The sequence below is a fragment of the Fibrobacter intestinalis genome (assembly GCF_900167415.1).
GTDB lineage: Bacteria > Fibrobacterota > Fibrobacteria > Fibrobacterales > Fibrobacteraceae > Hallerella > Hallerella intestinalis.
In genome coordinates, this window is sequence record NZ_FUWU01000013.1 from 1 (window position 1) to 57,671 (window position 57,671).

Annotated in this window: 56 protein-coding genes; 35 read left to right on the top strand and 21 right to left on the bottom strand. The window is 48.6% G+C overall.

The annotated features are described in order from the left end of the window. From B5D40_RS15565 to B5D40_RS04970, 10 genes are all read left to right on the top strand, one after another. Positions 1-440, top strand: a 440-nt coding sequence (locus B5D40_RS15565) for a hypothetical protein (protein ID WP_078776359.1), incomplete at its 5' end; no start/stop codon positions are given. Continuing rightward, on the top strand, positions 437-760 hold the full coding sequence (locus tag B5D40_RS04940; protein ID WP_078776008.1) for a hypothetical protein: 324 nt from the start codon (positions 437-439) through the stop codon (positions 758-760). The genes B5D40_RS15565 and B5D40_RS04940, both read left to right, overlap by 4 nt. After that, positions 757-1,236 carry a hypothetical protein gene (locus B5D40_RS04945; RefSeq protein WP_078776009.1) on the top strand — a complete coding sequence of 160 codons (480 nt, stop codon included), beginning with the start codon at positions 757-759 and terminating at the stop codon, positions 1,234-1,236. The genes B5D40_RS04940 and B5D40_RS04945 overlap by 4 nt, the downstream gene beginning before the upstream one ends. Further along, positions 1,233-1,742, top strand: a complete 510-nt coding sequence (locus B5D40_RS04950) for a hypothetical protein (protein WP_078776010.1) — start codon at positions 1,233-1,235, stop codon at positions 1,740-1,742. The genes B5D40_RS04945 and B5D40_RS04950 overlap by 4 nt, the downstream gene beginning before the upstream one ends. Continuing rightward, the gene (locus tag B5D40_RS15895; protein WP_078776011.1) at positions 1,729-2,049 is read left to right on the top strand and encodes a hypothetical protein; all 321 of its coding nucleotides are present in this window, start codon (positions 1,729-1,731) and stop codon (positions 2,047-2,049) included. Before B5D40_RS04950 ends, B5D40_RS15895 begins: the two co-directional genes overlap by 14 nt. Next, the gene (locus B5D40_RS15570; RefSeq protein WP_158222078.1) at positions 2,046-2,219 is read left to right on the top strand and encodes a hypothetical protein; all 174 of its coding nucleotides are present in this window, start codon (positions 2,046-2,048) and stop codon (positions 2,217-2,219) included. The genes B5D40_RS15895 and B5D40_RS15570 overlap by 4 nt, the downstream gene beginning before the upstream one ends. Further along, positions 2,216-2,404: a hypothetical protein gene (locus B5D40_RS15235; RefSeq protein ID WP_143394366.1), complete on the top strand. Its 189-nt coding sequence runs from the start codon at positions 2,216-2,218 to the stop codon at positions 2,402-2,404. The genes B5D40_RS15570 and B5D40_RS15235 overlap by 4 nt, the downstream gene beginning before the upstream one ends. Continuing rightward, positions 2,368-2,694 carry a hypothetical protein gene (locus B5D40_RS04960; protein WP_143394367.1) on the top strand — a complete coding sequence of 109 codons (327 nt, stop codon included), beginning with the start codon at positions 2,368-2,370 and terminating at the stop codon, positions 2,692-2,694. The genes B5D40_RS15235 and B5D40_RS04960 overlap by 37 nt, the downstream gene beginning before the upstream one ends. A 9-nt stretch (positions 2,695-2,703) precedes the next feature. Continuing rightward, positions 2,704-2,913, top strand: a complete 210-nt coding sequence (locus B5D40_RS04965) for a helix-turn-helix domain-containing protein (RefSeq protein WP_078776013.1) — start codon at positions 2,704-2,706, stop codon at positions 2,911-2,913. Positions 2,914-2,923: 10 nt separating this feature from the next. Then, complete coding sequence (locus B5D40_RS04970; protein WP_078776014.1) at positions 2,924-3,925, top strand: tyrosine-type recombinase/integrase; 1,002 nt, start codon at positions 2,924-2,926, stop codon at positions 3,923-3,925. A gap of 1,336 nt (positions 3,926-5,261) precedes the next feature. On the opposite strand, the gene B5D40_RS04980 is transcribed toward B5D40_RS04970, so the two are convergent. The 5 genes from B5D40_RS04980 to B5D40_RS05000 all read right to left on the bottom strand — a co-directional run bounded on the left by B5D40_RS04980 (position 5,262) and on the right by B5D40_RS05000 (position 10,130). After that, positions 5,262-6,143, bottom strand: a complete 882-nt coding sequence (locus tag B5D40_RS04980) for a GDP-mannose 4,6-dehydratase (protein WP_078776016.1) — start codon at positions 6,141-6,143, stop codon at positions 5,262-5,264. Then, positions 6,143-7,162, bottom strand: a complete 1,020-nt coding sequence (gmd, locus tag B5D40_RS04985) for a GDP-mannose 4,6-dehydratase (protein ID WP_078776017.1) — start codon at positions 7,160-7,162, stop codon at positions 6,143-6,145. The genes B5D40_RS04980 and gmd overlap by 1 nt, the downstream gene beginning before the upstream one ends. A gap of 22 nt (positions 7,163-7,184) precedes the next feature. After that, the gene (locus B5D40_RS04990; RefSeq protein WP_078776018.1) at positions 7,185-8,189 is read right to left on the bottom strand and encodes a YfiM family lipoprotein; all 1,005 of its coding nucleotides are present in this window, start codon (positions 8,187-8,189) and stop codon (positions 7,185-7,187) included. Positions 8,190-8,245: 56 nt separating this feature from the next. Further along, positions 8,246-8,992 (bottom strand): SDR family NAD(P)-dependent oxidoreductase, encoded by a 747-nt coding sequence (locus B5D40_RS04995; RefSeq protein ID WP_078776019.1) that lies wholly within the window; start codon positions 8,990-8,992, stop codon positions 8,246-8,248. A 490-nt stretch (positions 8,993-9,482) separates the two neighbouring features. Next, positions 9,483-10,130 (bottom strand): hypothetical protein, encoded by a 648-nt coding sequence (locus B5D40_RS05000; RefSeq protein ID WP_078776020.1) that lies wholly within the window; start codon positions 10,128-10,130, stop codon positions 9,483-9,485. 315 nt (positions 10,131-10,445) lie between these two features. Between B5D40_RS05000 and lexA the strand changes: the two genes are divergently transcribed. Continuing rightward, positions 10,446-11,096, top strand: coding sequence for a transcriptional repressor LexA (gene lexA, locus B5D40_RS05005; protein ID WP_073302347.1), 651 nt, complete (start codon positions 10,446-10,448; stop codon positions 11,094-11,096). A 91-nt stretch (positions 11,097-11,187) separates the two neighbouring features. Here the strand turns inward: lexA and B5D40_RS05010 are convergent, their stop codons facing one another. Beyond that, positions 11,188-12,282, bottom strand: coding sequence for a hypothetical protein (locus B5D40_RS05010; RefSeq protein WP_078776021.1), 1,095 nt, complete (start codon positions 12,280-12,282; stop codon positions 11,188-11,190). Positions 12,283-12,382: 100 nt separating this feature from the next. Here B5D40_RS05010 and lepA point away from each other — a divergent pair, with 100 nt between their 5' ends. Together lepA and B5D40_RS05020 are read left to right on the top strand one after the other, a co-directional pair. Then, the gene (gene lepA, locus B5D40_RS05015; protein ID WP_078776022.1) at positions 12,383-14,209 is read left to right on the top strand and encodes a translation elongation factor 4; all 1,827 of its coding nucleotides are present in this window, start codon (positions 12,383-12,385) and stop codon (positions 14,207-14,209) included. After that, the gene (locus B5D40_RS05020) at positions 14,181-15,068 is read left to right on the top strand and encodes a S26 family signal peptidase (protein WP_143394559.1); all 888 of its coding nucleotides are present in this window, start codon (positions 14,181-14,183) and stop codon (positions 15,066-15,068) included. Before lepA ends, B5D40_RS05020 begins: the two co-directional genes overlap by 29 nt. Here the strand turns inward: B5D40_RS05020 and B5D40_RS05025 are convergent. From B5D40_RS05025 to hemA, 3 genes are read right to left on the bottom strand one after another with little or no spacing between them, the layout of a single operon-like run. Continuing rightward, positions 15,025-15,726, bottom strand: coding sequence for a uroporphyrinogen-III synthase (locus tag B5D40_RS05025; RefSeq protein WP_078776024.1), 702 nt, complete (start codon positions 15,724-15,726; stop codon positions 15,025-15,027). The genes B5D40_RS05020 and B5D40_RS05025 overlap by 44 nt on opposite strands. Beyond that, positions 15,645-16,613: a hydroxymethylbilane synthase gene (hemC, locus tag B5D40_RS05030; RefSeq protein ID WP_078776025.1), complete on the bottom strand. Its 969-nt coding sequence runs from the start codon at positions 16,611-16,613 to the stop codon at positions 15,645-15,647. The genes B5D40_RS05025 and hemC overlap by 82 nt, the downstream gene beginning before the upstream one ends. Beyond that, entirely contained in the window at positions 16,600-17,886 is a 1,287-nt protein-coding gene (hemA, locus tag B5D40_RS05035) for a glutamyl-tRNA reductase (RefSeq protein ID WP_078776026.1), read from the bottom strand. The genes hemC and hemA overlap by 14 nt, the downstream gene beginning before the upstream one ends. 99 nt (positions 17,887-17,985) lie before the next feature. Between hemA and B5D40_RS05040 the strand changes: the two genes are divergently transcribed. Beyond that, positions 17,986-19,113 carry a hypothetical protein gene (locus B5D40_RS05040; RefSeq protein ID WP_143394558.1) on the top strand — a complete coding sequence of 376 codons (1,128 nt, stop codon included), beginning with the start codon at positions 17,986-17,988 and terminating at the stop codon, positions 19,111-19,113. Then, positions 19,113-19,475: a dihydroneopterin aldolase gene (locus B5D40_RS05045; protein WP_078776028.1), complete on the top strand. Its 363-nt coding sequence runs from the start codon at positions 19,113-19,115 to the stop codon at positions 19,473-19,475. The genes B5D40_RS05040 and B5D40_RS05045 overlap by 1 nt, the downstream gene beginning before the upstream one ends. Here the strand turns inward: B5D40_RS05045 and B5D40_RS05050 are convergent. The 4 genes from B5D40_RS05050 to B5D40_RS05065 all read right to left on the bottom strand — a co-directional run bounded on the left by B5D40_RS05050 (position 19,472) and on the right by B5D40_RS05065 (position 23,809). After that, positions 19,472-21,034: a YifB family Mg chelatase-like AAA ATPase gene (locus B5D40_RS05050; RefSeq protein WP_078776029.1), complete on the bottom strand. Its 1,563-nt coding sequence runs from the start codon at positions 21,032-21,034 to the stop codon at positions 19,472-19,474. The genes B5D40_RS05045 and B5D40_RS05050 overlap by 4 nt on opposite strands. A 10-nt stretch (positions 21,035-21,044) precedes the next feature. Continuing rightward, entirely contained in the window at positions 21,045-21,392 is a 348-nt protein-coding gene (locus B5D40_RS05055; protein ID WP_233134348.1) for a SpoVG family protein, read from the bottom strand. Between the two features lie 143 nt (positions 21,393-21,535). Further along, positions 21,536-22,738 carry a type II secretion system F family protein gene (locus B5D40_RS05060; RefSeq protein ID WP_078776030.1) on the bottom strand — a complete coding sequence of 401 codons (1,203 nt, stop codon included), beginning with the start codon at positions 22,736-22,738 and terminating at the stop codon, positions 21,536-21,538. A gap of 3 nt (positions 22,739-22,741) precedes the next feature. After that, a complete protein-coding gene (locus tag B5D40_RS05065) occupies positions 22,742-23,809 on the bottom strand; it encodes a type IV pilus twitching motility protein PilT (RefSeq protein WP_073302325.1) in 1,068 nt (355 codons plus the stop codon). A 29-nt stretch (positions 23,810-23,838) separates the two neighbouring features. Between B5D40_RS05065 and B5D40_RS05070 the strand changes: the two genes are divergently transcribed. Continuing rightward, the gene (locus tag B5D40_RS05070; protein ID WP_078776031.1) at positions 23,839-24,315 is read left to right on the top strand and encodes a TlpA family protein disulfide reductase; all 477 of its coding nucleotides are present in this window, start codon (positions 23,839-23,841) and stop codon (positions 24,313-24,315) included. Here the strand turns inward: B5D40_RS05070 and epmA are convergent. Next, complete coding sequence (gene epmA, locus B5D40_RS05075) at positions 24,296-25,279, bottom strand: EF-P lysine aminoacylase EpmA (RefSeq protein ID WP_078776061.1); 984 nt, start codon at positions 25,277-25,279, stop codon at positions 24,296-24,298. The two genes, B5D40_RS05070 and epmA, sit on opposite strands and share 20 nt — an antisense overlap. A 2-nt stretch (positions 25,280-25,281) precedes the next feature. After that, positions 25,282-26,394 carry an FISUMP domain-containing protein gene (locus B5D40_RS05080; RefSeq protein ID WP_078776032.1) on the bottom strand — a complete coding sequence of 371 codons (1,113 nt, stop codon included), beginning with the start codon at positions 26,392-26,394 and terminating at the stop codon, positions 25,282-25,284. 891 nt (positions 26,395-27,285) lie between these two features. Between B5D40_RS05080 and B5D40_RS05085 the strand changes: the two genes are divergently transcribed. Beyond that, a complete protein-coding gene (locus tag B5D40_RS05085; RefSeq protein WP_078776033.1) occupies positions 27,286-28,518 on the top strand; it encodes an aminotransferase class V-fold PLP-dependent enzyme in 1,233 nt (410 codons plus the stop codon). 178 nt (positions 28,519-28,696) lie between these two features. On the opposite strand, the gene B5D40_RS05090 is transcribed toward B5D40_RS05085, so the two are convergent. Continuing rightward, entirely contained in the window at positions 28,697-29,287 is a 591-nt protein-coding gene (locus tag B5D40_RS05090) for a hypothetical protein (RefSeq protein WP_073302319.1), read from the bottom strand. A 407-nt stretch (positions 29,288-29,694) separates the two neighbouring features. Here B5D40_RS05090 and B5D40_RS05100 point away from each other — a divergent pair, with 407 nt between their 5' ends. From B5D40_RS05100 to B5D40_RS05130, 7 genes are all read left to right on the top strand, one after another. Continuing rightward, the gene (locus B5D40_RS05100; protein ID WP_078776034.1) at positions 29,695-32,820 is read left to right on the top strand and encodes a type I restriction endonuclease subunit R; all 3,126 of its coding nucleotides are present in this window, start codon (positions 29,695-29,697) and stop codon (positions 32,818-32,820) included. A gap of 37 nt (positions 32,821-32,857) precedes the next feature. Next, the gene (locus tag B5D40_RS05105; protein WP_078776035.1) at positions 32,858-34,354 is read left to right on the top strand and encodes an RNA-binding domain-containing protein; all 1,497 of its coding nucleotides are present in this window, start codon (positions 32,858-32,860) and stop codon (positions 34,352-34,354) included. Further along, complete coding sequence (locus B5D40_RS05110; protein ID WP_078776036.1) at positions 34,347-36,221, top strand: class I SAM-dependent DNA methyltransferase; 1,875 nt, start codon at positions 34,347-34,349, stop codon at positions 36,219-36,221. The genes B5D40_RS05105 and B5D40_RS05110 overlap by 8 nt, the downstream gene beginning before the upstream one ends. 90 nt (positions 36,222-36,311) lie before the next feature. After that, positions 36,312-37,736 carry an ATP-binding protein gene (locus tag B5D40_RS05115; RefSeq protein WP_078776037.1) on the top strand — a complete coding sequence of 475 codons (1,425 nt, stop codon included), beginning with the start codon at positions 36,312-36,314 and terminating at the stop codon, positions 37,734-37,736. A gap of 258 nt (positions 37,737-37,994) precedes the next feature. Next, the gene (locus B5D40_RS05120; RefSeq protein ID WP_078776038.1) at positions 37,995-39,155 is read left to right on the top strand and encodes a restriction endonuclease subunit S; all 1,161 of its coding nucleotides are present in this window, start codon (positions 37,995-37,997) and stop codon (positions 39,153-39,155) included. Between the two features lies 1 nt (position 39,156). After that, positions 39,157-40,377, top strand: coding sequence for an LPO_1073/Vpar_1526 family protein (locus tag B5D40_RS05125; protein WP_143394557.1), 1,221 nt, complete (start codon positions 39,157-39,159; stop codon positions 40,375-40,377). Between the two features lie 10 nt (positions 40,378-40,387). Continuing rightward, positions 40,388-41,644, top strand: a complete 1,257-nt coding sequence (locus B5D40_RS05130) for a hypothetical protein (protein WP_078776040.1) — start codon at positions 40,388-40,390, stop codon at positions 41,642-41,644. A gap of 113 nt (positions 41,645-41,757) precedes the next feature. On the opposite strand, the gene B5D40_RS05135 is transcribed toward B5D40_RS05130, so the two are convergent. The 5 genes from B5D40_RS05135 to B5D40_RS05155 form a co-directional block, all read right to left on the bottom strand. Next, positions 41,758-42,147: a GtrA family protein gene (locus tag B5D40_RS05135; protein ID WP_078776041.1), complete on the bottom strand. Its 390-nt coding sequence runs from the start codon at positions 42,145-42,147 to the stop codon at positions 41,758-41,760. Between the two features lie 8 nt (positions 42,148-42,155). After that, positions 42,156-43,406, bottom strand: a complete 1,251-nt coding sequence (locus B5D40_RS05140; RefSeq protein WP_078776042.1) for an amidohydrolase — start codon at positions 43,404-43,406, stop codon at positions 42,156-42,158. Position 43,407: 1 nt separating this feature from the next. Next, a complete protein-coding gene (locus B5D40_RS05145) occupies positions 43,408-44,058 on the bottom strand; it encodes a M50 family metallopeptidase (RefSeq protein WP_078776043.1) in 651 nt (216 codons plus the stop codon). Continuing rightward, a complete protein-coding gene (locus B5D40_RS05150; protein WP_078776044.1) occupies positions 44,058-44,267 on the bottom strand; it encodes a hypothetical protein in 210 nt (69 codons plus the stop codon). Before B5D40_RS05150 ends, B5D40_RS05145 begins: the two co-directional genes overlap by 1 nt. 1,175 nt (positions 44,268-45,442) lie before the next feature. Then, positions 45,443-46,384 carry a histidine phosphatase family protein gene (locus tag B5D40_RS05155; protein WP_078776045.1) on the bottom strand — a complete coding sequence of 314 codons (942 nt, stop codon included), beginning with the start codon at positions 46,382-46,384 and terminating at the stop codon, positions 45,443-45,445. Positions 46,385-46,554: 170 nt separating this feature from the next. On the opposite strand from B5D40_RS05155, the gene B5D40_RS05160 reads away from it, so the two are divergent. The 11 genes from B5D40_RS05160 to B5D40_RS05210 all read left to right on the top strand — a co-directional run bounded on the left by B5D40_RS05160 (position 46,555) and on the right by B5D40_RS05210 (position 57,106). Continuing rightward, positions 46,555-49,014 carry a U32 family peptidase gene (locus B5D40_RS05160; protein ID WP_078776062.1) on the top strand — a complete coding sequence of 820 codons (2,460 nt, stop codon included), beginning with the start codon at positions 46,555-46,557 and terminating at the stop codon, positions 49,012-49,014. Between the two features lie 169 nt (positions 49,015-49,183). Next, entirely contained in the window at positions 49,184-49,591 is a 408-nt protein-coding gene (rpsP, locus tag B5D40_RS05165; RefSeq protein WP_078776046.1) for a 30S ribosomal protein S16, read from the top strand. Between the two features lie 62 nt (positions 49,592-49,653). Beyond that, positions 49,654-50,196, top strand: a complete 543-nt coding sequence (rimM, locus tag B5D40_RS05170; RefSeq protein ID WP_143394556.1) for a ribosome maturation factor RimM — start codon at positions 49,654-49,656, stop codon at positions 50,194-50,196. Further along, entirely contained in the window at positions 50,193-50,897 is a 705-nt protein-coding gene (gene trmD / locus B5D40_RS05175) for a tRNA (guanosine(37)-N1)-methyltransferase TrmD (RefSeq protein WP_073302294.1), read from the top strand. Before rimM ends, trmD begins: the two co-directional genes overlap by 4 nt. Positions 50,898-50,912: 15 nt before the next feature. Continuing rightward, the gene (gene rplS / locus B5D40_RS05180) at positions 50,913-51,272 is read left to right on the top strand and encodes a 50S ribosomal protein L19 (protein ID WP_073302292.1); all 360 of its coding nucleotides are present in this window, start codon (positions 50,913-50,915) and stop codon (positions 51,270-51,272) included. 18 nt (positions 51,273-51,290) lie between these two features. Continuing rightward, positions 51,291-52,208, top strand: coding sequence for a Crp/Fnr family transcriptional regulator (locus tag B5D40_RS05185; RefSeq protein WP_158222214.1), 918 nt, complete (start codon positions 51,291-51,293; stop codon positions 52,206-52,208). Next, positions 52,205-53,167 carry a cyclic nucleotide-binding domain-containing protein gene (locus B5D40_RS05190; protein ID WP_078776049.1) on the top strand — a complete coding sequence of 321 codons (963 nt, stop codon included), beginning with the start codon at positions 52,205-52,207 and terminating at the stop codon, positions 53,165-53,167. The genes B5D40_RS05185 and B5D40_RS05190 overlap by 4 nt, the downstream gene beginning before the upstream one ends. Before the next feature lie 348 nt (positions 53,168-53,515). Continuing rightward, positions 53,516-53,884, top strand: a complete 369-nt coding sequence (yajC, locus tag B5D40_RS05195) for a preprotein translocase subunit YajC (protein ID WP_073302286.1) — start codon at positions 53,516-53,518, stop codon at positions 53,882-53,884. A 2-nt stretch (positions 53,885-53,886) separates the two neighbouring features. Continuing rightward, positions 53,887-54,429: a peptide deformylase gene (def, locus tag B5D40_RS05200; RefSeq protein ID WP_078776051.1), complete on the top strand. Its 543-nt coding sequence runs from the start codon at positions 53,887-53,889 to the stop codon at positions 54,427-54,429. Continuing rightward, the gene (locus B5D40_RS05205) at positions 54,426-55,832 is read left to right on the top strand and encodes a SpoIID/LytB domain-containing protein (protein ID WP_078776052.1); all 1,407 of its coding nucleotides are present in this window, start codon (positions 54,426-54,428) and stop codon (positions 55,830-55,832) included. The genes def and B5D40_RS05205 overlap by 4 nt, the downstream gene beginning before the upstream one ends. After that, entirely contained in the window at positions 55,811-57,106 is a 1,296-nt protein-coding gene (locus tag B5D40_RS05210; protein ID WP_078776053.1) for a tRNA (N(6)-L-threonylcarbamoyladenosine(37)-C(2))-methylthiotransferase, read from the top strand. Before B5D40_RS05205 ends, B5D40_RS05210 begins: the two co-directional genes overlap by 22 nt. Positions 57,107-57,671: the final 565 nt, after the last annotated feature.

Here is a 57,671-nt window from a genome sequence, read left to right on the forward strand (position 1 = left end):
AAATGAAATTCGACGAGTCTAAAATTATCAACGCCCTGCACACAGACAGGGCAGTCGTAGGAAGCAAGGGATTCTTTGCGGACAAAATCATTGAGTTGAAACTAATGGTCGAAGAAGGCGATTGCATCCAAGAGCTGAAAGATGTAATCACCGAAGGATGCCCATATCCTTTCAAGTCTGACGCTGGAAACTTTTTCGACTTCTTCTACCCTGTCGAAATCGCGAAGAGAAAGAAACTGGTTTCGTTTACTTGGGAAGACCGTGAAATGCTGCGGGGGAAGTGGTATCGAAAAAAAGGCAAAGAAAACGAGTATACAATAACTCTATTAAACCGCTTTTCCGATGGAACATTTGGCATTGACGCAATTCCTGCGGAAAACTTCTTAACTGATTGTGAATTTCTCGACGGCTCGCCTTGCGGCAAGGAGGTGGAGGAATGAAGCCCGAAAAACTGAACAAGTTCATCGCCCAGATGAAAATCGAGCTTGCCGAGGCCGAGTCGAAGCACCCGCACTTCGCGGACGGATTATCCGAGCGTTCAGCAGGGAACGTGAAATTTAACCTTAAAGCAATGAGGGAAAAGAACGGGAAGCCCCCCTACATGGCCGACAGAATCATTTTAGAGGAAGTCTTTGAAGCTATCGAGGCATACCAGAAAGAAGACCTAGTCCCCGCCATGCTGGAACTCGCCCAGTGCGGGGCGGTGATTCTCCGCACTATGGAAATGCTGGAAAACGAAATAGAGGAGAAAGAACCATGACAAATTACATGACCGTAAACGAAGCCGAAATATACGAATTGAACGTACGTCTTTGGCGCATCAAACAGGCAATCGAAAAGCCTACAAAGGATTTGGGGTGCCCTAAACTGGATGCCGAAATCATGAAGCTGCGTTACAAGGCGACAAAATTTCTTCGGGACGTTCTTTTTATGCAGCAATACGTTTGGGAATGCGCTTCGGAAGAAGAAGAAAAATCTTGGAACGACAGGACGCCAGACCCGAAAGAACTTGTCAAAGAGTTCGATTTGCCCGTCGATGAAAAGCTGGCGGAAAGCATGTATAAGGACGAACTCGATGTCTGCGGAGAATTTGGGCCAGGCAATCATTTCCTGTCTATCTACGACCCTATGGACTGGTGGAAAGATTTGCCGGATGAACGCAAAAAGGAATTTCACGAAAACGCCAAGAAGTTTCTTGAAAAATCCAGAAAGATGATGGCGGAGGGTGCGAAATGACCGCAATAAAAACCGAAGAGGAACGCGCACGGCTGGACGAGCTGTACGCGCTCGTGGAAGCGGAAATGGACCATTCCGCCGGAGCTGGCGAAACGCCCGAAAAAGCGGAAGCCGGAAAATGGCATGAGCCGTTCGACAACACCCGCAGCGACGAAGGAATCAGGCGGTTCAAAAACAGCTTCCCGGACAACCCGCCGAAGGATGTCGCCGTGAACGTCCGCAGCTTCATCCACAATGGACTGCTCGTGGGACGCCGAGAAAAGTATCTCGCCGCCCATTACCTGAAACTCTACGAGGACGTGTTCCGCGGCGTAATGGGCGAGAAACGGGAAATCCGCGAGGAGCTGAACCGGCTTTCCGGTTTCGCCATGGCGGTAATTCAACGCCTCGAGAATTGCGAAAGGGCGGCGCGCGAACAGGACAACCACCACTACTACAAGATTTTCGCGGATTCCGTCCGGAAGCTCGCCGACAAATTGCAGGGGGTCGCCGATGTCGAAAACTGACGATTTCTACAGACTTGCCGCATTGCGGGCGGCGGAAGGATTCTCTGCGAAAGCACCGGGAAAAACGAAAGACCAACGCTACTACGCCTCGCACAAGGAACAGTGCCAAGCGAAAGCGAAAGCGTACCGCGCCGCAAACAAGGAAAAGGAACGGGAACGCCAGAGGAAATGGAAAAAGGCGCACCCCGAAAAATACAGGGAAAACCAAAGGGAATGGAATCGCAAAAACCGCGATAAACGGAACGCCTACAAGCGGGAATGGCGACGCAAGAAAAAGGAAGCCGCCAAGGCGCAGGAGGCCGCATGACCGAAATCACCATCCAACAGGCGGCGGCATTCTTCGCTGCATTGGCCATCATAACCGTCGCGTTCGCAGTCGGCGAAATCGTCCGCAGGAAGGCCGCCAAAAAAAAAGGCAAGCAGTCCATCTACGACGAGTGGGAACGCCGCCAAAAGGCGACGAGGGGGCGCAAATGATACACGAGGAAAATGCGTTCAAGGCCGAAAAGAACCGGACGGCATACAACAACGCCGTACGCCGCCTGATGGCCCGTTTCCCGTGCTGGGACTGCTCCAGATTGGGGCATTCCAACGGCGGGCTTGCCGAATGCGCAAAGGCCGGGAAGTGCCTACGCAATTTCCCCGAGAGGAAGACCAAATGAGCGACTACGGATTCACCGGGGCTGGCGGCTACCCGCTGAACCACGAGCCGTACGCCGTCACCATCCCGCTGTCGGATTACGACGCGACTATGGAAGAGCTGCGGAAGCTCCGAAAAGAGGCCGAGGAACTGCGGTGCTGCGCCAACTGTCGGCATTCAGGGAAGAACCTCCCCGACATTCCGGGGCACCGGTGCGCAGAATGCCACGGCGGCGAGGCGTTCTGCATCGTGGACGAGAAATTCCACGACTGGGGCGACAGGTGCATAAACTGGGAAATGAAAAACAAATAGGAGACAAAAATGGAAAACATGATTGTAATAAACAACAGGCAATACATGGGAATCGACGAAGCGGCAAAGTCGCTCGGAGTCAGCGTACACCACGTCCGGCGAGAGATGTACAGGCAAAACATCCGCTACTTCAAGCACGCAAAAAGGGTCTTGTTTTTGCCCGAATGGCTTGACGAATGGGTTGAGCGGCAAATAGTCAAGCCGCGCCCGAGGAAATAGGAGGTTTGCCATGATAAGGCTATCGCTTTGCCAGCGTAACAAGGCACGCAAGATAATGACATGGTACGCCCGCATCTTCGACACGGAGAGCGGCAAAATCCGCTACGAGAGTCTAGGAACGGCAAAGAAGGCTGAGGCTTTTGAACGCCTTGCGGAGATGAAGGCGTCGGGCACGTTTTCCGGCGACGGCAAAAAACGCGTGACGTTCAAGGATGCGTTCGATACGTATATAAAGCATCTGGAAAGCAGGAACGCTAGCCATCACTCGATAAATCGGGCGCAATTCGTAGCTAGGACGATGAAAAGCGTCTGGACGCTCAACATTGCGGGCGTAGAAAAGAAAGCGCTTCTTGACGCCTTTGACGAAACGAGAACGGGAAAGAAGGCTAGTTCATATAACAACGAAAAAAACATCCTTAAGACGGCTTTGAAATATGCGATAGAAGTCTTTGACCTTGACATTCGCAATCCCGCGGAAATAATCAAGAGCAGGAAAGCGCAAATGGCGGAACGCGACTTCTGGACTCCCGATCAGATTGACCGCATTCTCGATAAGGCGCCGAGACCTACTTATCGCATCGTGTGGGCGCTAATGGCATTCGCAGGCCTACGCATCCACGAAGCGATAAAGGCAAAGCCCGAAGACATCATTGACGGTCACTTGTACGTAATTGGAAAAGGCAACAAGGCGGCAAAGGTTCCTGTTTCCTCACGTCTCAAAAAAGAGATAGAGATAGCCGGAGATGCCTGGAAGCCTTACGCAATAAACGCTCAACTGAAAGTACTAAAGAAGGCGGCTGCAACGGCTATCACCGAGGGGTTCCAGGGCGAGGCGACGAACCACCGATTCCGGCATTCTTTCGCAAGCAACCTTATCAGGTCTGGCGCTAACATCAAGGCGGTGCAGCTGCTCATGCGGCATTCCAACATCCAGATGACCCTTAACACGTACTCCCACTTATTGAACAGCGATTTAACAGATGAAATTGAAAAAATGTTCGGGAATTATTGACGCTTTGACTGGAAACTCGTATATTTGACATCGGAAAAGAACTTCATTGTTGTTCCATTATGGTAGTAACCCTCGCACATCGGTGCGGGGGTTCTTTTTTTTGTGCTCAAAAAAATGCTCACTTGTCCCGCAAGCATTGTAATTATTGACATTTTGCATTCCAGCATAGAATCACGCGGGTTCGGAAAATCTGACGATTTTCCTGTTTTATCCAGGTTTTTCGCCAGCAAAACAGGTCCGTGTAACAATCATTCTTCCATCTTTTTTTGGGGACTTATATATAAGTTCCACCCGATTTGTCGATGTCTATAAATACTAGAGTTTTTGCATTCTCCGAGTTTCTTGAACATTAGTGGAGAGAAAAAAAGAACCCCTACCTAAAAAACACGACTTTTTATTTCCGCAAGGAACATGACGCCGAACGAAAAGAGTTGCAAGTCCAGGCTCTTTGCTTGCCTCAAGGATCGCGGGCTTTGCACAATTCGTCTAAAGGAGCAAAGCTCCTAAAACTCATGGGCGGGGGATAGGGTGAAGGGGAAAGGGGGCTGGCCTTCGCAAAAGCGTGCAAGGCTAACGTTGCGCCGCAAGCTTGCTTGCAGGCATTACTGAGCCGCAGCCGCGGACGCAACGCGTCAACTCCGAAGCCCCCTTATCCCTTCCGCCCGCCGCGGCTTTGCACAATTCGCCTAAAGGAAGCAGAGCTTCCAAGGCTCATGGGTAGGTGAGCCTCTCGCAGTCTGCGAAAAAAAAGAAAAATCTGGAGGCGAGAGAAAGGACAAAAAAGCCCGACTCCCCAAAAAGAAAATTTTTAATCGAGTATCTGGTGGAGGATTGTATATAATTCCCTTTTTTTGATTTGCAATTTTAAGCTCCAAGCGCTAAGCTCTAATCCCTAACTTCGATTTGACGAATGGGGAATTTGCACAAAAACGGTTTTGTTCGCTGCTTGCATTTTAAATGTTGCATAGTATTCTCCTTCCTCATAGAGTCACGCGGATTCGGAAAATCTGACAATTTTCCTGTTTATATAGGTTTTGCGTTGGCAAAAACAAATCCGTGTGACAATCATTCTTCCATCCTTCTTTTGATTTTGCAACTCCTCGCTCCCAACTCCTAATTCCTAAATTCAATTTGACGAAACGGAACCTGGGGATCAGTTGTCGGTTGCCGGTCGCCAGCGATCAGAACTTAAAGCTTGGAACTTAGTTTCTAGAGTCTGCAAATCGAGCTTCAAATGTTCGCAATTCTAAGCTCCAAGCTCTAAAATCCAAGCTCCGACAACTGACCGCAAACCTCCAACCACCGATTACCAACTCCCAACCCCTGACACCAATAACTAAAAAGCCCTATAAAATTCGAACATCCTCCGAATCGTCTCGCAAATGGGCGTTCCACGCCAAAACTTCCGAATCCGAGAATTGTCCGCGCAAAGATAGGGAATATCAACAGGCCGCATTTTCGCCGCATCCTGCACGATTTCAATCGGAACTTTCGCAAACCCAATAATCGTTTGCAGCAATTCCTGCATGGAGTAAGCGATGCCGGAACCGACATTGTAAACCGCCCAGGCATTATCGTTTTCGAGCAGCATCCGATAGACATGAACCACATCTTCTACATCCGAGAAATCCCGGACGGCAGTCAAATTTCCCACATAAATTTTCCCGGGCTTTCCGCTCTTGTCGATTTCAGCGACCTGTTTGCAAAAACTGGGGAGCGCAAAAGTCGGCGTTTGCCCGATTCCCGTATGATTAAAAGAACGCGTGCAGACAATTCGCATTCCGTATTTTTTCCGATAGAGCTCAGCAAAATTTTCCTGCGCAATTTTGGTGATGCCATAAGGATTGCTCGCTTCCAGAGCGTCCACTTCAACCAGCGGAGAATTTTTGGCCGCATATTCCTCTGCACTACCGATAAGAAGGACTTTTGCCGAGGGCGCAAAACGTTGAACCGCATCGAGTAAATGCAGCGTCCCTTTGATATTGACATCCACTGTCATCACCGGATTTTTCCAGCTTTCCCCAACGGAGCTGATTGCTGCCAGATTGATAACATAATCGGGATCCGCATTTTGTACCGCAGCATCCACGGCGGATTTTTCCAGTAGATTGAACTCCGGAAAGTTCGCCTGCACCACCTGATGACCCGCTTGAACAAGTTCACGAACCAGATAGCCGCCGACAAATCCCGATGCGCCGACAACAAGGGTTTTCGGCATCAAATTTTCCCTTCCGCCAAAAGTTTCCGGTCGTTTTCCACCATCCGGCAAACAAGCTCGTCATAAGAAATTTTCGGTTCCCAACCCAAAACCGTTTTGGCTTTAGCCGCGTCTCCAATCAGTAAATCCACTTCGGCAGGGCGGAAAAATTCGGGATTCACTTTGACAAGAACCCGATTCGTTCCTTTGAGCGTCGCAAATTCCTTCACCCCTTCTCCATGAAATTCCAATTCCATTCCCGCCGCCCTGAACGCCTTGGAAACGAAATCGCGAACCGTGTGCGTTTCTCCGGTCGCTACCACAAAATCGTCGGCTTTGTCCTGCTGCAACATGAGCCACATCGCGCGCACATAATCGGCGGAATGCCCCCAATCGCGGCTGGCATTCAAATTTCCCAATTCCAAGCATTCTTGTAAACCCGCTTGTATGCGGGCAACGGAAATCGTAATTTTCCGGGTGACAAATTCCGCGCCACGGCGTTCCGACTCGTGATTGAAAAGAATCCCGGAGCAAGCAAACATCCCATAGCTTTCCCGATAATTTTTGATAATCCAGTGCCCGTAAAGTTTGGAAACCCCATACGGACTTCTCGGGTAAAAAGGAGTTTTTTCGTTTTGCGGAACAGCCTGCACCTTGCCGAACATTTCACTCGTACTTGCCTGATACACCCGGGTCTCGGGCTTCACCAGGCGCACCGCTTCCAAAAGTTTCGTCACGCCAATCGCGTTGATATCCGCCGTCGAAAGCGGCGTCTCCCAAGAAGTCGTCACAAAGGATTGCGCCGCCAAATTGTAAATCTCGTCGGGCTTGGCAATTTCCATCGCCCGCAGTAGCGACGCCGAATCCGTCATATCGCCAAAGAGAAACGTGACTTGGCCTTTCAAATGTTCCGCATTATTAAAATCCAATTTGCTTTTGCGGCGTACCAGCCCATAGACTTCGTAACCTTTTTCCAGAAGCAATTCCGCCAAATAGGAACCGTCCTGCCCCGTAATACCGGTAATAAGAGCTCTTTTCATAGCCATAAGATATAAATTTCCTTTAGAACTTTATCGGATAAAGCAAGAAAAACTTTACGTCGGGATAAACCTGAAAAGTCGGAGCCGGCAATTTGATGTAATTGAGCATCCGAACGACGTTGCGCGCCCAACGCTGATGCGGTTTGAACACCCCCTCCAAATCGTAGTCCAGAGCGACATAAAACTCGTGATGTCCCTTTTTCGACACGTGCCGATTCTTCTTTTTATAGAAAGTGCTCGGCGAAACGCTCCATCCACCCGCAACGGCAAGCCACGACGGCCAAATCCAGCGAGCGGACTGCGGCAATAGGCGATGCACTTTTAAAGAGAGCCAAAATGTTTCGTTGCAGTAATCGTCCGTGAAGACACCCGTATCGGTTTCTCGCCAATAGGCTTCGGAATTTCTCCAGTAACTGTATTTAAAATCGATGTATTTGAAAAACGGAACATAGCGTTTTGCCATCGGATAGAAACCGCCCAAAGTTCCCGACAGCACATCGAAAATGCTGAATCCCCATTTGGGCGCAAAACCGTCCTTAATATCGATAGCGATATGGGTGGACATGGCCGAAAGTCCCGCCGCCAAATAGGCCTGAAATTCCGAGAGCCCCGCCCAATAATAGCCCAAATAAAACCCTTCCGCCAAGAAAACGCCTGCGGCAAAATGCCCGGCTTTGTCCAGATTTTTCGCATAATCAAAATCATTTTCAAAATGGAAATGCGAACGTTCGTCGTCCCACCAGCCCTTGGCAAAAACCAGAGCATAAGCGGCTCCGTATGCCGTCGCCGACAAAGCGATCATGCCGCCAAATTTGAGAGGCGAAAAAATTTGCAGGGAATCCGACCCCGGATCTTCGGAACGGTAATCCCCTTCAGCGTCTCGCCAAAAAGGACTGGAAGTCAAACAATCCGAAAGGGGAGCTAAAGCAGACTTTCCCGAATCCGGCATAACCTCCGAAGAATCCGCCCAAACGGGAATCGCCAAAAAAACGGCAAAAGCCAGTATGAAAAATCGATTTTTCAGCACGGCTAAAAATTAGAAAACAAAACCGTTTGTCGGCACCCTAAAAAGCAGAGAGTTCGTTACAAAAACAACTTGGGAAAGGTTTTCGCTTTTTCTAAAGCGGCTTCCAGCGTCATGCCTGTAAAATTTTGCGCGCCCAGATTGCGCCCGCTGATTTTATCATCGACAAAAGCTCCAATGCAAATTCCCGGTATGACGCTGTCCGGATCATTCGGAGCCTGTGGGCCGCCCAAATCTGTGCGGCACCAGCCCGGATCCGTCAGATTGATACAAACATCCGTTCCATCCAATTTACCGGCCAAATCGAGAGTCACTTTGTCCAAAGCGGCTTTGCTAGCCGAATAGCCGGCCTGTTCCGGCTCGTTCCGAATGCCGCTCGTCGTATTGATCACACGGCCCCAACCCCTTGCAATCATCGGGGGAATAAACGCATAGCACAGCATCATGGGAGCAATCGTGTTGATGGCGAAACTCTGCGCATAATCTTCGGCAGGGGTTTGATAATAATCCTGACGGTAAGCGATTTGCACGGCAGCGTCATTAAAAAGGATATCGACCGGCGTTCCTTTGGAACGGATTTCATCTATCATTTTTTGAACCTGCGACAGATCCGAAAGTTCAGCGGCAACATCGTAAGCTTCGACTCCCAGAGCACGAACTTCTTGCAAGACCGCCGCCGTATGCTCCAGAGAACGACTGTGCAAAATCAAATTGCAACCATGCTGCGCCATAAAAATGGCAATTCTATAACCGATTCCGCGATTCGCACCCGTTACAAGCGCCCATTTTCCTTTTACATTAGTCATATTTTTTAGTATATCCTTCCTTTGTCATGAGTTCAAGCAAATTTTTCTTTGCAAGCCGAAAATTTTAAAGGGAATCATATGCAATTCTCCACCAAGATAAACTCGGTTGTCAGTTATTAGTTGTCAGTTATTAGTTGTTAGTTATTAGTTTTCAATTCCAACTCCCAACTCCTAACCGATCCCTGCCCTTCGATAAACTCAGGGACCGTTTGTCGAAGCATGGTTGGTGTGCTTCGACAGGCTCAGCAACCGCTTGTCGAACCACTTCACCAAAGCAATTTTTAGAGGAAGCCTACAGCAACTCTTTCTACATTTTTCTGCAAAGCATCAAGCCTGAAAAGAATTAGCCTAACCTTCGTTTTTCCATAAGGCATTTCAATTCGCATCGAAAGGCAAAGGCCTCGTGGCATTTATCGCTAAATATTGGATTTTCTTTTTATACAAAAAGAGCTCGCATTTCTGCGAGCCCTTCGCTTTGAAAAAGCGCGGATTAAGCCTGTGCTTCTTCCGTAGATTCCGGAGAATCTTCTACCGGAATTTTCTTCACGACGTTGCGACGACCATAACGAACTTTGGCCGGATCAAATTCGGCACCCAGCGTCGTTTCCACTTCCGCAGCCGCAGGAGCAGCGGGAGCCGCAACCGGAGCTTCGGGAAGAGTCGCCTGAATTCGCGGAGGAAGAGGACGACGTCCGCCTTCTACGCGGGGAGTTTCTTCAACTGCCGGAGCCGGAACCGGATCTACAGGAGCAGACGGAACGTTATCGACAGGAGCCGCAACCTGAGTGGTTTCGGGTTGCGCAAAATCGCGACGGCCAGAACGGACTTCATTGCGACCGTTACGACGATCATTACGGCGATCGTTTCTGTCACGATTAAAAGAACGTTCCTGACGGTTCGCATTTCCTGAATTGCCACGTTCACGACGATCGTTATTCCGATTATTTTCCCGGCGGTCATTATTGCGCGCAGCCATATCCTGAGCACTGACCGGGTGACGGTTCGGTTTCAGATTCGTATCGGAAACCCGTTTGACAATCGGAGTGTGAAGCATCGTGATGAGCTTATTCACCTTGGAAAGGATAACAATCCCAAGGATAACCGCAATAGCGGCAAGAGCGAGAGTGATATATTCCATTTAAATTACCTCAATCTAAGGGTGGCACGAAAAGCGGCTGGAAGGACCGTAATTCTCGCGGAAGTCATCAGAAAAGGGCCATTTAATAACGCTCTAAAGAGCTCAACAGCCGTATGAAAAAGCCTCAACGGGCAAAATTCGCCAACCGGCGAAGAAGTAAATTGACTTCGACGCCTAATTTAGATAAATCGGCGATAAAAAGGCTCTTTTTCAACATAAAAAACGACAAAAAAGCTGTAAAAAAAATTTGTGCAGTGAATATATTGACAATTAAACAAATGTGCAGTATATTTAAAAAGAAAAACGAGGTATCACATGGACAAAAAGGCACTCACCGATAGGCAAAAAGAAATTTACGACTACATCCGTTCCTGTACCGAAAAAGAAAAAATGCCTCCCACCGTCCGGGAAATCGGCGACAAATTCGGCATTTCTTCCACAAATGGAGTCCGCTCGATTCTGGCCGCCCTAATTAAAAAAGGCTACATCCGCCGCGCCCCCCGGTTGAGCCGAGGCATTGAAATTCTCGAATCAACCCATTCTCCGCAGCGTGAACCGGAAACAAAAAATTTAAAAGACTTCGTAGAAGTACCTATCATCGGCAGAGTCGCAGCAGGGTCACCGATTCTCGCTGTGCAGAACATCGAAGGAACCGTTACGGTGGACAGGGATTTTCTGGCAAGCCAGCCCAATGTGTTCGCTCTACATGTAAAAGGGGATTCGATGATCAACGCTGGCATTTTTGACGGGGACCTCGTTTTTGCACGTTCTCAAACCCAAGCGGAACGCGGAGAAATCATCATCGCCCAAATCAACGATGAAGCCACCGTTAAATACTACCAGCCGCAACCCGATCATATTGAACTTCGCCCGGCAAACCCCAAATACCAGCCGATTATCGTCAATGCCAACAGTAACTTTTCCATTGCCGGTAGGGTGATTGGCGTCCTGCGGAAAATCAACTAGCAGAAAACGATCCGACCCCGGAGGTTCTCTCTAAAAAGAAAACGCCACAATTTCTGTAGCGTTTTTAGAAAGCAAAGTTTTCAAAGGAGGATTAGAGTTTATCCATATCAGAATCGTCCAAGTCGAGGTCCTTGTCCGCTTCATCGATTTCCTCTTGAGACGGTGCTTCGCCAAAATCGTCATCGTCACGGGCTTCATCCAAAGAATCCGCTCCGAGAAGCTTTGCCTGATAACTCAAGTGGCGGGCTTCCTTGGAACGCCCAAGTCCCAAAATTTCCGCACATTCTTCGCAATAGCCCAAATCCTTGTCCACACGGTATTCCGGAGAAACGGGATTGCGGCAGCACTTTGTACAAAGCTGACGGGAACACTCCTGGGTAAAGCGGATATTTTCTTCCTGCAATTCCGCAATCACACGCGCATAAAGTTCTTCTGGAGTTTCATCGACCAAAGAGGCTCGATGTCGCATGCTGACCGTCGGCTTTTCCCCCTCTTCCGTAGGGCCTTTTTTCCGGGAAGTCTTATCTTCCTGTTCGGCATCAATAATAAAGAATGCGCTTTTTGCCAAAACGCCCCCATTTTGCAAAAGAATGGCGTCGTCTTGAACAACAGGCTGCGTTTTTTTCGCATTAGAAGGTGTTGCGATTTTATTGCCGCCAGCCGAGCCGCTGCCCGATTTAGCGTCGTCGTTCGTTTTTGGACTATCAACGGGCTTGGCTTGGCCGATTCCTTTTTTTCCCGGTGTTTTTGTCACTGCAGGTTCGACTTTGGCATTCTTTGTTTCCGCCGACTTTTCCGACGTTTGAAGCACAACCTTCATTTCTTCCTTTTTTGTGCCATTTTTCGTTTTGACAGCCTTTGGCGACTCCGGTTTACCTTTTTCGATTTTTTTCGTCGATTTTGCCGCCGAATTTTTGACCGTTTTTACCGCCGCTTGTTTGGCGATTTCTTTCTTGGCCTGCGTTTTCTTTGCCGGCACCGTTTTTTTTGCAGACGACGATGCCGTCTTGGACGCCGACGCTGCGGATTTTTTTACGGGTGCGGCCTTTGCTACAGCCTTTTCATTTTTTTTCGGGGAAACATTCTTTTTTGCAGAAGACGCCGACTTTTGGGCGGATCCTACTTTTTTAACGTTCTTTTTTTCAGGAACCGATTTCTTTTTGGGCGGTTGTTTTTTAGAGCTCATGCGCGAAAATATAATAAAATTTCAATTTCATTTCTACTCATTCCCTTAGAACGCATCCCAAAATCCCTGTAAAAACACGCAAATAACTATATTTGCAGCAATGGCCAGAACAGAAGACAACATTCGCAATTTTTCCATTATCGCCCACATCGACCACGGCAAATCCACCCTTGCCGACCGATTGATTGAACTCACCAAAACCGTCGCCGAAAAAGATATGCAGAACCAGCTTCTCGACGATATGGATTTGGAACGGGAGCGGGGCATCACGATTAAAGCCCACGCCATCCGCTTGCTGTATAACCGCGGAGAGCAGCAATACATTCTTAATATGATCGATACGCCGGGGCATGTGGACTTCAGCTACGAGGTCAGCCGTTCTTTGGCCGCCTGCGAAGGGGCGATTCTTGTCGTCGATGCTACGCAGGGTATCCAGGCGCAGACTCTTTCCAATCTCTACCTGGCAATAGAGAACGACCTCACCATCATCCCAGTGCTGAACAAAGTCGATTTACCCAGCGCCAACCCGGACCATGTAGCGCAACTCGTCGGCGATCTTCTGGGATACGAGCCGGAAAAAATTCCCCGCATTTCCGCTAAAACCGGCATCAATATCGCAGAAGTCCTGGACCGCATTGTCGATGAAATTCCCGCCCCCAAAGGCGACCCGGCTAGCAAGCTCCAGGCTCTCATTTTCGATTCGATGTACGATTCTTACCGCGGTGTCATCAACGACATTCGCGTATTCAACGGCACGCTGCGCCCCGGGATGGAAATCCAGCTGATGGCAACGGGAGCGACCTACACCGTGACCGAAGTCGGCACATTCTCCATGAAACGCAATCCCCGAAAGGAACTTTCCGCGGGCATGGTCGGCTACGTCATGGCCAATGTCAAAACCATCAGCGATGTCAAAATCGGCGACACCATTACCGATGCTGATGCCCCAGCAGAAACGCCGCTGCCCGGCTACAAAGACATCCAGCCGATGATTTACTCGGGCATTTACCCCATCGACCCCGAAGACTATAAAAACCTGCGAGAGGCCCTTGAAAAACTGAAGTTGAACGATTCTGCCCTGCAATGGGAACCCGAAACATCCGACGCGCTCGGGTTTGGATTCCGCACCGGTTTTCTCGGCCTTCTGCACATGGAAATCGTGCAGGAACGCCTGGACCGCGAATTCGGTGTGAACATCATCACCACGGTTCCCAACGTCGAATACCACGTCTATCTGACCGGCGGCGACATGGTCAAGGTCTCCAGTCCGTCGAAACTCCCAGACGCGTCCCGTTATGAATGCATCGAAGAACCCTACGTCAAGGCGCAGATTTTTACACCAAAGGATTACGTCGGAGCCATCATGAAGCTCTGCGAAGAAAAGCGCGGAGAATTCGACAACATGGAATACATCGACGAGACGAAAGTCATTCTCAAATACAATCTTCCGCTCGCCGAAATCATGTTCGACTTTTACGACAGGCTCAAGTCGATTAGCCGCGGCTATGGCGGACTCGATTACGCGCCTCTCGGCTATCGTCCCAACAACCTTGTCAAGCTCGACATCTTGCTGAACGGCGATCCCGTCGATGCGTTTTCGGTCATCATTCACCGGGAAAAATCCGCATCTTATGCCAACGCCATTTGCGTCCGCTTAAAAGACTTGATCCCCCGGCAGCAATTCGACGTTGCCATTCAAGGTGCCATCGGCGGAAAAATCATCAGCCGCAGCACGGTCAAAGCAGTACGCAAAGACGTTCTTGCCAAGTGTTATGGCGGCGACATCACCCGCAAGCGCAAACTTTTGGAAAAGCAGAAAGAAGGCAAGAAGCGCATGAAAAACATCGGTTCCGTCGAAGTACCGCAAAAAGCATTCCTCGCTGTGCTTTCGCTTTCCGATGCGGGAAAATCCTCTTCCGACTCGTGATATGCCTGCGGCGTCGTATGCGAAAAAATTGCAAAGGGCTTCGTCCCGCAAATGGAATATCGTCCTGGGACTTGTTCTCCTTGCCGTTTTTTTGTTCAGCCTTGCATTGCGACTTTACGTCATAGAACCCGTCCGCATCGTCGGCAACGCTTTGGATTCAAGACTTTCTCCCGGAGATCTCGTCTGGGTTTGCAAGCTTCCCTTTTGCACAAACAAATTAACCCATGACGACATCGTTTTGGTTTCTTTAAACGGTCAAGATCCCATTCTTCGCTCCGTCTTTGGCTTGCCGGGCGATTCCATCCGCATCTTTCCCGATGGAAAAATCCAGTCCGGCGAAAATACGTTCCAGTGGGAAGACGAATCCGAAATCATCGTCCCCAGGGAATTTTACGTTCCCCGCCAAGGCGACAGCATTTCTTTTTCCGAATTGAACGACATCGCATTCGATTACGCCTCCCTGATTCTGCAAAACCAATTCGGCACACATAGATATTACACGCAAGCCCAGCTGCTACGCGAAAACGACACGCTGCCCCTTTCTCGGGTTGGCAGCGCACACATTTTCGGAAGGCCGGTGAGCATTCGCGAAATTCACGGTTTTCACTGGCAAGAGTACTTTATCATCAGCTTGCAAATCAATCGGGAAGAACCGGGTGCCAAGCCTGTCCGGTTTGAACGTAAAATCTACAACGCGCTGGATTCTACAGAAATCAAAGGTTTTCGGTCACCGGACGACTTTTATTACTTGATTTGTACAAAAGGAAATCACTACGCCGATTCCCGTCAGCTCGGATTCATTGCAAAAAAACAAATCATCGGCAAGGTTGTGCGAGCGCAAACGCTTTTTCAGCACTAGCCCCGTGCAAATTCACCAAGTCGCCTTCTTGAATAAAACGGCTCATCGCTTTGACCGCTTTGCCCGAATAGAAATGCCATGAAAGGGGATGTTCCAAGCTCTGCATTTTCTGTTCATCCACCTTCGCCACTTGCGTTTTATAAACGGGGAAATGCCGAATCTGCACTTGATTTTCAGCAGCGATTTGCTTCAAATCGGCAGCGGTTTCCAATGCGGAAATCCAAGCGACGTTTTGCACTTTTCGAATTTCTAAAAAGCGGGGAAAAGAATCCCGAGCACCTTTTTCCGTTCCCGCGGCCGCCACAGAAATTCCCTGCTGCAATAAAAAGCGCGCCGTTTGAGGTCCCGCTGTAAAAATCGGGCCTGCGAAATTTTTCAACGCTTCTTTCGCTATTGCCGCCGCACGAGGGCTTCCGACAAACGCCGAATCACAGTCCAAAAAATCCAAAGGGATGCCCGTCGGCGCATAAGTTAGAGCGGGAATATGCAAAACCCGATTTCCCTTCTCTCGTTCCGCAGCGATAAAATCTTCCCCCGGCGCATCTATCTTCGTATAAATAACCAGCATGAAAACCGTTACCGCTCCGATTCCCAAAAAGTCGAAATGGCTTCCGGCCCATTCGTCTCCAGCGGAAGAAGAATTCCCTGTCGTCGGCATTCGCCCATAAATTCGTCAGCAAATTTTTCCAACTTTTCTCCGGACTTCAACTCCAAAGCCGTAAAGCGTTGCGACCGGCGCAGAAAACGACCGTCCCGCGGATCGGCAAGGTAAGCCGTAAAGCAAAACGAATTCGGTTCCGATTCCAGAACCGCTCCCATCGGGACTCGGCAGCCGCCGCCCAGCAGATTCATCCAGCGGCGTTCCGTCCGAGCGGCAATGACCGTCGCCTCATCGGAAATTCCTTCGGCAATTTCCTTTGCCCGTTTATTTTCCACGCAGGACTGCAAGGCGATAATTCCCTGCCCAATCGCCGGCGTGATTTTTTCAATCGAAAATCGCTCCGTAATCAGAGAGGACATTTCCAACCGGACAAGCCCCGCCGCACCCAATAAAATCGCATCGCATTCCCCCGATTTAACCTTGTCGATTCGAGAGGGCAAATTGCCGCGCAAATTGACGCAATGCAAATCCGGCCGCAGCGATTTCAACTGCAAGACTCGGCGCGGCGACCCCGTTCCTATTTTGGCGCCCGGCTTCAAATCGGAAAAGCGCACGCCGCCAGAAACCAGAACATCCCGAAAATCTTCCCGCTTCAAAAAGCCGGAAAGCTCCAACAGGGAATCCATGGAATCCGGAACGTCCTTCAACGAATGCACAGCCAAATCGATTCTCTTTTCTAAAAGGGCTTCCTCGATTTCCTTGACAAAAACGCCTTGTCCGCCAAAAGAAACCAAAGAGCGCACCCGATCTTTGTCCCCCTGCGTTTTAATCACCTCGATTTCCACAGCGACAGACGGAAATTTCCGCACAATCAAATCCCGGGTCAAATTCGCCTGGGCCATGGCAAGCGCACTGCCGCGAGTCCCTATCCTAATCGTTTCCATACGAGCCTCTTTCCTGCAAATCGAACAGCCTTTCCAATATCAGGCGACTTTCCAAGCCAAGCCCCGCCGCCCCCAGATGTTTGAGTTCCGCCGAGGGACGGTGCAAAATTTTGGCAATCAATTCGTCCGCAAAACGGTGCAGACGTTCCCCTTCTTCGGGCGACACCCGATGTTCCCATTTTTGCAGCACTTCCGCCTCTATTTTTTCATGATGATTCCTCAAAGCGAGCATGAGCGGAATAACTCCCAAAGAAGCATACCATTCCGCAAAGGAATCCACCGCATCCCCGATAATTTCGCGCGCCCGTTCTGCAGAATGGCGTCGCCTGCTGCGGTTTTCTTCCACGACTTTAGTCAAATCGTCGATGCAAAAAAGCGACACGTCGGGAAGATTCGCCACTTCCGGTTCGATATTCCGCGGAACGCCAATGTCGATCAAAACCATTTTCCCAGAGTGCCGTTTGTTGCGAAACATCTCCGCGGAAATCAGATATTCCGGAGAAGACGCCGCCGCAATCAGCAAGTCCAGCGATTCCAAATGTTCCGGCAACGCCTGCAAATCGAAAGCCTCGCCGCCAAATCGCGCGGCAAAATTCTGCGCTTTGGAAAGAGTCCTGTTGAAAAAAGAAAAACGGGACACTCCCGCAGCCGAAAGTTCCACAGAAGCGATATTCCCCATTTCGCCGAGTCCAAGAACGCCCACGCGCAGCGGAGCGAGACTTCCCAATTCCAAAAGCGCCAGCTGGACAGCCGCAAACGGAATCGAAACGGTTCCTTCGCCAATGGCGGTGTCTTCGCGGACTTTCTTTCCTAAACTCAACGCGGACTGAAAAAGATGGCTCAAGAAGAAGCCCGCCTTTCCCGCTTTCTGCGACGTCAAAAAAGCCTCTTTGACCTGCTGCAATATCTGGTTTTCACCTAGAACAAGACTGTCCAAAGACGAAACGACCGAATACAAATGCGAAATCGCTTCCGTATGCGTCAAATAAAAGCAATGCGGAATCAGTTCGCCCACATCGATATGCGAAAATTCCGCCCACCAGTTGATCAGCGTGTCGCGCAAAGCTTCTGGATACAGGGTCGCCGCATAAATTTCCGTCCGATTGCACGTCGAAAGGATGACCGCTTCCGAAAAACCGGGCAAATTTCCCAGACTGGAAAGCCCTTTCTCCAACTGGGATTCCGAAAAGCTCAACTTGTCCCTTAAAGCGACCGGACAGGTTTTATGGCTTGCACCTAAAACAACACAATGCGTATTTTCTTTATTTTTCATCACTTTTTCCCATATCTTAAGCTAGAAAAATTTTCAGAAGCTTCCATTCAAAAAAGGATTATATATATTTAGTGCAGAATATTTTTTGGAGTTTTACGAATGAAGTCCACTCTATTTGCAATGCTCGGCTTCTTTGCCGTTACCGCACTGGCTGCCGACAATTATACCATCCAGAAATTTTCTGGCGAAGATGTCGGAACTCCCGACCAATACATTGACGCTGAATTCGGCGGCTCCCTTAAAATTTCCTCTACAGGAACCGTGGAAAATGTCCAGGACGGTCGCTTCTACGTCCGCCAAAAATTTGAAGACCCTTTCGGAGAATCCCCCACGACATACCAACTTTACGAAGGACGGAAAGGTTCCGAAGCGGCCAATCTCAATGAATACACGCTTCCAGCCGGCATCGCCTACGGATTCGCCATCAAAGCAAAAGCCTATTCCAGCGAAAACGCCGATGCGAATAGCGATATCGAAAAAGTCTATTTTGACGGCAAGTCCATTTTTGCCGAAGGCGTGAGCGAAATGTATATGCATCGTGGAGTCAAAACAATCGCCCTGGTTCCCGTCAATGCCACAGAACCGGCCCCGGCAGCCCCCGTCGAAGCGGAATCCTCTTCTAGCTCCTCCGAAGAAGACACTCTCGCCGCCGCTCCTGTAGCAGAAAGTTCCTCCGCCGCCGCTGACGATGAATATTGCGATGACGACGATCCGGATTGCGAAAGCGAAGACGATTACAACTACGACGTGCAGGGCGACGTTGCCGAAACCGCTAATCAGGCAAACGACGAAGATTACGCAGCTGCTTCGGCTTCTAACGATGTCACAGACAGATTCGGCATCGCCGACGAAGTCCGCAAATGGAGCGCCTGGGGTCTGGTCGGTGTCGCGGCAGCGGGAATCGGAGTTGGCGTTTACAACCAGATGCAATACAGCGATGCGAAATCCGCCCACGACGATGTGGACGACTTGATGGACACCCACAAAAAGAATATTCAAGAGGCTTGCGGCGGGAAAAACGCCTGCTACGAATCCATGGTCTGGTACGAAACGAACGACGTCGCCTATAAAAATGGAACATCTACGGAGCATTCCGCCCTCTACCTGCTGAATACCAAAAACAAGAAGAACAAAGATGCGATGGATTCCTATTCGATGGCTCGCAATATCTGGTTCGGCATCGCCGCGCTTTCCATCGGCGGCTCCATCGTCCTCTTCACCTGGTAATGGAACTCGGAAAAATAACCGTTCAAAATCTGGGCTTTGAGACAGTTCTCGGAGCCCTTCCTTTTGAACGCCAAAAACCCCAGCCGATTCAACTCCATTTTTCTTTGTGGCTGGATTTCAAAAGCGTCGCAACAAACGACGCGCTGGATGATACCGTCGATTACGCCGAACTCGCTGAAAAAGTAAAGAGCTTTATCCAGGAATCCAAATTCCAATTGATAGAGACTCTGGTTTTTCGGACAGCAAAATTTCTGCTAACCCAATCCCCCCGCATCCAAGCCGCCTGGGTTCATGTAGAAAAACCCGAGGCCCTCCCCGGAAAAGCAATTTCTGCAGCTGAGATAAAATTGGAAAGAGACTAACCGGCAAGGTCGGCAAAAGCCCGATAACGCAAAGCCTCTGCGACATCCGGACATTCAATAGAAGAATCCTTGATGCCAGAAATTCCATATTGCGCAGCCCGCAAATCGGCAATTGTCCGTGCCACTTTCAACATCCGATAATAACCCCGAGCACTTAATCGCATTTTTTCCGCTGCGGATACGGCAAAATGTTCCGTAGAAACATCCATCCGAGCAAAAATTTTCGTTTCTTCACTAGACATTTCGGCATTGGAACGACTGGAACTTTTTGCAAATCGCAAACGTTGCCCATTTCTAGCGGCAATTACCCTTTCCCTAATAGTTGCCGAAGATTCCCCGTGCGCATTTTGCATAAGGCTTTGCGGATCCGTAGAAGGTACGGCGACCTGAATGTCAATCCGATCGAGCATCGGACCCGAAACACGCTGACGGTAACGGCGAACGGCATCCGGCAGACAAGTGCAACCTCTTCTGGCATCCATCGAATACCCGCAGGGACAAGGATTCATCGCCGCGCCCATCATAAATCGGGCAGGCCATGTCACCGTGCCACAAGCCCGGCTGACACGAATAATTCCCTCTTCCATCGGTTCCCGCAAGGCTTCTAAAACGTTCCGGTTGAACTCGGGCAATTCATCTAAAAATAAAACACCGTTATGCGCCAAACTTGCCTCGCCCGGACGTAAATGAGGCCCCCCGCCAACCAAAGCGACCATGGAAGAAGAATGGTGCGGCGAACGAAAAGGCCGGCGATTTAAAAATGTTTCCGCTCCCAAATCTCCCAAAATGCGAATAGACGAATAGATTTGCGTACATTCCAAGATTTCTTCGTCGGTCATCGGCGGTAAAATTCCGGGAAGGCAGCGGGCACTGAAAGTTTTCCCGGAACCGGGAGAACCGACGAGCAAGAAGTTATGCGCCCCTGCCGCCGCAATTTCTAGCGCCCGCTTCACCCCCTCCATCCCCACAACCGAACGAAAATTCGGCAAAGACGATTCCGTATTCCCATCCTTCCGAAAAATACCCGGCGATCGAAGCGCCTTCCTTTCGGAACCCGGAGAAATCGCTTCGATACATTCCGAAAGAGTTGAAACCCCTATCACCGAGAGCCCTTCAACAAGACTGGCTTCCGCTACATTTTCTTTGGGTACCACAAAAACATCATTCTTTTTAGAAAGGCTCATCGCCACAGAAAGAACGCCGCGAATCGCTTTTACTTTTCCATCCAGCGAAAGTTCTCCCATAAAGACAAATTTTTCCGGGGATTCCACCTGAATTTCTTCGTTGGCAATCAGCATTCCAATCGCCAGTGGCAAGTCCAAAGACGTTCCCTCTTTTTTTAAATCGGCAGGCGACAAGTTCACGGTCATGCGACTTCCACTCGCCGCATAACCGGAACTTCGAATACTGGAAACAACGCGTTCCCTGGATTCGCGAACCGCATTGTCCGGCAAGCCGACCAATGTGAATCCGGGAAGCCCCGCTGAGGAATCCACTTCGACATGAACTGGAATAGCTTTAATTCCCAAAAGGCAACTGGTGCGAATTCTCTGGAACACGTTACATTTCCTATGCGGCAATCATTTCCTGATATTTTTCCAAAACACAATTTTCAATGTGCTGCCGACATTCCCGCGTTATCGGGAAAAAAATGCTGCGGTATTCTTCCCCTTTATAGAACGGGTCAAAAGGATAACTGACAAACAGGCCGTTTTCGCCATCCATCACGCGAAGTCCCGTCAGCTGCATTTGATCGTTCAAAACCACTTTGGCAAGAGCCTTGACGTGTCCCATATTCGCTCCATCCTTAAAAGGAAAGACTCGAACATTGGTCACCACAAGGCAATCGTATTCCGACGCTTTGGGGGCGGCATTGTTTTTTTCTTTTTCGGTAGAAACCGTCTTTTTCATTGGCATTTTACGCTCCTTATCATAACCCCAACATCGGGGCAGTAGCACAAATGCAAAATGCGTGCCAAAAAGAAAACGGCCCATTTTGCCAAAAAATGAGCCGTTTTTACAACAGGAGAAATGATTAAACGGAAAACGCTAGCGATTAATCAGCCTTTGATCGCATCGGACATGCTGAACATCGGCATATACATCGCAATCATCAGGAAGCCGACCGCACCGCCGAGAACCACCATGATAAGCGGTTCCATCATAGATGTCAGAGCGTCGATCGCCGCATCCACTTCTTCGTCATAGAAATCCGCGACTTTCAAAAGCATCGCCCCAAGCTGGCCGGTTTTTTCACCGACGCCCACCATCTGGATGACCATCGCCGGGAAAATGCCCACGTCCTTCATCGGTTCCACAATGCTTTTACCGCCCGCAAGCCCCACTGCAATTTTCATGATCGCCGCTTCGACAACCGAATTTCCCGAAGTCTTTGCCGTCACCTGCAACGCTTCCGTTACCGAGACGCCCGCATTCAAAAGCGTTCCCAAGGTCCGACTAAAACGGGCAACGGCACTCTTGATTTGCAAATCGCCCACCTTTGGCACTTTCAGCAAAAATCGATCAAAGGCAAAATGAAGCTTGGGAACTTTCATCACGATTTTAAACGCCACAATAATGGCCACGGCTCCCAAAATCCAGAACGCCGCATAATCGCGAATAATGTCGGAAAGATCCATGACAAACTGCGTCGGCCACGGCAACTCTCCGCCGAGTTCCGTAAAAGAAGCGGCAAAGGTCGGCACCACAAAGGAGAGCATGAGAATCACCACGACCACGGCGACGACCGCGACCATCACCGGATAAGTCAAAGCCTTTTTCACTTTGCGCACCAGACGTTCGTTCGCTTCCTGATAGTCCGCAAGACGCAACAAAATGCCATCGAGAATACCACCCGCTTCACCTGCTGCAACCATGTTGCAATACAATTTGTCAAAGACCTTCGGATGCTGGGTCAGCGCATCGGCCAAACTGGAACCGCCACTGATAGACATGGTGAGCTTATGCACGACATCCCTCATCGCCGGATTATCCATCTGCTCTTCGAGAATCGTCAAGCACTGGAGCATGGGAAGACCCGCCGAAGTCATCGAGCTGAACATTCGGGTAAAGCGGGAAATGTCCTTGGATTTAATGCCGGAGCCGATTTGGATTTTAATTTCCATCGGTTTGCGTTTGACGCTTTCGACCACCAAGTGCTTTCGGCGAAGCAGGGATTCCGCTTCATTTTTGTCCTTGGCTTCAATTTCCCCGTTGAACTGGTTTCCCTGGGTATTCTGCGCCTTGTATAAAAAGACCGGCATGGATTAGACTCCTATTTTTTCAAGCTCTTTTTCGAGCTGGTTCGGATCCGGAGATTTGGCAAGAGCTTCAAAATGTTCGAGTTTTCCTTGACGGACCAATTCCGCAAGACGCATATTCATCGTGTTCATGCCGAACTTCTGGCCGATTTCAATCATCGATCCGATCTGGTGCGATTTATTGTCGCGGATAAGCGCGCGAATGGCTGGCGTCACATTCATCACTTCGTAGCACATCACACGACCCCCGCCAATTTTGGGAAGAAGCATCTGGCAGACGACGCCTTGCAGCACAAAGGAAAGCTGCGTCCGAACGGTCTGCTGTTCCCCTTGCGGAAAGGCGTCCACGATACGGTTAATGGTCTGCACCGCCGAATTGGTATGGAGAGTCGCCAATGTCAAGTGGCCCGTTTCGGCAATCGTCAATGCCGCCCGGATGGTTTCCAAATCGCGCATTTCGCCGATGAGAACAATATCCGGATCCTGACGGAGAGCCATTTTCAAAGCCTGCGAAAAACTGTTCGTATCGTTGCCGACTTCGCGCTGATTCACCATGCAATTCTGGTGCTTGTGCAAAAATTCAATCGGGTCTTCAATCGTCAAAATATGCTCGTGCCGTTCCTTGTTGATTTTGTCAATCATCGCAGCAAGAGTCGTCGATTTACCGCTACCCGTAGATCCCGTCACCAGAACGAGTCCCGAAGGACGGGTCGTAAACTCGGCAATGATCGGCGGCAAATCCAAATCCTTAAAAGTCTTGATTTCCAGAGGAATAATACGAAGGGCCAGAGCGACACAACCGCGCTGCAGATAGGCGTTCGCCCGGAAGCGGGCAAGATTCGCAATGCCAAATGAAAAATCGCATTCCTTGTTCTGTTCAAACGCTTTTTTTTGGAGTTCGTTCATCAGACTGTAAGTCATGCGCATCGTCTCGTCCGGTTTCAGGGTTTCCGTTCCCATCGGAGCAAGCTTTCCCGCCAAGCGGAGCATCGGAGGAATTCCCGCCGTAATGTGCAAGTCCGAAGCACCGCGTTTCACCATTTCAGAAAGAAGATCTTGAATATTGTAAGCCATGTTTTGAATATAACTAAATTGTTTATACAATGCTCAACTTTCAAAAAATCCTTTTAGGCGCATCCCTCATTTCGGCGCTTTTCTGTGCGGCTTGCAGCGACGCCGCCTACGACCGCATTCCGGAGAAAATCGAAGGCTACGATGGCGTGACCCTTTTCGTTTTTCATACGTCCTGGTGCGGCTACTGCAACATGGAATTGCCGACTCTCAAGCAGATTTACGCCGACTATTCCCCATGCGGGCTTCACGTCATCGGCATCAACGAGGACGACGACGAAAAGACGATGCGGGAATTTGTAAAAGCCAAGCAGATTCCTTATCCGGTCGAATACTGGAATTTTCAGCTGATGAAGAAATTCGGGCACCCGAGGGCCATCCCCACCCATTTTTTAATCGACAGCAGCGGAAGCATTAAACTGCGAGAAGTCGGCCCTCTGAATGACGAAATCGTCCGAAGCCAAATCGAACGGGCCTTAGGCGACGCCGCTAAGAATTGTCGTCCATAAACAAAACGACGTCCTCGATTTTCGATTTTCCCAGAGCGAGCATAAACAAGCGATCCAACCCCATAGCGACGCCCGAAGCCGCAGGCATTCCATAGTCCAACGCGGCAAGGAAACGTTCATCCATGGTCGGCACAGGCTTATTCTGCGCTTTGCGCCATGCGATGTCGGCTTCAAAACGACGACGCTGTTCCGCCGCATCGGTCAATTCTTCGTAACCGTTGCAAAGCTCCATATTCCGGATATAAAGTTCAAAGCGTTTGGCCACCCGATCGCCCTTCGCATTCACGTATGTCTGCGCCAAAGCCGCACAGCTTTCCGGATAATCCATTAAAAATTGCGGGGACTCCTTTCCCAAATGCGATTCCACCAGCGTCACCATCAGATAGTCCCACCAGTCTTCGCGCGTAAACGAATCGGAACCTTCCACATCGGGCACGTCGTTTTTTTTCAAAGCAAGTCTAAAATCGTCAGGGCTTCCCGTGAACGGATCCACCTGCGCATACCGCAAATAGGCTTCCCGAAAAGTCAAGCGTTCCGCTTTTACCGAATCGCCCAAAATTTCCGAAGCCAGATCTTCGACTTCGCACATCAATTCCTCGTAAGGCATTCCGACGCGATACCATTCCACCAGTTCAAATTCCGAATTGTGCTTGCGCCCGACTTCGTCTTGACGGAATGCGTGCGCGATTTCAAAAATATCGCCGAAACCTGCCGCCAGAAGCCGCTTCAGATGAAATTCCGGACTCGTCATCAAATAACGCGCCGGTTTGCCGACCGTTTCAAAATAATCCAGATGCGCATCGGTTCCGCTCGCCCGCGAAAGCACAGGAGTCGAAACTTCCATCACGCCACGCGCTTTAAAAAAGGCACGAACTTTTTCGGTCAAAGCCAGCCGAGCTTTCCACGTTTCCAAAGAGCAATTCGGTTCAAAACGCACCGCACGCACTTGATTTTCGGATGACAAAATCAATCCTTCACGCAGCGGACGGAAAGCCCAAAACGCTTGTCCACGGAAGCCTTGTCCAACGCCGTCGCATCCGAGAAAAGATTGCGCACATATCCTCGGGAAGCATCTTCTTCGGTCGCTGTCCAGAAATAAGTTCCCTCGCCAGCCAAAGCGCAAATGCCATTCTGATTGAAGTAGCCGCCAAATTCCACAGTAACAGCAAAATCCGCCGCATCCAATGGAGAAAGCGCATCAAAGTCTTCGTCCGTTGCCGCATGGAAACCCTCTGGGCAAGCGTTTTGCGCAGCAGCAAATGTATAAAGGCGGCCATACTTTTCGCAATTCAACGAATCCCCGTCGTAACACGCCGAAGAATCCGGGATGTCAAAATTCGCATTGTCAATGGTCCAGATTTTTTCCCCGAAACGTTCTACACGGTAGGAACGATTGTCCCGCGAATCCACGATGTTTCCAATTACCGGGCAGCGAACCGGAGCATTCAGAGAATCCAAGCGGGCGTTCAAAGAATCGCCATAGGCTGCGCAAAAATGGAATTTTCTGCGGGCACTGATAAAATCGGAAGGGTCTGCGGCAAGCAAGAAAGCCTGCGCCGAATCGATACTCGGAATCACCGAGTCGCCAATGGCGAGAAGCCAATTTTTAGCCAGAGAGAACGGAGAATTCCAAAACACATCCGTCGAAAGGGAGTCGATAAAATTTTTCATCGGCGACGGCGTGGGAAGGCTGATTTTTTTCGATACCAGCTTCTGCGGACGTTCTGCGCAGGCTGCGGAATCCGGAGCGTCGCTCCGCAAAAAAGAGGAATCCGTACGAGCGACACAAGCTTCAATGCAAGCTTCCGATTCTTTCTTTTTGCAATTTTCCCAGACAAGAGTATCGACCTTGACCATGACGGGCTTCATCATCTTCTTGTTTTTGCGCACAACGGCAAGGGTTTTGCCGTAAAGCTGGATGGCGGAAGTATCCCCCGCGCGGCCTTGCTCCGCAAGCTGAAGCAACGATTCCGAGCAAGATTTTTCTCCATTTGATTTAGAACAGGCTTTAGAAACTTTGGGGGCGGCGGCACTCACAACGCCCGCGAAAAAAAGAAGTAAGAATAGCGATTTTTTCATGCGCACAATATAAAAATTTGGGACTTATATAAAATTCCACCCGATTTATTTGTTAAGGATTAGCGACTGGTGCCCTTCGACAGGCTCAGGGACCGTTTGGGAGTATAGGAGAAACGGCATCCAGCCGTTTCTTTCTCGTTTTCGGGGGAAAGCCTGTTTCAGCGCAAAGTCGGCCTTCGTCAAATGAATCGCAAGTAGTCATAGTACGTCATTGCGAACAAGCCGAAGCAATCTTGGCTGGCATCTCGTCATTGCGAGGCGCGATAGCGCCGTGGCAATCTGTGCGGGTTTCCCGTCATTGCGAGCCACGATAGCGGCCCATGAGCCTTGGAAGCTCTGCTTCCTTTAGGCGAATTGTCCCTTCCAGGGATACTTCAACTACGGAATCGGAGATCCCTAATTTCAGGGATACAAAGCCGAAGCAATCCTTGCTGGCACCTCGTCATTGCGAGGCGCGATAGCGCCGTGGCAATCTGTGCGGGTTTCCCGTCATTGCGAGCCACGATAGCGGCCCATGAGCCTTGGAAGCTCTGCTTCCTTTAGGCGAATTGTCCCTTCCAGGGATACTTCAACTACGGAATCGGAGATCCCTAATTTCAGGGATACAAAGCCGAAGCAATCCTTGCTGGCACCTCGTCATTGCGAGCAAGGCGAAGCAATCTTGTCAACAGGAAAAAAGATTGCCACACCCCCTTGGGGTTCGCAATGACGACTGCAGCCGTTTTCACGTACACACGAGCCGAAACTTCCTGCGGCGACAAATTTTCACGTGAAAACGTGCAAAAACCGGTTTGCTTCGACTTTCGCCCTTCGATAACCGGTCCATGAGCGGCAGGCCTTCCGAACGGTAAGGGATTCGTGGTTAGAGGTTAAATTTTCTATTTTCTGCGCATGAATTATAACGTTGATGAAATCCGCAAGCAATTTCCCGTTTTGGCATTGCACGACAAAGATCCCAAGCCTTTCGCCTTTTTAGACAGCACTGCAACGACGCAAAAGCCGGAATTCGTCATCAATGCGATGGATAATTTTTACCGCAAGCATTACAGTTCGATCAAACGCGGCGTTTACTCCATGACAGCACAAACGACAGACGCTTACGAATCCGCCCGCAAGAAAGTTGCCAAATTCATCAACGCCCAAAGCGAAAACGAAATCGTCTTTACGCGCGGCACCACGGCAAGCATCAATCTCTGCGCTTGGAGCTACGGCAGGAAATTTTTGAAGGATGGTGACGAAATCGTCATCAGCGCACTCGAACATCACGCCAACATCGTCTCGTGGCAGCTCATCGCCGAAGAACGCAGAGCAAAGCTCAAAGTGATTCCCGTAGCCGATGACGGAGACCTGATTCTCGAAAAAATCCCGGAACTTGTCATCCCCGGCAAAACGAAGATTGTCGCCTTTGCGCACATCAGCAACACGATCGGCACCGAAAATCCGGTCAAGGAAATGATCCGGACCATCCGAAAGATCGATCCGGAAATCAAAATTCTCATCGATGCCGCCCAAAGCGCCCCCCATATAAAAATCGACGTGCAGGATTTGGATTGCGACTTTCTCGCCTTCTCGGGCCATAAAATGTACGGCCCCACAGGAATCGGCGTACTTTACGGCAAATACGACATCCTCAAAGAAATGCCTCCAGTCGAAGGGGGCGGCGAAATGATCGACCAGGTGACGTTTGAAAAGACGACTTTCGCTCTTCCGCCGGACCGTTTTGAAGCGGGAACGCCTCCCATTGCCGAAGTGATTGGACTCGGAGCCGCCATCGACTGGATAAATCAGGTGGGCATTGACGCTATCTACCAACACGAACAAGAAATTTTGAAATATGCGAAAGAAAAACTGAAAGCCATTTCGGGACTACATATTTTGGGAAATCCAAAACGGCGGGGTTCCCTTTTGAGCTTCACACTAGACGCTGCGCACCCGCACGACGTGGCCACCCTTTTAGACGAAGACGGCATTGCCGTTCGCAGCGGGCATCATTGCGCACAACCGGTCATGACGCGCTTCGGCATTCCGGCGACGATTCGCGCAAGCTTTGGTGCCTACACGGAAAAATGGGAAATCGATAGGCTTGTCGAAGGTTTGCTCCGCGTGAACCGCATTTTCGGATAGAAAACCGTTCGGAAAGAACTCTTCTGTCTTTTTCCAGCCACGCACGCCAAAATCTCCGTCCCCTTTTTTCCATCATTTCCCACAGACATAGCCCTTTGCCGCAAGGCATCGGGCGCGAGTTTAACGTTGAGTTAGCCCTTATTCTCGTTATCTATAAACCGTAATTATCAAGCTGCAACTAGATTGTCTTTAGCAGTTGTAAAAGATTCTTGTCGGAAGATTTTGTTTTTCTTGTTCCGAATTCGACAAAATGGTTCTGTGTGCAATAAAAATTCAAAAGCTTTTCGTTGTTTTCACATTCCAAAACACAAAGAACCCCGCCGACGCTGTGCTGCATAAGTAAAATCTGCTCCATTGCAAGGGACAATAGTTCATTTCCAGAAATGGAGTCGTTTAACCCTGCCTGAAAATTTTTGCCAAGTTGTGCAATCAGGTATGCGGGGATGTTGTACACACCGTCGTCATCTAATGCACTCAAACGCGAGAGCTTTTTTTGAATGGTTTTGGAAACATTTTGCGCTTTCACAGAAATAGTTTTTATAGCTAACGAGAAGTATCCCAAGAACGCTCCGTTCGCTTGCGAAAAGACCAGGTAACTTACAGCTTGATGTTTTTTGGCGAAATCTACAGACGACTTTTTCAAGAAGCACTCGACATCTTTGTTCTGGGGACATTCGTAAAAATTTCGAAGACGGGAAAAGTCCTCTTCCATAGGAGCTTTGTCTAGATACTCCATGATGTTAACAACAAAATAGGATTTAGAAACCATTTTTTTTTCTAAGGCGAGAAAGTTTTCTTAAACCGGAAACTCCGCTTAGAAAGTCTGATTTGACCTGGCTTTTGAGAGCGGGGGCCTTTAGCGAGTGATCCACGGCTTTGATGAAGGACTCAAGTTGCTTGGTCCCTGCCACGGTAAAGTTCTTTTTTATGCTCGATGTAGCCATTCTATGTATCCTCCAGCCTAATATACATTATTAAAAAAGGAACATCAAGCCAGTTATATACTTCCATCTGCCTACATGCGAAAAGGCAGAAAGTTAGTTGCCTTTTATTTGACTGAACCAATATTCACTAATATCTAATCTCAAAAAATCCCCTTGTCAATAGGCCCGAACGTTTTTGGCATATTATGACAACCTATTTTGTTTATATTTACATTGGAATAGTTTGGCTTTTATGTCCTACGAATACAGCGAAAACATACTTGTTCAGGAAAGCGCCGGCGACCTGCTCCAGCATGAGTTGAGCTGGCGTGTTGTATTTGCGTATAATGAAGAAAAATTAGGCGAAAACGGAACATTCGGGCGCACCTCTTACAGAGAAGTTTTGTTGCATCGGTATTTTCGCGAAGCACTTCAGAAGCTGAATCCGTGGATAACGCCTACGCAAATTGACGAAGCCGTACAAAAGTTCACGGCAACCCTCAGCACGTCATCACTGCTTCAAATCAACGAAGAAAAGTACGGCTTTATTCGCGATGGCATTCCGGTCTCTTACAAGAAACCTGATGGAACTTCGGATGTCAAGCGGGCTCTCGTCATTGATTTTTCGAACCCGGAGAACAACGATTTTCTCGCCGTCAAGGAGATGAAAATTCACGGCGAAATTTATCGCCGCCGTACCGATATAGTCGGCTTTGTCAATGGCATCCCGCTTTTGTTTGTGGAACTCAAGCGTAACGATGTCGCTGTGCAAAACGCCTACGATGACAACTACACGGATTACCTTTCGACGATTCCGCAACTTTTCTATTACAACGCATTTTTAATGCTTTCTAATGGGGTAGAAGCGAAAGTCGGCACGCTTGGCAGTAAGTATGATTTTTTCCACGAATGGAAACGCCTCAAGGAATCCGATGCGGGTTCCGTTGCGCTCCAGACGATGCTTCGCGGGATTTGCAAAAAAGAAACATTCCTTGACCTGTTGGCGAATTTCATTCTTTACGATCATTCCGATGGAAATACGGTCAAGATTCTCGCCCGCAACCACCAGTATCTTGGTGTAAACGAGGCATTCAAAGCGTACGAAGACCGCAAACTTCGCAATGGCAAGTTGGGCGTTTTCTGGCATACGCAGGGGAGTGGCAAAAGCTACTCAATGTTATTCTTATCGCAGAAGATTCGCCGTTGTGCAAAAGGTTCGCCCACAATCGTCATCCTTACGGACCGTGACGAACTGAACAAGCAGATTAGCGATACGTTTGAAAATTGCGGAATGCTCGGCAAGGTAAAAGCATCCAAGTTCATTGCCACGAGCGGGAACGACCTTGTCGCAAAACTCAAGGGCAATCCGAGTTTCATCTTCACGCTGATTCAAAAGTTCAACAAGAAAGATTTGACCCCGATTTATCCGGATCACGATATTTTAGTGATGTCCGACGAAGCGCACCGCAGCCAGAATGGAATTTTTGCAGACAACATGTGTGCCTTGCTTCCGACGGCTTCGCGTATCGGCTTTACGGGCACTCCGCTTTTGAAAGATGACAACATCACCGAAAGAACTTTCGGCGGCTACATTTCTATTTACGATTTCAAGCGAGCCGTAGAAGATGGTGCGACAGTTCCGCTCTATTACGAAAATCGTGCCGACAAAATCAAGGAACTCAAAAATCCTGAAATTACGGACAAGATTCTCAATGCCATTGAAGCCGCAGACCTTGACCTGGAACAGCAAGAAAAGCTGGAAAAGGATTTTGCCAAGGAATACCACCTGCTTACGGCAGAACCGCGATTGCGTCTGGTTGCAAAAGATTTTGCACATCATTATTCAGACCTTTGGACTAGCGGCAAGGCGATGTTTGTTTGCCTGAACAAGGTGACTTGCGTTCGCATGTACAATTACGTTCAGGAATATTGGGCCGAAGAAATCGTAGCTCTCGAAAAGCAGTTGAAAATTGCAACCCAGCAAGAAGCCCAGGAACTGGACCGCAAAATCCAGTGGATGCGCGAAACGGAAATGGCGGTCGTCGTAAGCCAAGAACAGAACGAGCAACAGACTTTTGCCAAGTGGGGCTTGGACATTACTCCGCACCGCACCAAGATGGAAAAGCGAGAATTGGACAAGGAATTCAAGGACCCCAAAAATAAATTCCGCGTTGTGTTCGTTTGTGCCATGTGGCTCACCGGTTTCGATGTCAAGTGCCTCAGTTGCCTTTACTTGGATAAACTGTTGAAAGCGCATACGCTGATGCAGACGATTGCCCGTGCGAACCGTGTGAACGAGGGCAAGAGCAACGGCCTGATTGTGGATTATGCTGGCATCGTAAAGGCGTTGCGCAAGGCTCTCGCCGATTATACGAATAATGTAAGCGGCGGGCGTGCCGACCCGACAATCGACAAGTCGGAATTGCTGAATCGCATTATCGAAGTCATTGCGAAAACGGAAGCATTTTTAGGCGGCCTCAACGCTCCCCTTGCAAAGGTTGTTGAATCCAAGGGCTTTGATAAGATTGCCGCAATCCAAGACACCGCAAATGCAGTCTGTTCTTCGGCAGAAAACAAGAAGACCTTCTCCACATACGCCGCCGAACTTTCTCGCCTGGTACGCTACACGAACCGCGAAGACGTCACAGCCGAAAATCGCGACAAGATAAACGCGATTGACGCGGTCGCCCGCAACATGAAGGCAAAACGCCGTCATGTGACCAATGTGGATTTGATGGTGGAACTGAACAAGATTGTGAACGAATACGTTCAGATGGACGTAGGCGGTAAAAAGAACCCCAAGCAGTTCGACATCAGCAAGATTGATTTTGAATTGCTCGGCCGGGAATTTGCCAAGGCGAAGCACAAGAACCTTTTGCTCCGCGATTTGGAAGAACTGTTAAAGGAGCGACTTTCTTTGCTGTTGGCGACCAACTCCGGCAGAATCAATTTTTATGAGCGTTACCAAGAAATCATCAATGCTTACAATAGCGAACAGGACCGTGCGACCATCGAAAAGACCTTTATGGACTTGATGGATTTGGCTTCGTCCATGGATTCCGAACAACAACGTTTTGTCCGTGAAGGTTTCAAGAACGACGAAGAACTCTCCATGTATGACTTGCTTTTCAAGGACAACTTGAGCAAGCAGGACATCAAAAAATTGAAAACCGTCGCCGTAGAATTGCTCGAAAAGATAAAGGCAAAAATCGAAAGTCTGGACCACTGGACCGACAAGCAAGAAACCAAGGCTGCGGTGGATACCCTCATTCGCGACACGCTCTGGAAAGAGCTGCCCGAAAGTTACGACGACGTGGCCATCAACATGTATCGCGCCCGCGTTTACGAATACGTTTACACCCATTATAGAGTAGCATAAATCTGGAGGCCCAGCGCGTATAGAAGATATTCTCGCTATGGAAGAATCCCAGACTTTTGACCGCAAGAGCGTAAACATTGCTCCGAAGGATTTTTCTAACCATGTGTGCGCTTTTGCAAATGCCGACGGGGGAATCATCGTTGTCGGCATTTCTGATAAAAATCGCCGCATCGAGGGTGTTGACCATCGAGAAAAAGATGTCAATGAACTCTTGCGTGTTCCGATGGATTATTGTTCACCGACGGTTCCGTTTGCTCATGAACTTGTGGAATGCGTTGATGCCAAAGGCAAGCCGAACCATGTGCTGGTATTCCACATAGAGGCAAGCCCCTTTGTTCACGAAAACCAGGCGCATGATGTTTATATGCGTGTGGGCGACAAGTCTAAGCTCCTTTCTTACGATGACCGTTTGACGTTGACCCTCGACAAAGGGTTGCGTTCCTTTGAAGATTTTCTTGTTCCAGACTCCAGCTACGAAGATATAGAGGAATCTTATCTCAAAGAATACTTGAGCTTAATCGGATATTCTAAATCCCCACGAGAATATTTGCTACAGAATAAGAACTTCGCAAAAGAGAAAGAGGGCGAATTGCAACTCAGCGTTGCTGCAATCTTGCTGTTCGGCAAGAAACCCCAGTCGTTTTTCCCGAGGGCCCGAGTCAGGTTTATCCGTTACGAAGGTACAGAAGAAAAGTTCGGCACCGAGATGAATGTTATCAAGGATGTGACTTTTGAAGGTCGCATTTTGGAGCAGGTTCGTCAGGCGGTTGCCTACATCCAAACGCAGATCAAGGAACGTACCTATTTGACTGCGGGCGGAATCTTTACCACCGAACTAGAATATCCAGAATTTGTGCGTACAGAACTGGTCGTAAATGCGGTAACCCACAGGGATTATTCCATTCGCGGAACCGAAATCCAAATCAAGATGTTCGATGACCATTTGGTAGTTGAATCTCCGGGGAATTTGCCCAGTCAAGTGAAAATCAACAAGATTCGTAATTCCCACTTTGCCCGCAATTCCCATATCGCGGAATACTTGAAAGATTACAAGTACGTGAAGGATTTCGGCGAAGGTGTGGACCGTATGTGCCGGGAAATGGAAGCGCAGGGGCTGCCCAAGCCGGAATACAAACAGGACTCCTTTATTTTGAAGGCCATTATTCGAAATTCGGGTTATGTTTTAAAAAAGGTTGACTTTGCTTCGGAAAAGGTTGACTTTAATCCTAAAAAAAGTGGCTTTTCTCCGAAAAAAGTTGACTTTGGCCCGCAAAAGCTTAACTTTGAAAAAATGGTAGACGCTTCAACGTACAATATAACGATGAAAAGGCACATGAAGGCAATGATTGCCGAAGTTGGGTTGCAACAGGTTTTTGGAGCCAAGTATGTTGCCAATTCCCTTAAGGTTAGCAAAACTGCCGCAATCGGAATTATAAAGAAAATGTTTAGTTTGGGCGTTATAAAGCCCGTGCAAGGAAATGGCAAAGGGAAATACATACTCAATCAAGAAACTAGCAAGGACCAAAATGGATAACAAGAGCTTAAAGAAACTTGAAGCCGATTTGTGGGAATCTGCGGACTTGCTCCGTGCCGATTCCAAGTTGACATCGAATCAGTATTGCATGCCTGTTTTGGGGCTTTTGTTCTTGCGTTACGCCTATGGCCGTTTCAAAAAGGTCGAAGCCGAAATTCTCAAGAACCGCCCGAGTCGCGGTGGCCGCGCTCTCCCTGTTGAACCTAGCGATTTTGCGTCCAAGAGTGCTTTGTTCCTCCCGAAAGAAGCGCAATTTGATTACCTGGTGAACTTGCCCGCAAATATTGCATCGGCAAAACTCAAGAACGCGCACGGACAGCCGCTCAACAGCCTTGGCGAAGTGGTGAACAATGCCATGGAGCTGGTGGAATCCCAGAGTGAAAAGCTGAAGGGGGTATTGCCCAAGACCTACACCGATTTCAAGGACGAACTGCTTGCCGAACTTTTGCGCACCTTCAACAACAATGCCCTCGACGATGTGGGCGGCGACGTGATGGGCCGCATCTACGAATACTTCCTCAGTAAATTTGCCAAGAATATCGCTAGCGACGATGGCGTGTTTTTTACGCCCAAGTCCTTGGTGAAAATGATCGTAAATGTGCTGGAGCCCGCTTATGGCGTGCTTTTGGACCCTGCCTGCGGAAGCGGTGGCATGTTCGTGCAGACCGGCGACTTTGTAAATGCGGCGGGCATGGCAAGCAACGAAACCATGACCTTTTACGGCCAGGAAAAGGTGGAATACAACGCCCAGCTTTGCCAGATGAACATGGCGGTGCACGGACTTACCGGTGTCGTAAAATCGGGCGACGAGGCGAACTCTTTCTATCGCGATGCGCACAACCTTGCAGGCGAATGCGATTACGTGATGGCGAACCCGCCCTTCAATGTGGATAAGGTAAAAGCGGAAAGCTGCCAGAATGCCGGGCGACTCCCCTTCGGGCTCCCTGCGGTAAACAAGGACAAGGAAATCGGCAACGGAAACTACCTGTGGATTTCTTACTTCTACAGTTACCTGAACGAAACCGGCCGCGCGGGCTTTGTGATGGCTGCCTCTGCGACAGACAGCCAGAGCAAGGACAAGGACATCCGCGAAAAGCTGGTGGCTACGGGACACGTGGATTGCATGATAAGCGTGGGCAACAACTTCTTTTATACCAAGAGCCTGCCGTGCACCCTTTGGTTCTTTGACAAGGGCAAAAAGAAGAAAATTCAGGACAAGGTCCTGTTCATCGATGCCCGCAACTATTACACCGTCGTGGATCGCACCCTGAACGAGTGGAACGAATGGCAACTCAAGAACCTGAACGCCATTGTTTGGCTCTACCGCGGCGAAACGGACAAGTATGAATACTTGCTTGTGGAATACCGCAACGCCTTGCTTGCCTACGCCGACACCACCGAAGACAAACAACTCGAAAAGATTCTCCGCAAGTCCGCAAAGATTGCAAAAATATTCGCGGAACTCAAGGAACACCGCGAGACGCTCCGTGTGCAGACGAAAATCGCCGTAGAAGCCGCCGACAAAAAGAGCAAGAAGAAAACCCAGGAAGAATGGGACGCCCGCCTTGCGGAACTCGACGAAATCATCGGAATCGCCAAGGAAGCCGACTGGCTCTACGAAAAATTCGGTGACGGCAAGTACAAGGATATTCTTGGGCTCTGCAAAATTGCCTCCCGTGCCGAAATCGCCGAAAAGAACTACAGCCTGACCCCTGGCGCATACGTCGGAGTCGCCCCTGTAGAAGATGACGGCGTAAATTTTGCTGAACGCATGACCGAAATCCACGCGGAACTCCTGAAACTCCAGGACGAAAGCAATACGCTCATGAAGACCATCTCCAAGAACATGAAGGAACTCGGCTTGTGAGAAAATGGAAAAACGGGCAAAAATATTGTAAAAATAGTTGGAAAAACGGACAAAATTAGTTATTTTAAGGTTGGATAAACGGAAAAACTGATGATTCAACGTAAAATCGACAACTATTTGGCTGATTTCTATGCAAAGCACAAGAACGCGTTGCTTGTGACCGGTGCCAGGCAAATCGGCAAGACCAGTTCCATTCGGGAGTTCGGAAGGACGCATTTCAAGCGTTTTGTAGAAATCAACTTCCTTGAATCTCCGTCTGCCAAGTCCGTATTCGAGGGTGCCAATAGCTCGAACATCCTTTTACGCCTGTCGGCCTACGCCGAAACAAAATTGGTCAAGGGCGAAACCCTGATTTTCTTGGACGAGATCCAGGAATGCCCCGATGCGGTTACCGCAATCAAGTTTCTGGTCGAGGACGGGTCTTACCGTTATATTCTGAGCGGTTCGCTTCTTGGTGTTGAACTCAAGGACATCCGTTCCCTTCCTGTCGGTTTTTTGACCATCAAGGAAATGTTCCCTCTGGATTTTGAGGAGTTTGCAAGGGCGGTGGGCGTTCAGGCCGAGGTCCTGGATTCGGTACGAGCCGCTTTCGAGAACAAGGTGGAAGTTGATTCTGTCATCCACGAAAAAATGATGGAGATTTTCCGCCTATACATGGTTGTGGGCGGCATGCCCGCTGCAGTTGCCGAGTATCTGGAATCGAATAACATCCAAAACATATTGGAAATCCAGCAAGGCATCATCGAGTTGTACAAGAAGGACATTGCCAAGTACGACCCAGAAAACAAACTTTACCTGAACGAAATTTTCGACCTGATCCCGCCGGAACTGAATAACCAGAACAAGAGATTCATTCTAAAAAAATTGAACGAGAATATCAAATTTTCCCGTCATGAAAATTCCTTTATCTGGTTGAAAGAAGCAGGGGTGGCTCTTCCCGTTTACAATGTAGATGAACCTAAAATCCCCTTGCTCCTTTCGCGTTCGCGCAACTTGTTTAAGCTGTTCTTGAACGATGTCGGACTCCTTACTTGCCAATACGCGAACGGAATACAACTGAAAATCTTGAATGGTGAAAACGCCATCAATTTCGGTTCCGTTTATGAAAACGTGGCTGCAATGGAATTGAGAGCGCACGGATTTGACCTTTATTATTTCAATAGCAAAAAACAAGGCGAACTAGATTTTGTCATTGAACGGAATGGGCGTGTTCTCCCCATAGAAATCAAGTCGGGCAAAGATTACAAACGACACAATGCCTTAAAAAATGCCTTGGAAACGGTAAATTACGCCATTCAGGAAGCCGTCGTTTTCTGCAACGATAATGTTTGTGTCAAAGAAAAAGTCTTGTATTGCCCCATATACATGCTGATGTTCCTGGAAAATGAAAAAATTAATTTAGGAACATACAAAGTAAATTTACGCGGACTGACCGAACATGCCAACCACGGCAAATCAAAGCGAAGAAATAAGAGTGGAGTAAAAGAACCTTCCAATGCGTCATTGCGAGCGTAGCGAAGCAATAATCTAAAAAGGATTTAAGATGGCTTGGGAAAAAGCATTTTTAGATGAAATGTCGTGTCATTCTGAGCGAAATCGAAGGATCTATCGTCGCTGTCATTCCCGACTTGATCGGGAATCTTCTAACACGTCATTGCACAAAGTGCATGACTGGTTCGCCTCGGCAATAGAAATGCAGGCATTTCTGCTGCTCTCGGCTCCCACGTCATTGCGAGGGCGAAGCCCGTGGCAATCCAAGGAGGATGTTTTCTGATGGCTTGGCAGAAAGTGAAATTAGGCGATATTGCAATTGTTACATCGAGCAAAAGATTTCATTTGTCAGAAAGAAGTGATTCTGGTGTTCCCTTTTATTGTTCAAAGCAGATTATTCAAAAAGTCAGAGGGGAACTTGTCTCGGACTACGACTATATTCGTGAAGAATTTTACGAAAACGTAAAGAAGCAATATGGAGTTCCAGAACCAGGTGATTTGTTGATAACCACACGTGGCTCATATGGAGTTCCTTATATTTATAAAGACAACGATAAATTTTACTTTGCAGATGGAAATTTGACATGGTTGAAGGATTTCAAAGAAGACATTGATGTTAGATTTCTTTATTATTGGATTTGTTCATATGAAGGTCAAAAGAAAATAGATGCTATAGCAAAGGGGACCGCTCAAAAAGCCGTAACGATAGATGGTATAAAAAATTTAGAGATTTCTGTTCCGTCTTTTAAAACGCAAAAACGCATTGCCGACATCCTTTCCGCCTACGACGACCTGATTGAAAACAACCAGAAGCAAATAAAACTCCTCGAAGAAGCCGCCCAACGCCTCTACAAACAATGGTTCATCGACCTCCGCTACCCCGGCCACGAAACCACCAAAATCGTAGATGGATTACCCAAAGGATGGAGAAAAGGAATTGTCGGTGAAATTGCTGAATTCAAACGAGGAAAAGTTATTACGAAGGCACAAGTCGCCGAAGGAAATGTCCCTGTTGTAGCTGGAGGATTAGAACCCGCATATTACCATAATACGGCTAATACAACTGCCCCCGTTATTACAGTAAGTGGCTCTGGAGCGAATGCAGGTTTTGCTCAACTCTACAATGAAAATGTCTTTGCTTCGGACTGCTCTTTCGCTGACATAAATACAACCCCGTATGTGTATTTTGTCTATTGCCTTTTAAAAGACAAGAAAACTGAACTTGACTCCCTTCAAAAGGGTGCTGCGCAACCCCATGTCTATGCAAAGGATATCAATGCCCTTGCAACATTGATTCCGCCTGAAGAGATGTTGAAACTTTATACAAAGTATGCATCTCCATATTTTGAAAAAATCAAGGCCTTAAAGGAACAAATTAAGAATTTAACCCAATCCCGCGATCGTTTACTACCTAAACTCATGAATGGGGAATTGGATGTATAACATGGAAAACGAAATACTAAAAGAAATAATAAAATGGATTGTCAATAATAAGGAATGGCTTTTTTCAGGATTAGGAATCATTATATTGGGGGGAGTCGTAAAAAAATTCTTTTTCAAAAATGAACCAACGTTGATTCATAAACAAAATGTGTCGGAAAATGGAATGGCCGTTCAAGCCGGCAGAGATGTAATTATAGGCATAGATGAAAAAAGAGCTAGAGAAATTAATGCCGAATCGCTAGCCATTGCAAAAAAGGATTTCTCGTATGAAGCAGAGCAAAAAGTAGCGGATCGAGTACAAAAACTTGAAGATCGGGTAATGCCACGGTTATATCGTATTGAGGGGGCTTTACAAAATTTTGCAGACCCCTCGTTTCAAGTTTTCTTGACAAAAGCGAATAAAGCTGCTGCATGCACGGATCGAGAGTCTGATTATGATTTATTATCAGAATTACTAATTCACCGAATAGAAAAGAAGGATTCAAGGAAAGATCAAATTGGATTAAATAAAGCCGTTGAAATTGTTGACCAAATAACGGATGAAGCATTGAGCGGATTGACTATATTCTTTGCGGTATCACAGTATAGTCCTGTGGCTGGCTTCCTAGATCAGGGACTTTCAATATTGGATAATCTATATAACAAATTGCCACTAACGAATTTACCTGTTAGCAAGGATTGGTTAGAAGAACTTGATGTGTTGGATGCCGTTCGAGTATCTTCCATGGGAACATTAAAAAAGTTAGAGCAATATTGGTCTGAAAAATTTACGGGATTTGTGACTGCCGGGATAAAGAAGAATGGAGATAAATGGAATGACATCTCAAATATGTTAAACAATTGTGGCTTATCAGCAAATTTTTTAATCACCAATACATTATTGGATGATTATGTTTTGATTCCTGTAGTTGATGAAAATGCCATAGATTCTTTTGTGCAAACAAGAATTGTCGTTCCTGAAGGGAGGATGGACTTTTGTCCATTTTCCGACGAACAAAAACAAGTCCTGCATCAAATCTTTTCAATGTATGATAAGTCACCAGATTTGTTGAATAAAGTGAAAAATGCTTTTGTAGAAAAACTTGATTCTTTTGAAGCCATCAAAACAGTGAGACTTTGGTGGAATTCGATCCCTCATGCAATCACAGTTACCGCTGTTGGCCGTGTGTTAGCCCATGCGAACGCCAAAAGATGCGACCCGTCAATACCGAATTTGAATTAAAGGAGAATATATGGATGCAAAAACAAAAAAGATTGAGCAACAGTTTGAAAAAATAATTGTTGAGTATATACTTCCTTTATTTCCTGGGGCAGAAATAGCTGAAAAGAATGAAGTAAAAGCTCCACCCAAAGGACAAAAACATTGTTCTATTCTTCAAGGAAATACTTTTTTGGCCATAAGAAAGGAGTTATCTTCTTTCCCAATTATCATTAAGCGGCATCAACCCTTTACCGGTGAAGATTCTGGAATTGTAGAATCATTTGTAGCAATGATATGTAAATTTCAAAAGTCGGAAAAAATAGGAATACTGTATCAAGATGTGATTGCTAAAAGATGTTTGGAAATGAGCATCTTTAATACCTTGTCTCAAGGCTATCCGAAAGTCTTGTTTTATGTAACGAACATTCTTTATTATTGGCAAAATAGAACATATGAAGGAAATAAAGTTGCTCTGTCTATAAAAATTAAAAATGCAACTCTAAATTGTAATGATGGGAAAAAACTTGTAGAGAAAGAAAAACTTTATGAGCAGGATTTTTTTGCTTCCATAACTAATGGAATAAGCGACTGTATTGAAATAGATGAAAATCTTGATATAATTGGATATAAAGAACTAAAAAAATCATCTAATGTCAATGCTTACGCACCTATTAAATTTATAGACTTTTGCGATTCATCGCGAGACTCCATTATACTAGCACTGACTAGAGCGAATGAAATACTTTGTTTCTCTAAAGGTGCTTTAAAATTGGCCAAACGAGGTAATCTTTGGACTCTTTATCAACACGATGCTGCAATAAAGCAATTAGCTGGTGGAAAGAAAAATTTAATTCCTATAAAAATACGAACTGCTTTGTATCAGACAGCCCTTGATGTCAGTTTTTCGAAAACTGGAGGATTGCTGGTATGCATTGATAAGAAAAAGTTAAGTGACGCATCTGTAACAGAAGTATTCAAAGATGATGATTTGCGAACATCAACAAAAGAACGTAATGAAGTTTTTAAAAGTATTGTTGCTAATCAAAAATTTCAGGATTTGCCAAGAACATTACGAGCAGAATTAGCCGCAATCGATGGTTCACTTATTATTGATACTGATGGAAACGTTTTGGCAATAGGTGCGATTGTTAAACTGAATGGCGGAAGTTCTTCTGGCGGGCGAAAAGCAGCAACATTGGTGCTTTCCCATTTTGGCCTTGCAATTAAAATCTCAAATGATTCATATATAGAAGGCTATATGGATGAAAACCTTCTATGCAAAATTTAACAACTTGTTGGGAGAGAATTTTCTATGTCGCCTAGGTCGGACTAATTCAACTAAGAAATCAATTTTTCTGTTGGAAAAAGTGAACCACTTTACTCGCTAACCTTAGCGAGAAACTACTTCGCTTTAAAAACCCAAAAGCGATACAATATATAGCTGACCACGATATAAGCCAAATTCGCCAAAACATTGGCGGCATAGCCCGCGCTAAAATGATTTCCCACTGCCGGCACCGCTTCTTTCAGCGATTCCAGAACAAATAAATTCACCAGATAGGCACACAAAAAGACGACGGCAAATCGAAGCATTTCTCTGGATTTTCGATTTTTGCTTTTAAAATTCCACGAGCGATTCATGATATAAGAATTGATACCGCCCGCGACAAAACCCAAAAAATTGGAAAGTTCCAAATTCCAATGGAAACATTCATACAAAATCCAAACGACAACAAAAGTAATCGCCGTATTGACGATTCCAATGAGATTATAACGAATAAAATGCCGCATATTTTCGCCTAGGAACGCGAGGAAAAACGATTGCGGAAATCGCGTTCGATTTCTTCCGAATCCGAGATTTCACGATGGCGCATCAGCAATTCCCCGTCACAAATAACGGTGTCGATGACCGAGGAATTTGCCGCATAAACCCAATTGGAAACGACATCTCCCGTCGCAAAACACGGCGCATCCAAATTCAGCAAAAGCGCATCGGCGAGTTTTCCTTCGGCGATAACGCCGGCATTCAGTCCAAAGGCTTCTGCACCATTCCGCGTGGCCATTTTCAAAGTTTCCGTCGCCGAAAGAACCGTCGGATCGCCCGAAGTCATTTTAGCGAGCAGCGATGCGAATTTCATTTCTTCCCGCATATCCAAATTGTTGTTCGACGCTGCACCGTCCGTCCCCAACGCGACGCGAATACCGTGTTCCAAAAAGCGTTTCATTTGAAATGTTCCGCTGGAAAGTTTCATATTGGAGCAAGGATTGTGCGCACAAGTCGCTTTGCGTTTTGAAAGGATTTGCAAGTCTTTTTCCGAAACGTGAACCAGATGCGCCGCCACCGTCCGCTCCGAAATCAATCCCAAGGAATCCAGATATTCCACCGGAGAAAGTCCGTTTGTCGGCGTAACGCTGCGATTTTCTTCGCCAACCGTTTCGGCGACGTGAATGTGAAGCGGCAAATGGAAACGCTCCGAGTACTCCGCGCAGCGTTTCAGGGATTCTGCGGAATTCGTATAGATGGCATGGGGCGCCACCGCAAGGCGGATCCTGTCCGAATACGCCGAGATGTTTTCTTCGATAAAACGGAAATTTTCATCGGAATCCTTTTTGAGAACGTCGGCAAAAGTCACGCCGATGCAAGCCCGAACGCCCATTTCGCGCGCCGCCCGAGCCGTTTCCGTCCGATGCCAATACATATCGGCAAAGAACACCGTACCCGAACGGATCATTTCCAAAATGGCAAAGCGAGAGGCGACATAGACGTCTTCGGCAGAAAGCTTCGCCTCCCGCGGCCAGATATACTTTTCCAACCAGACCTGAAGAGGAACGTCGTCGGAAAGTCCGCGGCAAAAAGTCATTGCCGCATGGGTGTGCGTATTGTAAAAAGCGGGAACGATTGCCCGATGCGAACCGTCGATTACCTGCAAACCCGGCATTTTTTCTGGAAGGGTTCTCGCCGGAGCGATTGTTTTAAATAATTTATTCTCAATCAGAACATCGCAAGAATTCCCATCGAGAAGTACCGATTGTATCAGAATCTGACCCATTTTAATTTACCGCCAAAAGAGTCCATCGTTTGATTGTTTCAAAGCCGGAGACGCACCAAGATTGCACAGAAGAAAATCCCCCGGAGCAAAGCTTCACCGTCAGAGGAATCCAAAAAATGTTTGAAAATAAAATCGCCGAATAGGAAAACGCATAGCCGTAAAGCTGCAAATCCGTTTGATACGGTCGTGCCGTCCGCAAGACGACCACCAGATGAAATGCCAAAAAGAAGCCGACAAAAACACGAGCCACAAGACGGGCTTCTGGAATCAAAATCAGCGAAAGTAGAGAACAGGTAAAAGCAAAGAGCGGAAACGAATAAGGGGAAAGCGCTATGACGGGATTCAAAACGCCTTCAAAAGTGACAAGTCCCCCTTTTTGAGCGTGAGCGGAGAAAGATTCCACTTTATGAAAGCAAAGTACGGCAAAAAACGTATGGTTTAATTCGTGATAAAAGGTTTCCGCAAATTCCAGCGTTCGCCCTAAAAACAAAAAAAGAATCCGGAGTGCGACATAGAGTGCCACACCGATTCCTTCAAAATAATACAGCGAGTAATTTATTTTCGAGGAAACATCATGCCACAAGGCGCAGCCGAACGCCGCCGTCAGCAAAAGAAATAACGCCGAAGAACTGTAAAGAATCAACGTCCGCATCAGGGATTCATATCCAGCGAATCCAATTCCTTTTTCAGCATTTCATCGACGGCTTTCAGACTGTCCATTTCGGCATTCACCTTGTCTATTTGCGTTTGAATTTGCTGCAATTCATTTTGTTTGCGAACGATTTCCTTTTCCGCTTCTTTGTCGGAGCAAGCGGACAAGCAAAGCAAGCCCGCAAGAACGAATAAAATTTTACGCATCATCAAATCCTCGTCCAAAAAATTTAAACAATTCTGCGCAGAAAGTAACCGGAGGTCTATGCTCAATGAGGAGAAGCGCGCTTTGCTCGCAATGACGGGATGGCTGCAAAGATTGCTATGTCGTGGGGAGGGATTGTGTACGGGACAGCCTGATCGCTTGCGTTCCTTGTGCAGGCTGTTGTTTTTACGTCATTGCGAGCCTGCCTAGGAGAAAATCAGCCGTATTTGAAAGCGACAGTCACCCCGAACCCCAAAGGGGTTATACGACACTTGTCAATTTATTGACTTAGTGGAGTTATCCTCTATGTGGATATACGACACTTGGTAACTTTGTTACCTTAGTGGAGTTATACTCTATGTGGATATACGACACTTGGTAACTTTGTTACCTTAGTGGAGTTATACTCGAAGTGTAGAAGCAATCCTTTTTTTGCAGACAGGATTGCCACGGTGCTATCGCGCCTCGCAATGACGTACCGCTGGCTTGGATTGCCACGGTGCTATCGCGCCTCGCAATGACGTACCGCTGGCTTGGATTGGAAACTAGGAATCTCTGATTTCATAGTTGAAGTATCCCTGCAAGGGACAATTCGTCTAAAGAAACAAGTTCCCAAGACTCATGGGGCTTTGCTCGCAATGACGGGAAACCCGCACAGATTGCCACGACGCTATCGCGCCTCGCAATGACGTACCGCTGGCTTGGATTGGAAACTAGGAATCTCTGATTCCGTAGTTGAAGTATCTCTGGAAGAGACAATTCGTCTAAGGGAACAAGTTCCCAAGACTCATGGGCAGGCGAGTACCTCGCGGCCCGCGAGAAGAAATTCACCTTGTGAAAGAGAGTTCCAGTTTGAAAAAAAATTCCCCCTTTGAAAAAAATGCTTGTGAAAGTTTAGCGTAGGATTGTACATAATTCCCATATTTTTGCCGCCCCAAAAGCGCACTCTTCATTTCTCCGCTTTTTCCATTCATCCAGCGGGGCGATAAATGTGGGTGATTTTTGCGTGAGGGATAGTGACCCGAACGGGCGGAGACGCGAAGGAGCGGCTCCGTTGCACTTGGCGATATCCCGTGCGCATTTATTTTTCCGATTTGTCGCTTAGTGCAATATAGCCCGACCCGGCGGAAATTCACGTTCCGCATTGTTTCTAGCCGGGGCACGCCCAAAAATTTGCGCTTTATTTTGAAGAATTCGCCGTCATGTAGCCGACATCCATTCCGCGAACCGGATAGAGGGAAATGCCGTTTTCGCTTTGCACAATCGCGACTCCCGAAAGATAATTCGCCCAACGTCCGCTTTCATAAAATCGCAAGTCGATTTGCCGATTCGTCGCATAGACCAGCAAGGGTTCCAAAAGCACGTCGTGAGAAACCAAGACGCTGACGCGTTTCCAATCGGGAATGTTCGGGACGATATTTTCCTGAACAAATTGCGCGCCCCGTTCAAACAAATCGTAAAAATGCGCATTGACAAGCGACGCCAAATTTTCGTTCATTTTCGGATCCGCATACGCCCAGCGGGAAATGATTTTCCAGGTCCCGCCGCGATTTTTGGCAAACTTGTCCAAGCTGTCCGAAGAAACTTTCAAAAAATAACCGCCGTCGATGCCTTCCCAAGTCTGCGCTTCTGCATCCGATTCGCCACGGCCCAAAGCGATTTGCCGGCAGGTTTCGCGGGTCCGCACAAAATCGGTCGATGCGTAGAAAAAACTTTCCGATTCGCCGACGAGTTTTTCTCCTAAAGAGCGAGCCGCCGCTTTGCCATTTTCCGTCAAATCCGAAAGTCGCCCAAGGCTGTCTTCCCGCTCCGCATGGCGAATGACGAAAACGATTTTGCTCGTTGCCGGGGTAGCCTTGTAAATTTCTTCCATCGCATAAAATCCATCAGCATCGGGAACTATCGGCAAAGCATCCGGCGACGAGGCGGAACTCCATTCGCCTTCCGATTCCGAAGAAGCGGGAATTTCTGCCGACGAACTTTCCAATACAAACGAGGATGAAGAAAAATCCGATGTCTGCGACGAAGAGAACGGCAAATTTTCATCCGAAGCCGAACTGGAAGAATCTCCGCACGCAGCTAAAAACACAAAAGGAAAAATCAAAATTCCGATTTTACGCATAAGTTTCCTTTGACGTTAAAGAACATTGGCAATATAAATTCATTCGGCACGGGCGTTCTGTTGGCAAAGTCGAAAACAAGCCGCCAAACTCCCGCCATATATCGCTCCGATTTTTGAAAATGAATTTTGCAAAGTCGCCAGTCGTCAAATTTTTCTACTTTCCTTTGCAAATGCGAAATTCTCCAAAATTCGAACTGATGCTCCCCGTAGGCGACAAGGATATGTTTTACGCCGCTGTGAAAAATGGGGCGAACGCCGTCTATCTGGGGGCTCCTCGCTGGAACGCCCGCGGACGTTCTCTGGATTTTTCGTTCGATGATTTGCGGGAAATGATTCGCTATGCGCGCATTCGCCGTGTCCGCACCTTCCTCGCCATGAACATCCTCGTCTTCGAAGACGAAATTGACGCGCTGACAGAGTACATCGAAAATCTCGCCGCTCTGGAACCCGACGCCATCATCATTCAGGATGTCGGATTGATGCGGCTTTTTCAATCCATCGCCCCCGAAATGGAAATCCACGCTTCCACGCAAATGACCATCGCCTCTGCCGAAGGGGTCGAAATGGCAAAGCGACTGGGTTGTACAAGGGCGGTTCTCGCTCGGGAACTCTCCCTGGAAGACATTCGGAAAATCGCCGGACGCACATCTTTGGAACTGGAGGTTTTTGTACACGGCGCACTCTGCGTTTCCTTTAGCGGGCAATGCCTGACCAGTGAAAATATCGGTGGACGTTCCGCCAATCGCGGGCAATGCGCTCAAAGTTGCAGACTCCCCTATCAAATGATTGTCGATGGGAAAAAGCAAAATTCATACGGGAAAAATTACCTGTTCAGTCCCAGAGACCTTTCCGCTCTCGACGACATGGACGAGCTAAAATCCATCGGCATCAAGGCTTTTAAAGTGGAAGGGCGACTGAAAAGCCCGGAATACGTAGCTGCTGTCACTCGGGCTTTCCGAGAAAAAATCGACGGCGGCAACGTCCGCCCGGAGCTGCGTGAACCGTTGGAAGTCCTATTTTCCCGCGGGCTCGGCCCCGGCTGGCTCCACGGCGTAGATCAGCAAAATCTGGTCAATGGTTTTTTTTCAAATCATCACGGGCAATTCCTTGGCAACGTGAAACGCGTCGATCACAAACACGTTTTCGTGGAAGGCAACCACCATCTTGAAGCGGGCGACGGCATTCTTTTTGAAAATCCGGGAGAAGAAAATTCCGTTGGCGGACGCCTGTTCGCCCATCAATCCGTAAACGGCAGCACCCGAATGGAATTCGGCAACGCTTTTGATTTGCGCCGCATTCAAACAGGGATGAGCGCCTTCCGCAACGACTCGCCCGCTATCGAAAAAAGGCTGGGCAAGACTTTTGCAAATCGGGAAAACGAACGGCAATTCCCCATCCGGATTCGTCTTTGCGGCCAATTCGGGAAGCCTCTGACCCTGGAACTCCAAGACGACGAAGGCAACACTGCGCAAGCGCAATCCGAAGGTCTTCTTGAAAGAGCCCAAAACCCGCGGGACAACGTCGAAGCACTGCAAAAGGAACTTTCGGCATTGAGCGGCACCGCCTACTTTGCAGAGAGCATCCGTATCGAAATCCCCAGCGACGCCTTTATACTCAACAAGGAAATTCGGTACCTGCGAAAAGAAGCCGTCGAAGCGCTTGACCGTAAACGCCTTCACAGCCAGCCGCCCAAAGCCTCTGCCGACGACGGAAAATCCTTACTTTCTCACGCCCGCCGTGCGCACCAATCCGCCCCCCAAAGCAGAGCGCAAATCACCGTTCTCATCCGACGTCCGCAACAGCTCCACGATTTGGCGGGCAAAGACATCGACCGCGTCATTCTCGATCTGGATTGGGGAGTGGACTGTCAAAAGCCCATGGAACTCGCCCGCTCTTTCGGATTCCAAGTGGGAATCGCCACCATCCGGGTACTCAAAGAAGGCGAAACGCGAAACTTAAAAAAAATCGTAGAGTTCAAGCCGGACTTTATCCTTGTCCGCAATCCAGGCGCACTACTCTACCTGCAATCTTCCGGAATACCGCTGGAAGGCGATTACAGCTTGAACATTTCCAACGTCCTTTCGGCGGAGTGGTTTTTGGAACAAGGGCTGCGCTCCCTGCACCCGTCCCTGGATTTAAATGCGAAGGGAACCGAGCGGCTGCTCGAAAACTTCGGCGGTTCCCATTTTGAACTTTCGGTTTTTCTCCACTTGCCCGCTTTCTATATGGAGCATTGCCTTTACGCCGCCCATCTGACGGAAGCGATTCGCTTTCCCTATTGTAAACAGGCCTGCGCCAAGCACCACATCGACATCGTGGATCACAAGGGGGCCCGCCATTCCCTCGTTCCCGACGCGGAATGCCGCAATACGCTCTATTTGGAACAGCCGCAATCCGCCCTAAATCTGGTCTCCCTATTTGCCAAACGGGGAGTCTATCGATTTCGGTTGGAAATACTCGAAGAAAGCTCCTCCGAAACCGCAGACAAGATCCGCCTTTATACAGAAGCCATCCGGGGAAGGCTTCCCTTCGATACCGCCGCAAAACTCATCGACGCCGAAGAAAAATACGGAGTCGCCCAAGGGCAGCTTTTTCACACCGACGTATGGCAAAACCGAAAAAAAGCGTAAGTTTTTATTTTCCGGCACCTCTATTTAGAGAGAATCTTCATTTAAAATCTTTGTTTTTGCGCCAAAATCGGCATTTTTTGACTTTTTTAAATTAATTTGTGTTCAAACGACGGATTTTTCAAAATTCTTTCTATATTTGCGGGCGTTAATCAAACAAGAGGTATCTTCAATGTCCACAGTTATCCGTCTCGCTCGTTTTGGCAAGCGTCACCACTCTGTTTATCGCGCCGTCGTCATCGACAACCGCAAAGCGCGCAACGACAGTTTTATCGAACAGGTCGGCTTCTACGATCCGAACCTCAAGCAGCCCAACATCTCTTTCGATCAGGAAAAAGTTTTGAAGTGGCTCAAGACCGGTGCGCAACCGTCTGACACCGTCCGTTCCCTTCTGAAGAAAGTCGGCATTCTCGATCTCTTCCACGAAATCAGGGCAGGCCGTTCCATTGAAGGCAAGACCGCGACTCCTCGTCCGGACAAGCAGAAAAAAGCCAAGCTCGGTCCTAAGGCAAAAGCCCGTATCGAAGCGGAAAAGGCCGCCAAGGAAGCTCCTCAAGCCGAAGAAGCTCCGCAGGCTTAATTTTTTCAACTTCAAGGCAGAACCCTGTGCCGCAATTCGCACGGGGTTTTCTTTTGAAGAATATGGCAAACGTTATCGACAACAAAGATTTGGTCGTCATCGGACACTTGATGCGCCCCCACGGATTCAAGGGCGAAATCAAATGCGCTCCACAAACGCACGACCTGCAACGCTGCAAACGGTTGGCAACGGTTTATGCGCTTGCCCCCAAAGCGGTTCTCCCTATTGAAGTCGAAAACGTGCGGTTGGCCGGAAACATCTGGATTTTCAAATTCAAAGGCTACGATTCTTCGGAATCCCTGAAAGAACTTGTCAATGCAGACATCGGCGTCCCGATGAGCGAACGCATTCCCGCGCCCGCCGGCCAGTATTATTTTTCGGATCTGGAAGGTTTCTCCATTATCGGAGACGCCGGTCAGGAAATCGGAAAAGTCCTTTCGGTGGAATCCCTCCCCAGCGTAAACGCCTTTCGTTTTACATATAAAGGAAGCGAAATCCTCGCCCCATGGATTAACGAATGCGTCCGCGAAATCGATGAAAACGGCAAGAAAATCCGCATTTCGGAAGAATTCCTTGCCAAGCTTTTCGACATGAGGGTGAAATGAAAATCGACTGCATCACCATTTTCCCCGAAATGTTCTCCCCGCTGGAGCACTCCATTGTCGGCAGGGCGCAAAAGAACGGACTGTTCTCGTTTCATCCGATATACCTTCGGGACTTCGCCATCAACGACTACGGTCAAGTGGACGATTCTCCCTACGGAGGCGAACCGGGCATGGTGCTCCGACCAGAACCGCTGGCTGCAGCCATCCGAAGCACTCGGGTCAAAGAAGATGGCGGCAAAGTCATCTACCTGACGGCGGACGGAGTCCCCTTTACGCATCAGATGGCAGCGGCTCTTTCTCAAGAAGAACACCTGACGCTGGTTTGCGGGCATTACAAGGGAATCGATGAGCGCATCCGCGAAAATTATGTCGATATGGAAATTTCCATCGGCGATTTTGTGGTCAGCGGCGGCGAAATTCCGGCGATGCTCCTTATCGATGCGGTCGTGCGCCTGCTTCCCGGAGCCCTCGGTCACAAGGAATCCGGCGAAACCGACTCCTTCGCGCAAGGTCCCCTGGGCTGGCCCGTCTATACCAGACCCGAAGTTTTTGAAGGCAAATCCGTCCCCGAAGTGCTCCTTTCTGGGCACCACAAGCGGATTTCCGAGTGGAGAAGGGCGAAATCTTTAAAAAGAACGCAAGAAAGACGCCCCGACATCTACGAAAAACTGCAAATAGATACTAAATTTGGCACACAATAACAGAGGTCACATCTTATGTCCCTTAACATTCAAACGATTCAGCAAGAAAACAAGAAAACGGATATTCCGGAACTCCGCGCCGGCGATACCATCACGGTGAACGTGAAAGTTATCGAAGGCACCAAAGAACGCATCCAGCCGTTCAAGGGTGTCATTATCCAGCAGAAGAATACCGGAATCGGCGAAACCGTCACTGTCCGTAAAATGACCGATGGCGTTGCAATCGAACGTATTTTCCCGCTGCACAGCCCGCGTATCGCTTCCCTCGAAGTAAACCGCAAGGGTAAAGTTCGCCAAGCTCGCATCTACTATATGCGCAAGCTTTCTGGCAAGGCTGCCCGTATCGAAGAACGCGTCGAGAAGCAAAACGCTTAATTGCTGCGGCGGTGTCCCGTGAATCCGGGCAATCCCGATACAAAAAAAAACGTTCCGCTTGAGCGGGTTTCCGTCCAAGCGGGTTTTTTGCTTTTTAAAAAAGGGCAAAAGGCAGCCGAGATGCTCTATGTCGAAGAAGGCGAACTCGAAGCTTTCGACAACGAAGACATTTTGTACAACATCCCTCAAGGCTCCCTTATCGGCGTTTCCTCTGTGATGGAAGGGAGCGCTTTTGCTTATTCCGTCCGAGCGGGAAAACCCTCGACCATTATTAAAATCGGTCCAAGTTCCATGGCGCAAGTACTCAAACAGGTTCCGCCCTGGATGCTCGCGACAATCAATTCCCTTTCCCAAAAAGCAAAGCAGCAAAAGGCCGCCGCCCAACAGCCGCTGTTTTCAAGTACGCTGGAAAGCCTTGCCTTGTTCCTCGCCGTCAAAGCCAACGGAAAGCCGCTCGATACAGAGCCGACCCTTCAGGAATATCTCTGGCAGTCCCGCGCCAATGCCGACAAAACGAATCAAGCTTTTAAAGAGCTTATCCGGCGCAAATTCGTCAAGCTGGAAGCGGGAGAAAACGGAGAACAAAACGCCAAAATGCGCCTGGTCAAGCCGAAGCTGTTCCGCATTCTCGTAGAATATCTGCAATCGGAACGCCGAGGGGAAACCTACCCCGCTTACGGACTTTCCAAAAGGGAGCGAGCCTGCCTAGAATTTTTAGGGCTCGAAAATTCCCTTTTTACGCGGACCCGCGACGAATGGATTCAATACTTGAAAATCTCCTGCCCCGACGCCGACATCATTATCGTCATCAAATTTTTGGAACTCGGCATTTTTTCGGAAATTCCGGAATCCCCAAAGCTTTTCCTGGAGACAAGCGTCCTGGATAAATACCTGAACGCCATCCACGGAGAGCACAATATCCGGGGGCTTCTATGAGAAAAAAATTGCAACCGCGAGACATTCTGGTCAAAGAAGGCGATGCGGGAGAGAAGCTCTACATTGTCCTCAAAGGGGAATTGCAAATTCAAAAAAAAGAAGGGACCAAGCTCCAAAACTATGGATTTTGGGGTCCGCGCTCCATCATCGGCGAAGAGGCTCTGTTGAGCAAAATGCCCTACGCATATACGCTCCGCGCAACCGAACCCGTCGAAGTCTTGGAAATCACTCCCGAAAATTTGCAAGAGGCTTTTGACAAGCTCCCCGTCTGGTTTCCTCCGCTGTTGCGTTTTATGGACAGGCATGCGCGAAAATTGGAGCATAACCGGAAAAAACTGGCCAAGATTTACGCCCTGCCCGCGCTCCTGTTTCTGTGCGCAAAATATGCCCAAAAAAGCGAAGACGGCACCTTCCCACTAGCCCCTTTAATCGAAGACCTCGGCGTCATCCATGGACTCGGTCATAACGACGCTTTTGAACTGCTCCGCGCACTCTGCGACCTCGGCACCGCCAAGCTCATTCCAGGCGACCTCACACAAATTCACTTTTACCGCAAAAATCTGCCGTCGCTCCTCTATCGCACTCTTCTCGCTCGAAAAAAGAGCAAAAACATTCCGCGATCCCTGCTTTCGGCAAACGACCAGACGATTCTCACCGTATTCGTGTCGGTCGCCAAAACAAAGGGGCAAGAAAAGCAAGGTACCACGTTTATCCACCAGAAAGATTTTGTCGCCAAATACAAGGAATTATTTCCCGGAGTCAAGCTGACGCACCGCGCTTTTGAAAATCTGGTACAATGCGGCTATCTGTTTTCCGTTCCCGAATTCCTATCGACACCCAATTTCAAGGACATTTCACAATTCTACGCCGACAAAGAAGCGGTCAAGGATTTGCTGGAGCTGAACCGAGTCTATCCCCTTTTGGACAAGAAGCTCCTCGAGTCGATGGAAAGCCAGTAAAGCGGCTCCCACCCGTCCGAAAGTCTGGCGGTGTGCGAAAGAAGTTTATACCAACTCCGACATTCCACTCCCCCTCGGAAAAGCAACGCCAAGCGGCGAGCCGCCGCTTCTCCTAAAAGCGTGGCGTCCACTTCGAGCATCCTTCACACTAAGGAAACAAAGTTTCCCTTTCCCAAAAAAATACCCCTTATGCCAATAGACGGTTCGTGTGAAACATTGTATATAAATCCCGAAAAAACAACCAAGCACCCCGCCATCGGCTTTTCGAAAAGGAATTTTCTGGAAGCGCCTCATCTCGCCCATTATTTTTCTAAATTGAACGCAACATTTTTTTCAAAAGGATTCTCTATGAAATTTTCCGCCTTTTTTGCCCTCGCACTTGCCGTATCCGCTTTTGCACAGGAAGCCGCTCCGGAACAGCAGGGATCTCCCCTTATGGGATTTCTCCCGTTCATCCTGATGTTCGTCGTCATGTATCTCTTTTTCATCATGCCGAAACAAAAGGAAATGAAGAAGCTCGACGCGATGCGCAAGGCTTTGAAAAAGGGCGACCAGGTTCTGACCGCCGCAGGCATTATCGGCACCGTCATGAGCGTGGAAGGCAACATCGTCTCTGTCAAAACCGGCAGCGACACGCGTCTTGATTTTGAACAAAGCGCTATCGTCCGCGTCTTGAACGCCGAAGACAAAAAAGCAGAAACGAAAGCGGCAAAATAAAAATGGCCATATTGGATCTTACCATCTACGGGAATCAGGCTCTGCGCGTCAAGTGCAAACCGGTTTCGCAAGTAACGCCGGAACTCGTCGCTTTGGCGCACGACATGCTCGAAACGATGTACGACGCTGGCGGAGTCGGACTTGCCGCTCCTCAAGTCGCCAAAGACATTCGGCTGGTTGTCATCGACCCGGCCAGACCCGACGAAGACGAAAAGCCCGAACCGCGGATTATTTTCAATCCGGAATGGGGAGAAGAACCCGATTCCGAAAACGTCCCTTACGACGAAGGCTGCCTTTCGGTTCCCGACATTTTCTGCAACGTCTATCGGCCGGGAAAAATCTGGATCCGCTACATGAACGAAAACGGAGAGACCGTCGAAGAACACAACGTCGAAGGCCTCCTTTGCCGCTGTTTCCAGCACGAAACGGATCATCTGGACGGAAAACTTTTCGTCGATATGATTTCGACTGCGGACAGGGAACTCAACCGTTCCAAACTGCGCGACATGGCCAAAAAATCCAAAAAGGCGAACTCTAAAAGATGAATCGTTTTTCGCTGCTCTTCCTTGCGGCTGGACTTGTCAGCTGCGCACCTCTGCCACCGCTTGTTACAGACCCGCCCCAAGAAGCACAGCCCGCGGAAGAAGCTGCCACAGCCACTCCGCAAAACGATTCCTCTACCGCCACCGAAACGGTCGCCGCAAAAACGGCTCACTCCGAAGTCGCCGAAGCAGAAAGCCCGGATTCCCTCTCCAAAGAAAACTTTGAACCAATAGCTCCGGCAAGCAACCCCGAAGCATCCCGGCAAAATTACCCAACTTGGACTCTTCCCGCGGAAGCGCAACGCGATTTTCGAGTAGGCATTCAAGTCGGCGTCTCCAAAGCGGAAATTTCCGGAAGCCATTACACCATCGAACTCCACGGAAAAGGCGAAAAGCTTTCCGATCAATCGGGAACGATCAAAATATCCGCCAGCGGCTCCAAAATCGCCGTCAATTCCGAGAAAGCGGACTCGGTCTGCATCACTCCAGCCGAAAATGCGCACCTGTCCGTGGACGGGCGTGAATACCGAGGAAAAATTCTGGTCATCAACCGATCCAAAAAACTGACCATCATCAACATTCTGCCCATCGAAGATTACCTCAAAGGCGTCGTGCCCAATGAAATCGGCAAACTCGATTCCAGCATGTTCGAAGCGCTCAAAGTGCAAGCCGTCGCCGCCAGAACCTACGCCTACCGCCACTACAATTCCCGCAGTTCTCTCGGCTTTGATGTTTACGCCACCGTGCAGGATCAGGTGTATAACGGCTGCGCAAACGAATCCGCCCTCCCCAGCGCGGCCATCGACTCCACAGCGGGAATCGTCCTCACCTTTGAAAACGAACTGATCGAAGCGTATTACCACTCCACTTGCGGCGGCGCAACGGAAGGCGTGGAAACCTGGGGAATATCCCCCGTCTCCTATTTAAAAAGCCAAATCGACAAGAAAAATGTGGATTCCTCCTGGTGCATTGCCAGCTCCTATTCTTCTTGGAAAAAAGTTTATAGCGAAAAAGAACTCGTCTCCCTATTCCAAAAAAATTTCAAGGACGCACGCGCCAATGGAAAATCGGGATTCAGCAAAATCCAGCAAATCCAAATACGGACCACCCTTCCCGGCGGACGCATCGACACCCTTGAAGTCCTTACCGATAAAGGCATCTTTACCGTCCAAGGCGACAAAATCCGATTCCTTTTTAAAGAAGGTTCCAAAATTCTCCCCTCTTCCCGCTTTACCATCGAAAAGAACGGCAAGGCGTGGGTTCTTGACGGTTCGGGTTTTGGACATGGAATCGGCATGTGCCAGATGGGAGCCCGGGCGCGCGCCAAAGCCGGCCAAAGTTTCCAGGAAATTCTGCAAGCCTACTACCCGGGGACATCTCTCCAATGCGTTCACAGCGAACAGTAGCCATTCTCAGCGAAGGCTGTGCGGCGAACTTTGGGGACGGAGAAAAGATCGGGGAACGCTTCGCCCAAGAGGGATTCGCCGTCCAATTTGAAATGCCCTCCGCACCTCCCGACGCGATAGTCCTGAACGCCTGCACGGTCAAGGGCATCTCCGGGGCGGTCAAGCTCGCCAAAAAAATCCGTTCGACATTTCCGGCACCCGTATGGGTTACGGGCTGCGCCACCGAAGACCTGAAAAGGGAACTCGCCCGCCTTTATCCCGACTTCTGCTTTGGCCCCAAGGATGCGCACAAAAACGAAGACGCCTTCCAGGAATTTCTTTCCAGAGTGGATTCCGCAGCAGGACTCGGCGAAAAGCCGAACGCGACACCTTCCTTGTTCTGCCATGCGGGAATCGGGCTGGTGAATATCGAAGAGGGCTGTCTGGATTCTTGCAGCTACTGCTCGACCCATCTGGTGAAAGGCACGCTGCAAAGCATCCCCGCCGAAAGGATTGTCCGCCGGGTGCAGCGCAAAGTGGAAGACGGCGCCAAGCAGATTTTTTTGACGGGGCAAGACACCAGCTGCTACGGATTCGACCTGAAGACGAACCTAGCTGAACTTTTGCAAAAAATACTCGTCCAAGTCCGGGGAGATTACAAAATCCGGGTCGGTATGGGAAATCCGCGTCACGTGCTGCGCTATCTGGACGCCCTGCAAGAAACTTTTCACGACGACCACCTGTATAAATTTTTACACATTCCCGTTCAAAGCGGAAGCGACCGTATTTTAAAAGCGATGAACCGCCGCCATTCCGTCGCCGAATATTTTCAAATCGCCGACGCTTTCCGCAAGCATTTTCCCGACATGGTTTTGGGAACGGATATCATCGTCGCATTCCCCGGCGAATCGCCCGCCGATTTCCAGGCCAGCGTAGAACTCGTCAAAGCGACCCGTCCATCCATCTGCAATATCACCCGATTTGTTCCGCGCGAAGGCACACGGGCATACCTCTTGCCGAACGACATTCCCCCTAAAGAGCGCAACACCAGGTCCGCGGAGCTTTCCCGCATTTTTCAGCAGATAGCTCTCGAAAACAACCAGAGCCTTATCGGGCAAACGGAAACCGTTGTCGTCGAAAAGCCGGGGCAACGAGTAGGAACGACGATTGCTCGCGACCATGCGTATCGCCCCATCGCGCTGGCCGGGGACTACCCCGTCGGCAAATCGCTAACCGTGAAAATCGTTCGCGCCGAAGCGTTTGCGCTGATAGCGGAACATTGTTATGACAGTTGATTCTCGTCATTGCGAGCGGCAGCCCCACGTCATTGCGAGCGAAGCGCGGCAATCTGGACGCACACGAAGATTGCTTCACCCTAAAGGGTTCGCAATGACGATAATGACCGCCACGCTTCCCGGGATGACGAAAACAACATTGCAAGCGGCAGCCCCACGTCATTGCGAACGTAGTGAAGCAATCCTTTTCTAAAGCCGTCGTCATTGAATAATGCTTTCGTATAAATCTACCCATTCCGTATTGCTTTTTTCAATCCATTCAATTTTCTTTTGTCGGGAAGCCAGCCTTTAATTGTTTTTCTCTCTAAATGGCCTTTGTCACATTATAACGTTTTGTAAACCCTTCAAACAATTTGTTTTTATGTTCATAGACTCTGTAAAACAACTCTGAAATTCGCGGTTCTCACGGCAAAAAAGATTGCATCGTCGCTTCGCTCCAGCAAAGACGAATGCCCCTTTGGGCAAGTAACGCAAAGCGGCAGGACTCTTGTGAAAAGCTCTTCCCCCACACGAAGCTCTAAACTCTAAGCTCTTTATCTCCGCGCCTAGAGATAACGAACTCTCC

Bases quoted from the DNA above. Each gene is read 5' to 3' on its own strand.
- B5D40_RS04940 (WP_078776008.1), top strand. From the start codon at position 437: ATGAAGCCCGAAAAACTGAACAAGTTCATCGCCCAGATGAAAATCGAG.
- B5D40_RS04945 (WP_078776009.1), top strand. From the start codon at position 757: ATGACAAATTACATGACCGTAAACGAAGCCGAAATATACGAATTGAAC.
- B5D40_RS04950 (WP_078776010.1), top strand. From the start codon at position 1,233: ATGACCGCAATAAAAACCGAAGAGGAACGCGCACGGCTGGACGAGCTG.
- B5D40_RS15895 (WP_078776011.1), top strand. From the start codon at position 1,729: ATGTCGAAAACTGACGATTTCTACAGACTTGCCGCATTGCGGGCGGCG.
- B5D40_RS15570 (WP_158222078.1), top strand. From the start codon at position 2,046: ATGACCGAAATCACCATCCAACAGGCGGCGGCATTCTTCGCTGCATTG.
- B5D40_RS15235 (WP_143394366.1), top strand. From the start codon at position 2,216: ATGATACACGAGGAAAATGCGTTCAAGGCCGAAAAGAACCGGACGGCA.
- B5D40_RS04965 (WP_078776013.1), top strand. From the start codon at position 2,704: ATGGAAAACATGATTGTAATAAACAACAGGCAATACATGGGAATCGAC.
- B5D40_RS04970 (WP_078776014.1), top strand. From the start codon at position 2,924: ATGATAAGGCTATCGCTTTGCCAGCGTAACAAGGCACGCAAGATAATG.
- B5D40_RS04980 (WP_078776016.1), bottom strand. From the start codon at position 6,143: ATGCCGAAAACCCTTGTTGTCGGCGCATCGGGATTTGTCGGCGGCTAT.
- gmd (WP_078776017.1), bottom strand. From the start codon at position 7,162: ATGAAAAGAGCTCTTATTACCGGTATTACGGGGCAGGACGGTTCCTAT.
- B5D40_RS04995 (WP_078776019.1), bottom strand. From the start codon at position 8,992: ATGACTAATGTAAAAGGAAAATGGGCGCTTGTAACGGGTGCGAATCGC.
- B5D40_RS05000 (WP_078776020.1), bottom strand. From the start codon at position 10,130: ATGGAATATATCACTCTCGCTCTTGCCGCTATTGCGGTTATCCTTGGG.
- lexA (WP_073302347.1), top strand. From the start codon at position 10,446: ATGGACAAAAAGGCACTCACCGATAGGCAAAAAGAAATTTACGACTAC.
- B5D40_RS05010 (WP_078776021.1), bottom strand. From the start codon at position 12,282: ATGAGCTCTAAAAAACAACCGCCCAAAAAGAAATCGGTTCCTGAAAAA.
- lepA (WP_078776022.1), top strand. From the start codon at position 12,383: ATGGCCAGAACAGAAGACAACATTCGCAATTTTTCCATTATCGCCCAC.
- B5D40_RS05020 (WP_143394559.1), top strand. From the start codon at position 14,181: ATGCGGGAAAATCCTCTTCCGACTCGTGATATGCCTGCGGCGTCGTAT.
- B5D40_RS05025 (WP_078776024.1), bottom strand. From the start codon at position 15,726: ATGCCGACGACAGGGAATTCTTCTTCCGCTGGAGACGAATGGGCCGGA.
- hemC (WP_078776025.1), bottom strand. From the start codon at position 16,613: ATGGAAACGATTAGGATAGGGACTCGCGGCAGTGCGCTTGCCATGGCC.
- hemA (WP_078776026.1), bottom strand. From the start codon at position 17,886: ATGAAAAATAAAGAAAATACGCATTGTGTTGTTTTAGGTGCAAGCCAT.
- B5D40_RS05040 (WP_143394558.1), top strand. From the start codon at position 17,986: ATGAAGTCCACTCTATTTGCAATGCTCGGCTTCTTTGCCGTTACCGCA.
- B5D40_RS05045 (WP_078776028.1), top strand. From the start codon at position 19,113: ATGGAACTCGGAAAAATAACCGTTCAAAATCTGGGCTTTGAGACAGTT.
- B5D40_RS05055 (WP_233134348.1), bottom strand. From the start codon at position 21,392: ATGCCAATGAAAAAGACGGTTTCTACCGAAAAAGAAAAAAACAATGCC.
- B5D40_RS05060 (WP_078776030.1), bottom strand. From the start codon at position 22,738: ATGCCGGTCTTTTTATACAAGGCGCAGAATACCCAGGGAAACCAGTTC.
- B5D40_RS05065 (WP_073302325.1), bottom strand. From the start codon at position 23,809: ATGGCTTACAATATTCAAGATCTTCTTTCTGAAATGGTGAAACGCGGT.
- B5D40_RS05070 (WP_078776031.1), top strand. From the start codon at position 23,839: ATGCTCAACTTTCAAAAAATCCTTTTAGGCGCATCCCTCATTTCGGCG.
- B5D40_RS05080 (WP_078776032.1), bottom strand. From the start codon at position 26,394: ATGAAAAAATCGCTATTCTTACTTCTTTTTTTCGCGGGCGTTGTGAGT.
- B5D40_RS05085 (WP_078776033.1), top strand. From the start codon at position 27,286: ATGAATTATAACGTTGATGAAATCCGCAAGCAATTTCCCGTTTTGGCA.
- B5D40_RS05090 (WP_073302319.1), bottom strand. From the start codon at position 29,287: ATGGTTTCTAAATCCTATTTTGTTGTTAACATCATGGAGTATCTAGAC.
- B5D40_RS05100 (WP_078776034.1), top strand. From the start codon at position 29,695: ATGTCCTACGAATACAGCGAAAACATACTTGTTCAGGAAAGCGCCGGC.
- B5D40_RS05105 (WP_078776035.1), top strand. From the start codon at position 32,858: ATGGAAGAATCCCAGACTTTTGACCGCAAGAGCGTAAACATTGCTCCG.
- B5D40_RS05110 (WP_078776036.1), top strand. From the start codon at position 34,347: ATGGATAACAAGAGCTTAAAGAAACTTGAAGCCGATTTGTGGGAATCT.
- B5D40_RS05115 (WP_078776037.1), top strand. From the start codon at position 36,312: ATGATTCAACGTAAAATCGACAACTATTTGGCTGATTTCTATGCAAAG.
- B5D40_RS05120 (WP_078776038.1), top strand. From the start codon at position 37,995: ATGGCTTGGCAGAAAGTGAAATTAGGCGATATTGCAATTGTTACATCG.
- B5D40_RS05125 (WP_143394557.1), top strand. From the start codon at position 39,157: ATGGAAAACGAAATACTAAAAGAAATAATAAAATGGATTGTCAATAAT.
- B5D40_RS05130 (WP_078776040.1), top strand. From the start codon at position 40,388: ATGGATGCAAAAACAAAAAAGATTGAGCAACAGTTTGAAAAAATAATT.
- B5D40_RS05135 (WP_078776041.1), bottom strand. From the start codon at position 42,147: ATGCGGCATTTTATTCGTTATAATCTCATTGGAATCGTCAATACGGCG.
- B5D40_RS05140 (WP_078776042.1), bottom strand. From the start codon at position 43,406: ATGGGTCAGATTCTGATACAATCGGTACTTCTCGATGGGAATTCTTGC.
- B5D40_RS05145 (WP_078776043.1), bottom strand. From the start codon at position 44,058: ATGCGGACGTTGATTCTTTACAGTTCTTCGGCGTTATTTCTTTTGCTG.
- B5D40_RS05150 (WP_078776044.1), bottom strand. From the start codon at position 44,267: ATGATGCGTAAAATTTTATTCGTTCTTGCGGGCTTGCTTTGCTTGTCC.
- B5D40_RS05155 (WP_078776045.1), bottom strand. From the start codon at position 46,384: ATGCGTAAAATCGGAATTTTGATTTTTCCTTTTGTGTTTTTAGCTGCG.
- B5D40_RS05160 (WP_078776062.1), top strand. From the start codon at position 46,555: ATGCGAAATTCTCCAAAATTCGAACTGATGCTCCCCGTAGGCGACAAG.
- rpsP (WP_078776046.1), top strand. From the start codon at position 49,184: ATGTCCACAGTTATCCGTCTCGCTCGTTTTGGCAAGCGTCACCACTCT.
- rimM (WP_143394556.1), top strand. From the start codon at position 49,654: ATGGCAAACGTTATCGACAACAAAGATTTGGTCGTCATCGGACACTTG.
- trmD (WP_073302294.1), top strand. From the start codon at position 50,193: ATGAAAATCGACTGCATCACCATTTTCCCCGAAATGTTCTCCCCGCTG.
- rplS (WP_073302292.1), top strand. From the start codon at position 50,913: ATGTCCCTTAACATTCAAACGATTCAGCAAGAAAACAAGAAAACGGAT.
- B5D40_RS05190 (WP_078776049.1), top strand. From the start codon at position 52,205: ATGAGAAAAAAATTGCAACCGCGAGACATTCTGGTCAAAGAAGGCGAT.
- yajC (WP_073302286.1), top strand. From the start codon at position 53,516: ATGAAATTTTCCGCCTTTTTTGCCCTCGCACTTGCCGTATCCGCTTTT.
- def (WP_078776051.1), top strand. From the start codon at position 53,887: ATGGCCATATTGGATCTTACCATCTACGGGAATCAGGCTCTGCGCGTC.
- B5D40_RS05205 (WP_078776052.1), top strand. From the start codon at position 54,426: ATGAATCGTTTTTCGCTGCTCTTCCTTGCGGCTGGACTTGTCAGCTGC.
- B5D40_RS05210 (WP_078776053.1), top strand. From the start codon at position 55,811: ATGCGTTCACAGCGAACAGTAGCCATTCTCAGCGAAGGCTGTGCGGCG.